At 59.6% G+C, this 55,577-nt stretch carries 55 protein-coding genes, 1 tRNA gene and 1 pseudogene (1 of these 57 running past the window's edge); 31 read left to right on the top strand and 26 right to left on the bottom strand.

Features of this window, described 5'->3' with window-relative positions:
• The 3 genes in view from ACNAZS_RS23935 to ACNAZS_RS23925 are tightly spaced (at most 28 nt apart) and all read left to right on the top strand, a layout consistent with a single transcriptional unit that may run on beyond the window.
• On the top strand, window positions 1-71 hold the 3' portion of the coding sequence (locus ACNAZS_RS23935; RefSeq protein ID WP_415793049.1) for a UbiH/UbiF family hydroxylase. It extends 1,099 nt beyond the left edge of the window; 71 of the gene's 1,170 nt are visible here — the last part of the coding sequence; its start codon lies beyond the left edge, outside the window; its stop codon occupies window positions 69-71.
• A gap of 18 nt (window positions 72-89) precedes the next feature.
• On the top strand, window positions 90-878 hold the full coding sequence (locus tag ACNAZS_RS23930; RefSeq protein ID WP_415793048.1) for a DsbC family protein: 789 nt from the start codon (window positions 90-92) through the stop codon (window positions 876-878).
• 28 nt (window positions 879-906) lie between these two features.
• Entirely contained in the window at window positions 907-1,863 is a 957-nt protein-coding gene (locus ACNAZS_RS23925; protein WP_415793138.1) for a D-2-hydroxyacid dehydrogenase family protein, read from the top strand.
• 116 nt (window positions 1,864-1,979) lie between these two features.
• On the opposite strand, the gene ttcA is transcribed toward ACNAZS_RS23925, so the two are convergent.
• The gene (gene ttcA / locus ACNAZS_RS23920; protein ID WP_415793047.1) at window positions 1,980-2,951 is read right to left on the bottom strand and encodes a tRNA 2-thiocytidine(32) synthetase TtcA; all 972 of its coding nucleotides are present in this window, start codon (window positions 2,949-2,951) and stop codon (window positions 1,980-1,982) included.
• 22 nt (window positions 2,952-2,973) lie between these two features.
• A complete protein-coding gene (folB, locus tag ACNAZS_RS23915) occupies window positions 2,974-3,333 on the bottom strand; it encodes a dihydroneopterin aldolase (protein ID WP_415793046.1) in 360 nt (119 codons plus the stop codon).
• Between the two features lie 111 nt (window positions 3,334-3,444).
• Between folB and ACNAZS_RS23910 the strand changes: the two genes are divergently transcribed.
• On the top strand, window positions 3,445-4,347 hold the full coding sequence (locus ACNAZS_RS23910; RefSeq protein ID WP_415793045.1) for an NAD(P)/FAD-dependent oxidoreductase: 903 nt from the start codon (window positions 3,445-3,447) through the stop codon (window positions 4,345-4,347).
• Between the two features lie 27 nt (window positions 4,348-4,374).
• On the opposite strand, the gene ACNAZS_RS23905 is transcribed toward ACNAZS_RS23910, so the two are convergent.
• On the bottom strand, window positions 4,375-5,136 hold the full coding sequence (locus tag ACNAZS_RS23905) for a maleate cis-trans isomerase family protein (protein ID WP_415793044.1): 762 nt from the start codon (window positions 5,134-5,136) through the stop codon (window positions 4,375-4,377).
• A gap of 131 nt (window positions 5,137-5,267) precedes the next feature.
• The gene (locus ACNAZS_RS23900; protein ID WP_415793043.1) at window positions 5,268-6,227 is read right to left on the bottom strand and encodes a Bug family tripartite tricarboxylate transporter substrate binding protein; all 960 of its coding nucleotides are present in this window, start codon (window positions 6,225-6,227) and stop codon (window positions 5,268-5,270) included.
• Window positions 6,228-6,367: 140 nt separating this feature from the next.
• On the opposite strand from ACNAZS_RS23900, the gene ACNAZS_RS23895 reads away from it, so the two are divergent.
• Window positions 6,368-7,273: a LysR substrate-binding domain-containing protein gene (locus tag ACNAZS_RS23895; RefSeq protein ID WP_415793042.1), complete on the top strand. Its 906-nt coding sequence runs from the start codon at window positions 6,368-6,370 to the stop codon at window positions 7,271-7,273.
• 14 nt (window positions 7,274-7,287) lie between these two features.
• On the opposite strand, the gene ACNAZS_RS23890 is transcribed toward ACNAZS_RS23895, so the two are convergent.
• Window positions 7,288-9,054, bottom strand: coding sequence for a M61 family metallopeptidase (locus ACNAZS_RS23890; protein WP_415793041.1), 1,767 nt, complete (start codon window positions 9,052-9,054; stop codon window positions 7,288-7,290).
• Between the two features lie 45 nt (window positions 9,055-9,099).
• Here ACNAZS_RS23890 and ACNAZS_RS23885 point away from each other — a divergent pair, with 45 nt between their 5' ends.
• The 12 genes from ACNAZS_RS23885 (at window position 9,100) to dld (ending at window position 21,197) form a co-directional block, all read left to right on the top strand.
• The gene (locus ACNAZS_RS23885) at window positions 9,100-9,876 is read left to right on the top strand and encodes an enoyl-CoA hydratase (protein ID WP_415793040.1); all 777 of its coding nucleotides are present in this window, start codon (window positions 9,100-9,102) and stop codon (window positions 9,874-9,876) included.
• A gap of 148 nt (window positions 9,877-10,024) precedes the next feature.
• Window positions 10,025-11,593 (top strand): DUF1254 domain-containing protein, encoded by a 1,569-nt coding sequence (locus ACNAZS_RS23880; protein ID WP_415793039.1) that lies wholly within the window; start codon window positions 10,025-10,027, stop codon window positions 11,591-11,593.
• A gap of 176 nt (window positions 11,594-11,769) precedes the next feature.
• Window positions 11,770-12,210 (top strand): ATP synthase subunit I, encoded by a 441-nt coding sequence (locus ACNAZS_RS23875; protein WP_415793038.1) that lies wholly within the window; start codon window positions 11,770-11,772, stop codon window positions 12,208-12,210.
• 68 nt (window positions 12,211-12,278) lie between these two features.
• Window positions 12,279-13,160, top strand: coding sequence for a F0F1 ATP synthase subunit A (gene atpB / locus ACNAZS_RS23870; RefSeq protein WP_415793037.1), 882 nt, complete (start codon window positions 12,279-12,281; stop codon window positions 13,158-13,160).
• Between the two features lie 115 nt (window positions 13,161-13,275).
• Entirely contained in the window at window positions 13,276-13,518 is a 243-nt protein-coding gene (atpE, locus tag ACNAZS_RS23865) for a F0F1 ATP synthase subunit C (protein WP_003815363.1), read from the top strand.
• A 149-nt stretch (window positions 13,519-13,667) separates the two neighbouring features.
• Entirely contained in the window at window positions 13,668-14,138 is a 471-nt protein-coding gene (locus tag ACNAZS_RS23860; RefSeq protein ID WP_415793036.1) for a F0F1 ATP synthase subunit B, read from the top strand.
• Between the two features lie 12 nt (window positions 14,139-14,150).
• Window positions 14,151-14,690, top strand: coding sequence for a F0F1 ATP synthase subunit delta (locus ACNAZS_RS23855; RefSeq protein ID WP_415793035.1), 540 nt, complete (start codon window positions 14,151-14,153; stop codon window positions 14,688-14,690).
• A gap of 39 nt (window positions 14,691-14,729) precedes the next feature.
• The gene (gene atpA / locus ACNAZS_RS23850; protein ID WP_415793034.1) at window positions 14,730-16,271 is read left to right on the top strand and encodes a F0F1 ATP synthase subunit alpha; all 1,542 of its coding nucleotides are present in this window, start codon (window positions 14,730-14,732) and stop codon (window positions 16,269-16,271) included.
• 100 nt (window positions 16,272-16,371) lie between these two features.
• Window positions 16,372-17,277, top strand: a complete 906-nt coding sequence (gene atpG / locus ACNAZS_RS23845) for a F0F1 ATP synthase subunit gamma (RefSeq protein WP_415793033.1) — start codon at window positions 16,372-16,374, stop codon at window positions 17,275-17,277.
• Between the two features lie 43 nt (window positions 17,278-17,320).
• Entirely contained in the window at window positions 17,321-18,721 is a 1,401-nt protein-coding gene (gene atpD / locus ACNAZS_RS23840) for a F0F1 ATP synthase subunit beta (protein ID WP_415793032.1), read from the top strand.
• 9 nt (window positions 18,722-18,730) lie between these two features.
• Window positions 18,731-19,156: a F0F1 ATP synthase subunit epsilon gene (locus ACNAZS_RS23835; RefSeq protein WP_415793031.1), complete on the top strand. Its 426-nt coding sequence runs from the start codon at window positions 18,731-18,733 to the stop codon at window positions 19,154-19,156.
• Window positions 19,157-19,451: 295 nt separating this feature from the next.
• Entirely contained in the window at window positions 19,452-21,197 is a 1,746-nt protein-coding gene (gene dld / locus ACNAZS_RS23830; RefSeq protein ID WP_415793030.1) for a D-lactate dehydrogenase, read from the top strand.
• 60 nt (window positions 21,198-21,257) lie between these two features.
• Here dld and ACNAZS_RS23825 read toward each other — a convergent pair whose 3' ends face one another.
• Window positions 21,258-22,733 (bottom strand): TPM domain-containing protein, encoded by a 1,476-nt coding sequence (locus ACNAZS_RS23825; protein ID WP_415793029.1) that lies wholly within the window; start codon window positions 22,731-22,733, stop codon window positions 21,258-21,260.
• Window positions 22,734-22,890: 157 nt separating this feature from the next.
• The gene (paeA, locus tag ACNAZS_RS23820) at window positions 22,891-24,222 is read right to left on the bottom strand and encodes a polyamine export protein PaeA (RefSeq protein WP_415793028.1); all 1,332 of its coding nucleotides are present in this window, start codon (window positions 24,220-24,222) and stop codon (window positions 22,891-22,893) included.
• 301 nt (window positions 24,223-24,523) lie between these two features.
• Between paeA and ACNAZS_RS23815 the strand changes: the two genes are divergently transcribed.
• Complete coding sequence (locus ACNAZS_RS23815) at window positions 24,524-25,324, top strand: IclR family transcriptional regulator (RefSeq protein WP_415793027.1); 801 nt, start codon at window positions 24,524-24,526, stop codon at window positions 25,322-25,324.
• A 30-nt stretch (window positions 25,325-25,354) separates the two neighbouring features.
• Here ACNAZS_RS23815 and ACNAZS_RS23810 read toward each other — a convergent pair whose 3' ends face one another.
• The 4 genes from ACNAZS_RS23810 to ACNAZS_RS23795 all read right to left on the bottom strand — a co-directional run bounded on the left by ACNAZS_RS23810 (window position 25,355) and on the right by ACNAZS_RS23795 (window position 30,809).
• Window positions 25,355-26,338, bottom strand: coding sequence for a Bug family tripartite tricarboxylate transporter substrate binding protein (locus ACNAZS_RS23810; protein WP_415793026.1), 984 nt, complete (start codon window positions 26,336-26,338; stop codon window positions 25,355-25,357).
• Between the two features lie 72 nt (window positions 26,339-26,410).
• The gene (locus ACNAZS_RS23805) at window positions 26,411-28,033 is read right to left on the bottom strand and encodes a class I adenylate-forming enzyme family protein (protein WP_415793025.1); all 1,623 of its coding nucleotides are present in this window, start codon (window positions 28,031-28,033) and stop codon (window positions 26,411-26,413) included.
• The gene (locus tag ACNAZS_RS23800) at window positions 28,033-28,839 is read right to left on the bottom strand and encodes a citryl-CoA lyase (protein WP_415793024.1); all 807 of its coding nucleotides are present in this window, start codon (window positions 28,837-28,839) and stop codon (window positions 28,033-28,035) included. The genes ACNAZS_RS23805 and ACNAZS_RS23800 overlap by 1 nt, the downstream gene beginning before the upstream one ends.
• Before the next feature lie 269 nt (window positions 28,840-29,108).
• Window positions 29,109-30,809, bottom strand: a complete 1,701-nt coding sequence (locus tag ACNAZS_RS23795) for an ABC transporter ATP-binding protein (protein ID WP_415793023.1) — start codon at window positions 30,807-30,809, stop codon at window positions 29,109-29,111.
• 437 nt (window positions 30,810-31,246) lie between these two features.
• Here ACNAZS_RS23795 and ACNAZS_RS23790 point away from each other — a divergent pair, with 437 nt between their 5' ends.
• Both ACNAZS_RS23790 and ACNAZS_RS23785 read left to right on the top strand, forming a co-directional pair.
• On the top strand, window positions 31,247-32,293 hold the full coding sequence (locus ACNAZS_RS23790; protein ID WP_415793022.1) for an asparaginase: 1,047 nt from the start codon (window positions 31,247-31,249) through the stop codon (window positions 32,291-32,293).
• Between the two features lie 86 nt (window positions 32,294-32,379).
• Window positions 32,380-32,910, top strand: a complete 531-nt coding sequence (locus ACNAZS_RS23785; RefSeq protein WP_415793021.1) for an MgtC/SapB family protein — start codon at window positions 32,380-32,382, stop codon at window positions 32,908-32,910.
• Window positions 32,911-33,029: 119 nt separating this feature from the next.
• Here the strand turns inward: ACNAZS_RS23785 and ACNAZS_RS23780 are convergent.
• A tRNA-Phe gene (locus ACNAZS_RS23780) sits at window positions 33,030-33,105 on the bottom strand.
• 162 nt (window positions 33,106-33,267) lie between these two features.
• Here ACNAZS_RS23780 and hemA point away from each other — a divergent pair.
• The 4 genes from hemA (at window position 33,268) to grxD (ending at window position 36,915) form a co-directional block, all read left to right on the top strand.
• On the top strand, window positions 33,268-34,542 hold the full coding sequence (gene hemA / locus ACNAZS_RS23775) for a glutamyl-tRNA reductase (protein WP_415793020.1): 1,275 nt from the start codon (window positions 33,268-33,270) through the stop codon (window positions 34,540-34,542).
• A 98-nt stretch (window positions 34,543-34,640) separates the two neighbouring features.
• Window positions 34,641-35,723, top strand: coding sequence for a peptide chain release factor 1 (gene prfA / locus ACNAZS_RS23770; RefSeq protein ID WP_415793019.1), 1,083 nt, complete (start codon window positions 34,641-34,643; stop codon window positions 35,721-35,723).
• A gap of 1 nt (window position 35,724) precedes the next feature.
• A complete protein-coding gene (gene prmC / locus ACNAZS_RS23765) occupies window positions 35,725-36,543 on the top strand; it encodes a peptide chain release factor N(5)-glutamine methyltransferase (RefSeq protein WP_415793018.1) in 819 nt (272 codons plus the stop codon).
• A 45-nt stretch (window positions 36,544-36,588) separates the two neighbouring features.
• Entirely contained in the window at window positions 36,589-36,915 is a 327-nt protein-coding gene (gene grxD / locus ACNAZS_RS23760; RefSeq protein WP_415793017.1) for a Grx4 family monothiol glutaredoxin, read from the top strand.
• Between the two features lie 86 nt (window positions 36,916-37,001).
• Here grxD and ACNAZS_RS23755 read toward each other — a convergent pair whose 3' ends face one another.
• From ACNAZS_RS23755 to ACNAZS_RS23735, 5 genes are all read right to left on the bottom strand, one after another.
• Complete coding sequence (locus tag ACNAZS_RS23755; RefSeq protein ID WP_415793016.1) at window positions 37,002-37,589, bottom strand: DUF934 domain-containing protein; 588 nt, start codon at window positions 37,587-37,589, stop codon at window positions 37,002-37,004.
• Window positions 37,582-39,330, bottom strand: a complete 1,749-nt coding sequence (locus ACNAZS_RS23750; RefSeq protein WP_415793015.1) for a nitrite/sulfite reductase — start codon at window positions 39,328-39,330, stop codon at window positions 37,582-37,584. The genes ACNAZS_RS23755 and ACNAZS_RS23750 overlap by 8 nt, the downstream gene beginning before the upstream one ends.
• 358 nt (window positions 39,331-39,688) lie before the next feature.
• The gene (locus tag ACNAZS_RS23745) at window positions 39,689-40,561 is read right to left on the bottom strand and encodes a phytanoyl-CoA dioxygenase family protein (RefSeq protein WP_415793014.1); all 873 of its coding nucleotides are present in this window, start codon (window positions 40,559-40,561) and stop codon (window positions 39,689-39,691) included.
• A 206-nt stretch (window positions 40,562-40,767) separates the two neighbouring features.
• Window positions 40,768-41,424 (bottom strand): carbonic anhydrase, encoded by a 657-nt coding sequence (locus tag ACNAZS_RS23740; RefSeq protein WP_415793013.1) that lies wholly within the window; start codon window positions 41,422-41,424, stop codon window positions 40,768-40,770.
• A gap of 84 nt (window positions 41,425-41,508) precedes the next feature.
• A complete protein-coding gene (locus ACNAZS_RS23735; protein WP_415793012.1) occupies window positions 41,509-41,850 on the bottom strand; it encodes an FxLYD domain-containing protein in 342 nt (113 codons plus the stop codon).
• A 194-nt stretch (window positions 41,851-42,044) separates the two neighbouring features.
• On the opposite strand from ACNAZS_RS23735, the gene ACNAZS_RS23730 reads away from it, so the two are divergent.
• From ACNAZS_RS23730 to ACNAZS_RS23720, 3 genes are all read left to right on the top strand, one after another.
• The gene (locus tag ACNAZS_RS23730) at window positions 42,045-42,365 is read left to right on the top strand and encodes a DMT family transporter (RefSeq protein ID WP_415793011.1); all 321 of its coding nucleotides are present in this window, start codon (window positions 42,045-42,047) and stop codon (window positions 42,363-42,365) included.
• Between the two features lie 59 nt (window positions 42,366-42,424).
• A complete protein-coding gene (locus ACNAZS_RS23725) occupies window positions 42,425-42,814 on the top strand; it encodes a DMT family transporter (protein ID WP_415793010.1) in 390 nt (129 codons plus the stop codon).
• Between the two features lie 114 nt (window positions 42,815-42,928).
• Window positions 42,929-43,339: a MarR family winged helix-turn-helix transcriptional regulator gene (locus ACNAZS_RS23720; RefSeq protein ID WP_415793009.1), complete on the top strand. Its 411-nt coding sequence runs from the start codon at window positions 42,929-42,931 to the stop codon at window positions 43,337-43,339.
• Between the two features lie 38 nt (window positions 43,340-43,377).
• Here the strand turns inward: ACNAZS_RS23720 and pcaD are convergent, their stop codons facing one another.
• The 5 genes from pcaD to ACNAZS_RS23695 are packed head-to-tail and all read right to left on the bottom strand — an operon-like array spanning window position 43,378 to window position 46,180.
• Window positions 43,378-44,157: a 3-oxoadipate enol-lactonase gene (pcaD, locus tag ACNAZS_RS23715; protein ID WP_415793007.1), complete on the bottom strand. Its 780-nt coding sequence runs from the start codon at window positions 44,155-44,157 to the stop codon at window positions 43,378-43,380.
• A 59-nt stretch (window positions 44,158-44,216) separates the two neighbouring features.
• A complete protein-coding gene (locus ACNAZS_RS23710; protein WP_415793006.1) occupies window positions 44,217-44,513 on the bottom strand; it encodes a YciI family protein in 297 nt (98 codons plus the stop codon).
• Between the two features lie 23 nt (window positions 44,514-44,536).
• On the bottom strand, window positions 44,537-44,812 hold the full coding sequence (gene catC, locus ACNAZS_RS23705; protein WP_415793005.1) for a muconolactone Delta-isomerase: 276 nt from the start codon (window positions 44,810-44,812) through the stop codon (window positions 44,537-44,539).
• A 43-nt stretch (window positions 44,813-44,855) separates the two neighbouring features.
• Complete coding sequence (locus ACNAZS_RS23700; protein WP_415793004.1) at window positions 44,856-45,500, bottom strand: 3-oxoacid CoA-transferase subunit B; 645 nt, start codon at window positions 45,498-45,500, stop codon at window positions 44,856-44,858.
• A complete protein-coding gene (locus tag ACNAZS_RS23695) occupies window positions 45,497-46,180 on the bottom strand; it encodes a 3-oxoacid CoA-transferase subunit A (RefSeq protein WP_415793003.1) in 684 nt (227 codons plus the stop codon). Before ACNAZS_RS23695 ends, ACNAZS_RS23700 begins: the two co-directional genes overlap by 4 nt.
• Window positions 46,181-46,337: 157 nt before the next feature.
• Between ACNAZS_RS23695 and ACNAZS_RS23690 the strand changes: the two genes are divergently transcribed.
• The gene (locus ACNAZS_RS23690) at window positions 46,338-47,114 is read left to right on the top strand and encodes an IclR family transcriptional regulator (protein WP_415793002.1); all 777 of its coding nucleotides are present in this window, start codon (window positions 46,338-46,340) and stop codon (window positions 47,112-47,114) included.
• A gap of 39 nt (window positions 47,115-47,153) precedes the next feature.
• Here ACNAZS_RS23690 and ACNAZS_RS23685 read toward each other — a convergent pair whose 3' ends face one another.
• The 3 genes from ACNAZS_RS23685 to ACNAZS_RS23675 form a co-directional block, all read right to left on the bottom strand.
• Window positions 47,154-47,879, bottom strand: coding sequence for an SDR family NAD(P)-dependent oxidoreductase (locus ACNAZS_RS23685; RefSeq protein WP_415793001.1), 726 nt, complete (start codon window positions 47,877-47,879; stop codon window positions 47,154-47,156).
• A 22-nt stretch (window positions 47,880-47,901) separates the two neighbouring features.
• Window positions 47,902-49,239 carry a short-chain fatty acid transporter gene (locus tag ACNAZS_RS23680; protein WP_415793000.1) on the bottom strand — a complete coding sequence of 446 codons (1,338 nt, stop codon included), beginning with the start codon at window positions 49,237-49,239 and terminating at the stop codon, window positions 47,902-47,904.
• A gap of 116 nt (window positions 49,240-49,355) precedes the next feature.
• Window positions 49,356-50,285 (bottom strand): 3-hydroxyacyl-CoA dehydrogenase family protein, encoded by a 930-nt coding sequence (locus tag ACNAZS_RS23675; RefSeq protein WP_415792998.1) that lies wholly within the window; start codon window positions 50,283-50,285, stop codon window positions 49,356-49,358.
• 396 nt (window positions 50,286-50,681) lie between these two features.
• Here ACNAZS_RS23675 and ACNAZS_RS23670 point away from each other — a divergent pair.
• Window positions 50,682-51,130 (top strand): annotated as a pseudogene (locus tag ACNAZS_RS23670) (alpha/beta hydrolase); the annotation flags it as partial.
• A gap of 1 nt (window position 51,131) precedes the next feature.
• On the top strand, window positions 51,132-51,620 hold a 489-nt coding region (locus tag ACNAZS_RS23665; RefSeq protein WP_415792997.1), incomplete at its 5' end, for an alpha/beta hydrolase.
• Between the two features lie 58 nt (window positions 51,621-51,678).
• On the opposite strand, the gene ppc is transcribed toward ACNAZS_RS23665, so the two are convergent.
• On the bottom strand, window positions 51,679-54,528 hold the full coding sequence (gene ppc / locus ACNAZS_RS23660) for a phosphoenolpyruvate carboxylase (RefSeq protein ID WP_415792996.1): 2,850 nt from the start codon (window positions 54,526-54,528) through the stop codon (window positions 51,679-51,681).
• A gap of 252 nt (window positions 54,529-54,780) precedes the next feature.
• Between ppc and queC the strand changes: the two genes are divergently transcribed.
• Window positions 54,781-55,485, top strand: coding sequence for a 7-cyano-7-deazaguanine synthase QueC (gene queC / locus ACNAZS_RS23655; RefSeq protein WP_415792995.1), 705 nt, complete (start codon window positions 54,781-54,783; stop codon window positions 55,483-55,485).
• Window positions 55,486-55,577 lie beyond the last annotated feature (92 nt).

Genomic DNA, 55,577 nt, shown 5'->3' with positions numbered 1-55,577 from the left:
CAGGGATGCGTTGGGTGGACGCCGCACCCTTATTAAAGCGATATTTAATCGATGGCGCTTCACGTAACTGAGCAGCCCTAGGAGTTTGCATGAATTTCCGTTTTTCCTCTTGCCTGGCAAGTGTTTTGTGCGCCATGGGCCTTGGCTTGGCGAACGGCGCGTGGGCGCAACCCACGACACCGGCGACCGCGCAACCGGCCGCGGCTCAATCCGCCGCGCCGGATCAGGCGTCTGCTTCCGATCCCGCGACCAAGGCGGTAGAGAAGCGCTTTAGCGAGCTATTCAACGACTTGCCGGTGACCGCCGTACGCCGCACGCCCTATGGCATTTACGAGGTCCAAGTGGGCAGCGATTTGGTGTACACCGATGACAAGGTCAGTTGGGTCATGGAAGGACCGCTGATCGACGCTGCGTCACGTCGCGACGTGACGCGGGATCGTCTGGAAAAACTGGGTTCGGTGTCGTTTGATGAGTTGCCGCTGGATCTGGCCGTCAAGCAGGTGCGTGGCAACGGCGCGCGCAAGATGGCGGTTTTTGAGGACCCCAATTGCGGCTATTGCAAGCAGTTGCACAAGACACTGAAAGACGAAGACAACCTGACGATCTATACTTTTTTGTTCCCTATCCTGGCACCGGACTCGACCACCAAATCACGTGATGTATGGTGTGCCAAGAATCCCGCGCAAGCCTGGAGTGACTGGATGGTCGACGGCAAGACGCCCCCTACGGCGGAATGCGATGCGCCGACCCAGCAAGTGCTGGCGTTGGGCCAAAAGCTGATGGTCCGCGGTACGCCCGCGATATTCTTCCAGGATGGCAGCCGGCTCAATGGCGCCGCGCCGCTAGAGATGATTCGAAGCCGTTTGGGACAACAATAACGGGAGACTTGCCGTGAGTACCGATACGATCAGCATTGCGTTACTCGATGACTATCATGACGTGGCCGAGCGTTACGCCGATTGGACGACGCTGGGGCCGCAGGTGCGGGTACAGACGTTTCGTGATTACCTGCCCGAGGCCGAGCGGGCTGAGGCCTTGCAGCCTTTTGATGTGATCGTGGCCATGCGAGAGCGCACGCCGTTTCCGGCGACGCTGATCGAGTCGTTACCCAAGCTGCGATTATTGGTTACCACGGGGATGCGCAATCTGGCTATCGATATGGACGCCTGCACACGACGCGGTGTCGTGGTGTGTGGTGCACCGGGTGGTGCCGACGCGAATACCGCGACGGCGGAGTTGGCCTGGGCCCATATCCTGGCCCTGTTCAAGAACCTGACCACCGAGGACGCCAACATGCGTCGTGGTCTCTGGCAGACCGGAATGCCCCGGCCGTTGGCGGGCAAGTGCCTGGGTGTCGTAGGGCTGGGCAAGCTCGGCACTGCCGTGGCGCAGGTAGGCAAGGCGTTCGGCATGACAGTGCAAGCCTGGAGTCCCAACCTGACGCCCGAGCGGGCTGAAGAGGCGGGCGTCACGTACGTGCCCAAGGATGCGTTGTTTGCCGATGCTGATGTGGTGAGTGTGCATTTGATTTTGAGCGATCGCACGCGTCACGTGGTGGACGCGGATGCGCTGGCCGCCATGAAACCGTCGGCATTTCTAGTGAACACTTCTCGGGCAGGGCTGGTGGACCAGGAGGCCTTGCTGGATGCCCTGCGCAAGGGGCGCATCGCCGGGGCGGGGCTGGATGTGTTCGACGAAGAGCCCTTGCCACCCACCGATGCGCTGCGCGTGCTGGACAATGTGGTGCTGACGCCGCATTTGGGCTATGTCAGCGCCGAGAATTTCACCGCGTTTTATGGCAATGCCGTCAATGCCGTGCAGGCTTGGCTGGCGGGCAAGCCTGTGCGCGTGCTGAACGCCTGAGTGTGCTGTCATGTGGTGAGCACCGGCGTGCCGCGAGACGCGGTCGCCGGTGTGATGCATGCGGGGATGATGCACGCATCATGTGCCTGATGACCTGTGTGCGGTGGATTCAATGATCACGGTCGCATGAACATGATTTTTTGTTCCGTCATGTCGGCGCCCTCGTCACCACAGCCCTGATCGGTCGTTGCTGCGGTATTGAGCGGGTCAACAGGATCGACAGGATCAAATGCGGTATCGCCGTTGGCATCCGCGATGCCGGTGGGCCTTAATCCCACAAAATCAAACAGTTCGCGATCCATCAGGTGCGATGGTACGACGTTTGAGAGGGCATTGAATACATTCCAGGACCGGCCGGGATGCTGGCGATCCCAGTCGCGGATCATGCGACCGACTTCCTGACGCTTGAGGTTTTCCTGCGAGCCGCACAGATTGCATGGAATGATCGGGAATTGCTTGAGCTTGGCATACGCGATCAGATCGCTTTCCGGGACATAGGCCAGCGGGCGAATGACCGTATGGCGGCCGTCGTCCGAGACGAGTTTGGGCGGCATGGCCTTGGCTTTTCCGCCATAGAACAAGTTCAGGAAAAATGTGGCCAGGATGTCATCGCGATGATGGCCCAGCGCGATTTTGGTGGCGCCCAACTCATCGGCGACGCGATACAGGATCCCCCGTCGCAGGCGGGAGCACAGCGAGCACATCGTCTTGCCCTCGGGGATGACCCGGGTCACGATCGAATAAGTGTCTTGCGTTTCGATATGAAAGGGAACGCCCAGCGAGGTCAAGTAGGTCGGCAGCACATCGGGCGGAAAGCCCGGTTGTTTTTGATCCAGATTGACGGCCACGATATCGAACGGAAAGGGGGCGCGTTTGCGCAGGCTGAGCAAGATGTCCAGCATCGCATAGGAGTCCTTGCCGCCCGACAGGCACACCATGACGCGATCGCCGGCCTCGATCATGTTGTAGTCGCTGAGGGCGCGTGTCGTTTCGCGCGCCAGGCGCTTGGTCAGTTTGTTGCCTTCGTGGCGGATTTTTTCTTCTGCGCGGGTACGTATGACCACGGAGGTGTCGGAGAGAGCTTGCATAGGAGTTTCGCCGTTGCGGCAACTAACGATTGATCTGGATTTCGACACCGACTGACGCGCAGTCCGAGAATGCCATGGGCTTGCTGATGCGCAACCGCAATGCTCGCACTTCGGCAAAGTCGCGCAGCAGGCGCTCAGCGAGTTGTTCGGCCAGGGTTTCGATCAGGTTCACATGTGCCTGGGTGCATTCTTCGACGATGGCTTCGCGCAGGCGACGGTAGTCCAGTACGCTGTGGATGTCCTGGTCGTCGACATCGCGGGTGATATCGACATCGAACTCAGCGTCGACGTGTAGAGGCTGGGTAGCCCGGCGCTCATGCTCCAGAATGCCGATGCGGGCATCCAGGGCCAGCCCGGAAAGGAAAATGCGACGTGTAGGCATGGTGTCTACCTGGGAAAGAGAACCGGAATTGTAAGGCGGGACGCGCCTCTGGCTACAATTTGCCTGTGCGTCGTTCGGGCGCGCGATGGCTATACACGGAATATATCGGACATGCAGCACTACGACGCGGTCATTGTGGGTGGCGGCCCGGCCGGCGCTTCTTGCGCTATCTGGTTGGCGCGATTGGGTTTGGTGCCATTGCTGATCGAGGGCAGTGATCGCTTGGGTGGGCTGGGCAATGACAATCCGTTTGTCGATGATTGGATCGCGGCTTTACCCGGGGTAACGGGCCAGCAGGTCGCGGCCAATATCGCTCAGAGCGTGCAGGCGGCCAAAGTGCCGGTGCATTTGGGCGCCCGCGCGCAGCAAGTTCGACGGATCGCCGACGGGTTTCACGTCGATATCCGACAGGCCGATGGTGCCGACAACACCGTATCGGGCCGGACCTTGGTGATCGCCTCGGGTGTACGTGCGCGCGGTTTGCCGGGGCATCCGGCGGGTGCGGCGTGGCCGGGCGTCTTTATCGGTCCGGGCTCATCCATCATGGCACAAGACTATGCCGGTCTGACGGTGGCCGTGCTTGGCGGAGGAGACAACGCCTACGAGAACTTTGTTTATGTGCGCAATCGCGGCGCCCGTGACGTGCACTTGTATGCCCGCAGCGTGCGTGCACAGCAGCAATGGGTGACTCGTGCCGGCAGTGAAAACGTCCACGTTGGGCCGTATCAGGTGGACCCGGTCGCGCGCACGGTAGATGGGCGCGCCTACGATCTGATCCTGGTGTTTTATGGCTGGGAGCCACAGGCGGCGTTCGCGGATAGTCTGGCGCTGCTGCGCGGCGAGCGTGGCTATATTCACACCGATCACGCGACTGCCGAAACCAGTGCGCGGGACGCCTACGCCATTGGCGAGGTTGCCAATCGTATGCATCCCTGCGTAGTGACGTCGATGGCCGACGGCGTGGTGGCCGCCAAGGCGATTCAGCGGCGTCGGGAGCGCGACGCCGCGTTGTAATGCAACGTTGGGTGTTTCGCGGGCAGGCTAGTATTTGCCCGTCAGTAGTTCACCGGCGTCCGGGACGCGAGTTTCCAGGTTCAGGACTTGCAGCATGCGGTACACGGTCGCGGCGGCGGCCGTCACGACCGGCAGCCCGAGGCGATCCTGCACCGGCTGGATCGATGCCAGGGAAGGCATCTGCACGCAGGCCGACAAGACCACCGCATCCACGCCGCGCGTGTCCAGGCGGCCGACGTGCTCGGCCGGCGCCAGAGGGTTTTGCGCGCCCACCTTGAGGTTATCGGCGATTTCCAGCGACACGCTGTCGTGTACATCGATCCCTTCGTGTTCGATGTAGTCCACCACCAGTTTCGTCAACGGCTTCATGTAGGGCGTCAGGATCGCGACCTTGCGCGCGCCGATTGCGTGCAGGCCCTCGACCAGCGCGCCTGCGCTGGAGATGACGGGGGCGGGCCCGCCATTGTCGACCGTGGCTTGATGCAGACGCTCTTGGGATACGCGGTGATAGCCCAGCCCCTGGCTCATGATGGCAACCAGGCAGGCGTAGCCGAGCACATCCACGCGAGCATCCGAGAGCTCCTGCGCGCAGCGATCCGATTCACTGTCCATCGACGCCAGCTCGGCGGCGGTGACTTGTTTCATGCGCATACGGCTGGAGTGGAACGTGTAGCGTTCGGGGGAGAAGGCCTCGCGCCGCCGCAGCATGGCGGGGATTTCCGTCTCCATGGTCGTATTGGAGCTCGGAACGATCTGGCCGATGCGTATCGTGCGGGGGGACGAAGTCATAGGGAAATTCCTCAAAAAAAAGTGGGGGCAAGGCCCAAGCCTCCTGGCAGGGCAGGTTATCGGGATGCCTATTTAGGCAACGACCAGTGGGCCCAATGTGGTGATAGGGGGCGATTCTTCCGATTGGCTGATCATTCCGTCGTGATGCCCGCATCTTCTACGGTACGTTTCCAGTAGGCCAATTCGGTATCGACACGTTCTTGCAATGCGGCAGGGCCTTCGAATCGGGCTTCGATGCCTGCGGCTTGGGCGTTTTGCACGGTCGACGGCTGCTTGAGCGCGGCCTCGACGCTGTCAGCCAGTTTGTCGAGGACGGCTTGTGGTGTACCTGCCGGAGCAAACAGCCCGACCCAGGATTCAAGCTCGTAGCCAGGCAAGCCTGCTTCTGCGGTGGTGGGTACGTCAGGCAGCATGGGGTGACGCTTGGTGCTGGTCACAGCCAGCGCGCGCAGTTTGCCAGTCTGTACGTGGCCCATGACAGACGGCGGTGTGGTAATGAACACTTGTACATTGCCGGCAAGCACGTCTTTGATGGCCGCACCCGAACCTCTGTAAGGCACGTGGGTCATGTCGGCTCCTGTTTGTTGTTTGAAGACTTCGGTGCCTAGATGAGATAGCGAGCCCACTCCTTGCGATGCGTAGTTGATGCTGCCCGGGGACTGCTTGGTCTCGGCGATGAAGTCCGTCAGGTTGGTGGCTTTGACGGAAGGATGCACCGCAATCACATTGCTGGATATCGTGACAAGGCCGACCGGCACAAAATCTTTGGGCGCCCACGGTAGGTTCTTGCTCAAGTTAGGGTTGCCCACGTGGTACGCAGAATACGAGACAAGCAACGTGTAGCCGTCGGGCTGCGACCGAGCAACGGCCTGATAGGCGATATTGCCGCTGCCGCCATCTTTGTTCTCCACGACGACAGTTTTGCCCAAGGCGCCGGCCAGGGGCTCGGCAATGATACGGGCTGATGTATCAACCAGGCCGCCGGGCGGATTGGGGACGACCAGAGTGACTGTACGACTGGGAAATTCGTCGGCGGCGTGCGCGGCGCAGGCTGTCGCCGCAATAAGTGTGGCAGCGAGCAATTTGTGCATCAGTGTCTCCTGGGAACATACCCTGCGTCTTTGCGCTTAAGGGTAAAAAGCTATTCTGCTCGCACCAAACGATACTTTCCAATATAGTTTTTATCTTGTTTGATAGCTTTGGCAAATAACTCACCGCGATTACTGATCTGATGGAACTGCGCCAACTCCGTTACTTTGCCGTTCTGGCCGAAGAGTTGAACTTCACTCGGGCGGCGGCGCGTCTGCATATATCCCAGCCTCCCTTGAGCCTGCAGATTGCGCAACTGGAGCGGGAATTGGGTGTCCGCTTGTTTGACCGCAACAACCGGCGGGTCGCCTTGACCGAGGCGGGAGAAGCCTTTTTGAATGACGTTCGGCTGACGCTCGGTCGCCTGTCCGATGCCACGCTACGCGTGCGCGATGTGGATCAGGGGGCGGCGGGCCGCATCGAGATCGGCCTGTCAGGCTCGCATTTCCTGGGACCTGTGCCCACGCTGATTGCGCGCTATACGAAACGATATCCGCAGGTGTCGGTGTTGTTGAATGAGATGAATCCGGCCGCGCAACTTGAGGCCCTGCGTGGTCACCGGCTGGACGTCAGCATTTCGCGGACGAAAGTCGATGATGACGTGCTGCAATCCATGCCCTTGTGGCCCGATCCGGTGGTCGTGGCGCTACCGCGGGATCACGCTCTGACCGACCGTAAACGCCTGGCGCTGCAGGATCTGATGGATGAGGCGTTTGTGGTGTTGCGCCAGGAAACATCCGGATTCGCCCGGGCGTTGGGTCAGGCGTGCGCGCAGGCAGGCGTGGCACTCAAGATTGTGCAGACCGTTGCCGAGGTACCTGCACAAGTGGCGCTCGTCGAGGCGGGTTTGGGCGTGGCGTTGATCCCGCGTTCGGCGTGTCGATATGTGGGCGAGCGCATTGCCGTGCGCCCCTTGTCCGTGAAGGTAGGTGATGGCATGGTGTATGCGGTCACCCATCGTCAGAATAGTCGACGGGCGTTGGATTCATTCTTGCGCGCTGCGCTGGAAATCGGCCAAGAGCAGGGTCAGTCACCCGCCGGGGATTGAGCGCGAACGGTGGCTTAACCTGCCGCCGTCAAGACACAGTCCAGCGGCGGGGGCGCCGATAGCCTGACCTGGAAAGCCCGCAATTCATCTCGCCGAAATACATGAACGGTGATGCGTTCTCCTGACCGGTACTGAGACAGCAGTTCCTCCAGGCCCGAGGGCGCATCGACGCGCAAACCGTCGATCGCGACCAGGACATCGCCTGCCGACAGGCCACCCTTGTGGCCCGCGCCGCCCTCGAACACCGACGCGAGCGCCAGTGTGTCGCCTTGCTTGCGCGTGCGTACGTCCAGCGACGGGATATTGAGCGCCGCTTTCCAGCTCAGTGCAATGCCATGCGGTTCGAGTAGCTCTGCCAGCGGTACGTCGGCGGTGCCGTAGGCATAGCGCGCAATAAAGCGGCGTGTGTCCACGCCCGTGGCTTCACGAATGAGTGCGGGTAATTCGTCTTCGGCCATGCCGTGGGGTTTGCCCTGGTAAAACGCACGGCCATAACGCTGCCATAGCAGTCGCATCACGTCGTCCAGCGAGCGCGTGCCCGCGCTGTCGCGTCGGATCAGCAGGTCAAGCCCCAGCGCCACCAGTGAGCCTTTGGTGTAGTAGCTGACCAGCGCATTGACTGAGTTTTCATCCTGCTTGTAATAGCGGGTCCAGGCATCGAAGGAACTCTCAGCAACCGATTGCTTGTGTCGTCCAGGCGATCGGGCGACGCCGGTGATGGTTTTGGCCAGCAGACGCAGATACGCGGGGCGTTCGATGACGCCCGAGCGCAGCAGCATCAGGTCGTCGTAGTACGACGTGAATCCCTCGAATACCCAGAGCAACCGGGTCAATCCGGGCTCTTGCAAGTCGTAGGGCGCAAAGGCGGCGGGTTTGATCCGCTTGACGTTCCAGGTATGAAAATACTCGTGGCTGACCAGCCCCAGGAACGTGCGATAACCCTCGCCCTGGCCTTGTTGGCCGAGCACGGGTAGATCCTTGCGCGAGGCCATCAGGGCCGTGCTGGCGCGGTGTTCCAGACCGCCATAACCATCGCCCACCACCATCGTCATGAACACGTAGCGATCGCTGCTGTCCAGAAACGGAGCGCGTTTGCCGCGGGGTTCGAAAAACGCAATCTGCGCCTCGCAAATACGGCGCGCGTCTTCCGTGATGCGCGCCAGATCCAGCTTCGGGATCACGCCGGTAAAGACGAGTTCGTGTTCGGCGCCATGAGCCGTGAAACGGGCCACCTGAGGGGTGCCCATTTCGACGGGATGGTCGATCAATGCGTCGTAATCGGGCGCGCGGTACAGGCCGAAACCGTGGCGTCGCGCCGCGCCGGCATGGCCGCGCGCTTCGGGCAGGCTGGTGTAGACCTTCCAGTTGGGGATGCCGCGCGGCGGTACCAGATCCAACAAGCAGGGCAGGTGATCCTGGCCTTGCACACGCAAGAAAACGCTGGTGCCGTTGAAAAAGCCATGGGTTTCGTCCACATGGGCGCCACGCACCGACAAGTCCCAGGCATAAACGGTGTAGTCCACCTGCAGGGGCCCCGCGCACGGCGCGGCTTGCCACGTATGGTTGTCGAGTTTGGCAACAGCTACGGATCGGCCGCCCGCGCGGGCGTGCAGGGTTTCGATCTGGCGCGAGAAATCGCGGATCAAATAGCTGCCCGGAATCCAGGCTGGCAGGGTGAGTCGCTGACCTGCCGGGTCGGGTTCCGGTATCGTCAGGGTAATCCGGTAGCGATGGCCGGCCGGGTCGTGAGGTTCCAGGCGGTAAATTACGGGTGTGTCCATTGCGTTATCTTACTTGTCTACGTTCATTTATCCAGGAGACATTCCATGAGCGAGTCGTTTGTATTGGTGGAGACCCGTGGCCGGGTCGGGTTGTTGACGTTGAACCGTCCCAAGGCGCTCAACGCGCTCAATGATCAACTGATGGATGAGTTGGGCGCGGCCCTGTTGGCCTTCGAGGCCGATGAGGGCATCGGCGCGATCGTGATCACCGGCAGCGAAAAGGCGTTTGCCGCGGGGGCGGACATCGGCGCCATGAAAGACTGGTCGTATATGGATGTCTACCGCAGCGACTACATCACGCGCAACTGGGAAACCCTCAAACGCATCCGCAAGCCCGTCATTGCCGCGGTCTCGGGCTATGCCCTGGGCGGCGGCTGCGAGTTGGCCATGATGTGCGACATCCTGATTGCGGCCGATACGGCCAAATTCGGTCAGCCGGAAATCAAACTGGGCGTCATTCCTGGCGCCGGCGGGACGCAACGCCTGCCGCGTGCCGTGGGCAAGGCCAAGGCCATGGATCTGGCGCTGACCGCCCGCATGATGGGCGCCGAGGAGGCCGAGCGCGCCGGGCTGGTGTCTCGTGTCGTACCCGCAGACAAACTGCTGGACGAGGCCATTGAGGCGGCGACGGTGATCGCGTCCATGTCGCTGCCTTCGGTGATGATGGCCAAAGAATGCGTGAACCGTGCATTCGAATCTTCATTGAACGAGGGCCTCTTGTTCGAGCGTCGCGTGTTCCATTCGCTGTTTGGCACCGAAGACCAGAAAGAGGGCATGGTTGCTTTCGTGGAAAAACGCCCGCCGGCCTTTAAGCATCGTTGATCATGCAGGACGCGGTTGCGGCCTGTAACGCTTGTGTTGCACATAGTTGCGGTGTCCGGGCCTATCCTGTTGAGGCGTGACGCCGAAGAGGTCATCCTCTGCCGAGGGTGACCGGCTCGTTTTCCAAGAACGAACAAGGAGCCCTCCCATGCCTGATCATTTCGTTTCCCTGCCCAAGTATTGGTCCAAAGCCATATTGGCCGGTGCGTTGAGCGCCGGTTTCGCCTGCGCTGCGCTGGCTCAGTCTCCGCAATCCTCATTGCGAATGGTGTCTCAATCACCGACCGCAGTCGCCGGCCCTGCCATTTCGGCAGTGGAGCTGCAAGACATTGCGGTTGATGCGTATCTCTATGCCTATCCTATGGTGTTGATGGAGGCCACGCGCCGTGCGTCGACTCAGGTGCAGACCTCGTTGGCGGGTCGCGCGCCGATGAATCAATTCGGCCATCGCACGGTCTTTCCCGAGCCGGGCGCGACGGATGTCGGCTGGCCTAGCGTGGATATGCTGTATTCCAGCCTTTGGTATGACGTGTCCCGCCAGCCGTTATTGGTCCGGGTGCCGGCTTCGGGCGGACGATACTATTCGCTGTCGTTGCTGGATATGTGGTCAGACGAATACGCCGCGCGCGGCACGCGCGTGACCGGCAATGGTGAGCAATCCTTCATGATTGTGGGTCCAAACTGGCAAGGTAACGCGCCATACGGAACGGACGTCGTGCGCAGTCCCACCGGTGTGGGATGGTTGCTGGCGCGCATCCAGACGGGCGGCGCGGCGGAGTATGGGGCGGTAAACACCTTTCAGGCCAGCATGACGGCTTCGCCCATGACGGCTCCCGCGCCCGCGCCGGCCTTAGTGACGCCGCCGCGCCGAGGCGCGGCCAAGCCCGCCACCTGGCCGCAGCAGCAAGCCCCAGGAATGGCCAATACGATGGGCGGCTCGTCGTCCATGCCCTATCGCTCGTCCATCACCTGGGACACGCAGGGCTCGCCGGGGCAGCAGGTGGCGGCCATGGATCCCGCCACGTTCTTCTCCGTGTTTGCAGAGTTGCTCCAGGTTAATCCGCCCCACGATAACGACAATGCCATTCTGTACCAGATGCGACGCATCGGTTTGGTCGGGCCGCAGCCCTTTTTCTATGATCGGCTCGATCCAGCCGTGCGGCAGGCATTGACCGATGCCCGACCCATCGCTGGGCGGCGCATTGCCGACACGGTGCATCGTTTGGGCACGCCCATGAATGGGTGGCGTTCGGTGCTGTCCGGTATTGGTACTTATGGCACCGACTACACGCGTCGCGCCGCCATCGCCTATGCGGGCCTGGGAGCCACCACGCCAAACGAAGCCATCTATCCGGTGACCGCGGTTGATGAGGATGGCCGACGTCTGGATAGCGGCAAAGACTACGTCTTGCACTTCGATAAAGCGCAATTGCCACCGGTCAACGCATCGTGGTCGCTGACCCTCTATAACGCCGACAATAACCTCGCCCCCAATGCCATGGGCCGGTATGGGCTGCGCAGCACCGATTCGCTGAAATACAACACCGATGGTTCGCTGGATATCTACATCCAGCGTGACAATCCGGGCTCCAACAAAACCGCCAACTGGCTGCCGACTCCCAACCAAGGTAATTACACTCTGAATATGCGTCTGTATTCACCGAAAGACCTGGCGCTGGACGGCGACTGGGCGCCGCCCCCAGTCGAAAGAGACTAACCCCTCGCCACCGCCNGNTTGTCGACGGCGGTGNTCGAACCCACTTGCTCTGTGATGATTTTCGATTTGCTAGGCTAGGGAAAAACCCGCTATACTCTACGGGTTTGACGCTTGCGGGATAACACGTGTGGTGAACCCACCGCGCACGTCTATACTTGCAAGAGCGGGGAAGTCTGATGCAACAAAGCCTGGGAAGTCTGGTAGACGAAAATCCGGTGCTTACTGATGCCGATCGCGCGGCATTGAATGCTCAGGCCTGCCGGGGGCTCTTGAGGGTATTGGTAGCGCAGGGGGCCATGGGGCTCGCGGCAGCGGCAATTGCGGGGATCATTGCAGGGACAGCGGCTGGTTGGTCAGCGTTGGCGGGGGCAGGGGCGTATTTCGTACCCAACGCATTATTTGCGTTGCGTCTGCTTGTCGGCGTGCTCAAATCCGGTCAGGCGAACCCTGTTGCGTTTTTCCTCGGCGAGATGGTCAAGCTGCTCATAACGGCATTGCTGTTGTGGCTGCTGGCGCATGTGGCACAGGGCTGGCTCGTGTGGCCTGCGGTGCTGCTGGGCCTGGTCTTCACGCTCAAGGGCTATCTCCTGCTGTTGATGTTCCGCAAGTTGTCGTAGTTGCTTAGAAATCATGCAAACGATCGGTTCGCAAGACCCGGTCACACAGCAAACAGGGTAGGGTTCAAATGGCAGCCGCCAGCGACATATCGCCTCAGTCCGCGTATATACAGCACCACTTGGTGCATCTGAACAATATTGGCGAGAAACAATCCGCCATTGCCCAATTCGAAGTCATCAACTATGACTCGATGTTCTGGTCCATCATGATGGGCCTGTGCACTATTCTCTTCCTGTGGATGGCTGCTCGTCGTGCGACGGCGGGTGTGCCGGGCCGGTTCCAGGCCTTTGTTGAAATGATCGTCGATATGGTCGACGAACAAGCCAAGGGCATCGTCCACAACGCCAAGAGCCGTGAATTCATCGCGCCGTTGGCACTCACCATATTTGTCTGGATTATCCTGATGAACGCGCTCGACCTGCTGCCGGTCGATCTGTTGCCGTCCATCTGGCGCTGGACGGGCCTGGGCGCCCACCACGGCGATATGATGTATTACCACCGCGTGCTTCCCACGGCCGACCTCAACGTGCCCATGGGCATGGCGGCGGGCGTGCTGCTGCTGATGTTTTACTACGGCATCAAGATCAAGCACCCAGGCGGTTTCGTCAAAGAACTCTTCACCGCGCCCTTTCACGCGCATGGTATCGGCGCGATCCTGCTGGCGCCTGCCAACCTGTTGCTCAACCTGATCGAGTACGCCGCCAAAGCGGTGTCGCTGGGCATGCGGTTGTTCGGCAACATGTTCGCCGGCGAACTGATATTCATGTTGATCGCCTTGCTGGGCGGTGCATGGACCGGTCTGAACGCCGCCAGCATCGGTTTTGGTATTGGTCACATACTGGCCGGTTCGGTGTGGGCCATCTTCCACATCCTGATCGTGTTGTTGCAGGCCTTCATCTTCATGATGCTGACGCTGGTTTACCTCGGCCAGGCACACGAAGGGCATTGACCCCGTTTTCCTGGCACGGGTGATTTGCCCGGGCCGGGGCGCAAGATCTTCTTGCATTTCAAGCAGTATCCGTTTTCTTACAATTTGACTTCAGATTTCTAACCAAGGAGTTGTCATGACCAACGTCGCTTTCGTTGCTCTCGCTTGCGGTCTTATCATCGGTTTGGGTGCTATCGGCGCTTGCATCGGCATCGCATTGATGGGCGGCAAATACCTGGAAGCTTCGGCTCGTCAGCCTGAACTGATGAACGCGCTGCAAACCAAGATGTTCCTGTTGGCTGGCCTGATCGACGCGGCGTTCCTGATCGGTGTGGGTATCGCCATGCTGTTCGCTTTCGCCAACCCGTTCGTCGGCTAAGTCCCGCGAATCATGGCAACGCCCGCTGCTACGGTATGCGGGCCTGACGCCGGCGGTAGTGGAATCCCTCCGCTGCAGGTCGGCAAAGTATCGAGTGCTCCGCGACGCCAACAGTGCGCCCGGAGCCGCAAGGTGTTAAAGGAACGACCGTGAATCTGAACGCGACGATCTTTTTCCAGATGCTCGTGTTCTTCGTTCTGGGTTGGTTCACGATGAAATTCGTGTGGCCCCCCCTGACGAAGGCGATGGACGAGCGCCGCCAAAAAATCGCCGACGGCCTAGCCGCCGCCGAGAAGGGCAAGGCCGATTTGGCCCAAGCCCAAGCGCGCGTCAGTCTGATCGAGGCTTCTGCCAAGTCCGAAAACCATGCCCGCATCATCGAGGCCGAAAAACAAGCCGCCTCCCTGATCGAGCAAGCCCGCCGCGAAGCTGAAGCTGAGCGCGCGCGCATTGTCGCCCAGGCGGCGCAAGATGCCGCGCAGGAAGTCCAGCGTGCCCGTGACGAGTTGCGCGATGATGTCGCCGCGCTGGCAGTCAAGGGTGCTGAACAGATCCTCAAGCGCGAGGTTGACGCCCGCGCCCACGCCGAGCTGCTGACCCAGCTCAAGGCGCAGCTTTAATCCGGGAACGCCATGGCTGAACTTTCCACTGTCGCCAGGCCCTACGCGGAAGCGCTTTTTAGCGCCGCACGCGATGACAAGGCCGGCTTGCCGGTCTGGGCCGACCTGATCGGCGAGCTGGCCCAGGTGGCCGACAACACCGACGTGCGCGAAGCAATGTCCGATCCTCGATTGGGCGATGCACAGCGTGTCGAGTTGTTTACTGGCTTGATCAAAACGCCGTTGCCTCAGGCGGTTCGCAATTTTGTCGAACTGCTGGTGGCTAACGACCGACTGCTGTTGCTGCCCATCATTGCCAAGCAATTCGTGACGCTGAAAAATCGCCACGAAGGCACGGCACAGGCGGAAATTACCAGTGCGTTCGAACTCAGCGATGCCCAGATCAAAGAACTGGTCGATGCGCTCGAAATCAAGTTTGGTCTCAAGCTAAGTCCCACCGTCATCGTCGACAAGTCGCTTATCGGCGGCGTGCGCGTGGCGGTCGGTGACCAAGTGCTCGATACTTCCGTACAAGCCCAATTGGCCCGCTTGCGGGATACGCTGGCCGCCTGACGCGCGCACGGCCAGATAAACAGGATTCCAGGAGTCAATATGCAACTCAATCCCTCCGAGATCAGCGAACTGCTCAAGAGCCGCATCGAGGGCCTGGGCGCTTCGGCTGACATTCGTACCCAGGGCACCGTGGTGTCCGTGACCGACGGTATTACCCGTGTTCACGGTCTGTCCGACGTGATGCAGGGCGAAATGCTCGAGTTTCCCAACAACGTCTTCGGCGTGGCGCTCAACCTCGAGCGCGACTCTGTCGGCGCCGTGATTCTGGGCGACTACACCGGTGTGTCCGAAGGTGACCAGGTCAAGACGACCGGCCGCATTCTCGAAGTCCCCGTCGGTCCCGAACTGAAAGGCCGTGTGGTCAACACCTTGGGTGTACCCATCGACGGCAAGGGCCCGATCGACGCCAAAGAAACCGACATCATCGAAAAAGTGGCGCCCGGCGTGATCGCCCGCCGCTCGGTGTCGCAACCGCTGCAAACCGGTATCAAGGCTATCGATTCCATGGTGCCTATCGGTCGCGGCCAGCGCGAACTGATCATCGGTGACCGTCAAACCGGCAAGACCGCGGTTGCGGTCGACACCATCATCAGCCAAAAGGGCAAGGGCGTTACCTGCGTATACGTCGCCATTGGCCAAAAGGCATCGACCATCAACAACGTGGTGCGCAAGCTCGAAGAGCACGGCGCCATGGAATACACGATCGTTGTGGTGGCGACGGCTTCTGACTCGGCCGCTATGCAGTACCTGGCCGCGTACGCCGGTTGCACCATGGGCGAATACTTCCGCGATCGTGGCGAAGACGCGCTGATCGTTTATGACGATCTGACCAAGCAAGCCTGGGCCTATCGCCAAGTCTCGCTGTTGCTGCGTCGCCCTCCCGGCCGTGAAGCCTACCCGGGTGATGTGTTCTACCTGCACTCGCGCCTGCTCGAACGCGCCGCGCGTGTGAACGAAGACTACGTCGAAAAATTCACCAACGGCGCCGTCAAGGGCAAGACCGGCTCGCTCACCGCGCTGCCGATCATCGAAACCCAGGCAGGCGACGTATCGGCTTTCGTGCCGACCAACGTGATCTCGATTACCGACGGCCAGATCTTCCTGGAAACCGACCTGTTCAACGCTGGTGTGCGTCCCGCTATCAACGCAGGTATCTCGGTGTCGCGTGTGGGTGGTGCTGCTCAGACCAAGGTCATCAAGAAGCTCTCCGGCGGTATTCGTACCGACTTGGCTCAGTACCGTGAATTGGCCGCCTTCGCGCAGTTCGCTTCCGACCTCGACGACGCAACCCGTCGCCAGCTCGAACGCGGCAAGCGCGTGGTCGAACTGCTCAAGCAGCCGCAATACCAGCCGCTGCAAGTGTGGGAATTGGCCGTCACGCTGTACACGGTCAACAATGGCTACCTGGACGAGGTGGACGTGGCTCAGGTTCTGGCCTTCGAAAAATCGCTCAAGGATCAACTCAAGTCCAAGCATGCCAGCCTGATCCAGCGCATCGAAGACACCAAAGAACTGTCCAAGGACGACGAAGCCGAATTGGCCGCCGCCATCCAGGATTTCAAGAAGCACGGTGCTTTTTAAGGCAATGTCTGGCGTAGTGGCGGGGTTCATCCCCGCCCTACGGTAGGGCGGGGACGAGCCCCGGCCGCATCCCGCCAAGCCGTTACAACAGGAAAGCGCAATGCCCGGAATCAAGGAAATCCGAACCAAGATCAAGAGCGTGCAAAACACGCGCAAGATCACCAAGGCCATGGAAATGGTCGCTGCATCCAAAATGCGCAAGGCGCAGGAACGGATGCGCGCGGGCCGTCCGTACGCTACCAAGGTGCGTGAAATTGCTGCGCACTTGATGCAGGCCAATCCCGAATATAGCCACCCGTACCTGGTCGAACGCGAAGTCAAAGCGGTCGGTGTGGTGCTGGTGACGACCGACAAAGGGCTGTGCGGTGGTTTGAACACCAACATCAGCCGTGTCACGCTGGCCAAGCTCAAAGAATTCGAGCAGAACGGTATCTCCGTGCAAACCACTGCCTTTGGCAACAAGGGTCTGGGTTTGTTGACGCGTATCGGCGCCAAGCTGGTCTCCAACGAAGTGCAGTTGGGTGACAAGCCCGATCTCGACCGTCTGTTGGGCGCGATCAAGGTGCAGTTGGATGCCTATCTGAATGGTCAGATCGATGCTCTATACGTGGCATCCACCCGTTTCGTGAACACCATGAGGCAAGAGCCGGTGTTCCTGCGTTTGTTGCCGTTGGCCAGTGGCCTGGATGATCCCTTCCAGTCGGGCGCTGAAACCTTGGGAGCTCTTTCCGAGGTCAAATCGAACTACAGCTGGGACTACATCTACGAACCCGATGCCAAGGGCGTGATTGACGATCTGCTGCAGCGTTACGTCGAAGGTCTGTTGTACCAGGCCGTAGCTGAAAACATGGCTTCGGAGCAGTCGGCCCGGATGGTGGCCATGAAGTCCGCTTCGGACAACGCGAAAAAGGTTATTGGCGAATTGCAACTGGTCTACAACAAGACCCGTCAGGCGGCGATCACCAAGGAAATTTCGGAAATCGTAGGGGGCGCGGCTGCCGTTTAAGCAGCTTGTATCCCGTCAAAAAGCTATCAAGCAAGGAATCGACATGAGCAACGGAACCATCGTTCAGTGCATCGGCGCCGTGGTGGATATTCAGTTCCCCCGCGATAAGATGCCCAAGATTTACGAAGCGCTTACTCTGGACGACGATACGTCGAAGTTCGCCGAAAAGGGTTTGACGCTGGAAGTGCAGCAACAGTTGGGCGACGGCGTGGTGCGTACCATCGCCATGGGCTCCAGCGATGGCCTGCGCCGCGGGATGAAAGTCGTAGGTACCGGCGGGCCCATCTCGGTGCCTGTGGGTCACGGCACACTGGGTCGCATCATGGACGTGCTGGGTCGTCCCATCGACGAAGCCGGTCCCATCCAATCCGAAGAAAAACGCGCGATTCACCAGGCGGCTCCTCGTTTCGACGAGCTGTCGCCTTCGGTCGAACTGCTCGAAACCGGCATCAAGGTGATTGACTTGGTCTGCCCGTTCGCCAAGGGCGGTAAGGTCGGTCTGTTCGGCGGCGCCGGTGTGGGCAAGACCGTCAACATGATGGAACTCATCAACAACATCGCCAAGCAGCACAGCGGTTTGTCGGTGTTTGCCGGTGTGGGCGAGCGTACCCGCGAAGGCAACGACTTCTACCACGAAATGGAAGAGTCGAACGTTCTGGACAAGGTCGCCATGGTGTTCGGTCAGATGAACGAGCCCCCGGGCAACCGTCTGCGCGTGGCACTGACCGGTCTGACCATGGCCGAGAAATTTCGCGACGAAGGCCGCGACATTCTGTTCTTCGTCGACAACATCTACCGTTACACCCTGGCCGGTACCGAAGTGTCGGCACTGCTGGGTCGTATGCCGTCGGCCGTGGGTTACCAACCGACGCTGGCCGAAGAAATGGGCGTGCTGCAAGAGCGCATCACCTCGACCAAGACCGGTTCGATCACCTCGATCCAGGCCGTGTACGTGCCTGCGGATGACTTGACCGATCCGTCGCCTGCCACGACCTTCCAGCATTTGGACTCCACCGTGGTGTTGTCGCGCGACATCGCTGCACTGGGGATCTACCCCGCCGTGGACCCGCTGGATTCGTCCAGCCGTCAGCTCGATCCGCAAGTCGTGGGTGAAGAGCACTACAGCGTGGCCCGTGGCGTGCAACAAACGCTGCAGCGCTACAAAGAATTGCGCGACATTATCGCGATTCTGGGTATGGACGAACTGTCGCCCGATGACAAGCAGGCCGTGGCGCGCGCGCGTAAGATTCAGCGCTTCTTGTCACAGCCTTTCCACGTGGCCGAAGTGTTTACCGGTTCGCCTGGCAAGTACGTGCCGCTGGCCGAAACCATCCGTGGTTTCAAGATGATCGTCGAAGGTGGCTGCGATGCGCTGCCCGAGCAGGCTTTCTACATGGTCGGCACCATCGACGAAGCCTTCGAGAAGGCCAAGAAACTGCAATAAGGATCTGATATGGCTACCCTGCAAGTGGATGTCGTCAGTGCAGAAGAAGCGATCTTCGCCGGTGAGGCGAAGTTCGTGGCCTTGCCTGGCGAAGCGGGTGAACTGGGCATTCTGCCCGGCCACACCCCGCTGATTTCGCGCATACGCCCTGGTACGGTCAAAATCGTCCGTCCCGATGGTGCCGAGGAAAACATCTTCGTCGCTGGGGGCATTTTGGAAGTGCAGCCGGGCATGGTGACGGTGTTGGCCGATACGGCCATCCGCGCTGCCGACCTGGACGAAGCCCGCGCCCTGGCTGCGCGCGAAAAGGCCGAAGAGGCCCTGCGCAACGCCAAGGACAAGGCCGATATCGCCGTCGTCGAAGCCGAGCTCGCCATGTTGGCAGCCCAGGCGGTGGCGGCGCGTCGACTACGCCAGACCCGCGGTACGCATTAAGCACGCCTTCAGTATCGAGGTGCACGCTCAAGCACAAAGGCAGCTACGGCTGCCTTTGTGCTTTGTGCCTTTTGTAAAAGCATTCCCGCCGAGCAAGTAACGGCCCTTGAGATTCGTCTGATTCAGAGACAACATTTCACATCAAAATCCCTCACCCCTTTGGATAGCGGTCTACGGATGTCATGTCTATCATTAACCTTTGGATAGACACGGGTGGGCGTTGCACGTGGATGCTTGTACATCGCGCAGTACCATAACCTACTCAACCAACAAGACGCAGAGAGCGAGACAGCCGATGCCTGACGCCATATTGCCGCCGACCGCGTTGCAGCAAACTCCCGAGGTGCGCCGGCGTTTGTTGGCTTCGCTCAGCAAAATCGCAGGGCCATCGCATTTGATCACCGACGAGCGTGCGATGCGTCGTTATTGCACAGGCTTTCGTTTTGGCAGGGGCAGGGCGCTGGCCGTCGTGCGTCCTGGCTCGTTGGTCGAGCAATGGAAGGCCCTGGCCGAATGTGTCGCGGCCGGCGTGGCGGTGATCGCACAGGCATCCAACACCGGCCTGACTGGCGGATCTACCCCTCATGGCGACGACTATGACCGCGACATCGTCATCATCAGCACCAACCGGATCAAAGCGGTGCACGTGATCGACGACGGTCGACAAGTCGTTTGCTTGCCGGGTTCGACACTGGATCAGCTCGAACGTCTGCTCAAGCCGCTCGGGCGCGAGCCGCACTCGGTCATCGGGTCGTCGTGTATCGGGGCGTCGGTGATTGGGGGTGTTTGCAATAACTCGGGCGGCTCTCTCGTCAATCGCGGACCGGCATATACCGAAATGGCGCTTTATGGCGCGGTCGATGCGGCGGGAAAGCTGCACTTGGTGAATCATCTCGGTATCGAGTTAGGCGACGATCCCGAGGCCATACTGGCCAAGCTTGAGCGCCGAGATTTCGCGGATCAGGATATTGTCCGTGATGCTGGGGCCGCCTCGGATCATGGCTATGCCCGACACGTGCGTGATATCGATGCATCCACGCCCGCTCGATACAATGCGGATCCCTTGCGGTTGCGCGAGGCATCCGGCTCTGCCGGCAAGGTCATGGTCTTTGCCGTCAGGCTCGACACCTTTCCCGCCGCATCCGGCGCCAAGGTGTTCTATATCGGTACCAACGATACGAGCGTGCTGACGGACATTCGTCGTCACGCGCTCGGCAGTTTCGAGCATCTGCCTATCGCCGGGGAATACCTGCATCGCGATGCCTTTGATGTCGCTGCGCGCTATGGCAAGGATCTGTTCTGGATCATCGAACATTTCGGCACGGATCGTCTGCCCGCATTTTTCAATCTGAAAAATCGCTGCGACGCATTTTTTGAGCGTGCGGGATTTTTACCGGCGAACGTGAGCGATCGCTTGATGCAGGTCGCAAGCCGACTGTTGCCCAATCACCTGCCGGCGCGTCTGATGTCGTATCGCAATGAGTACGAGCATCACTTGATGTTGAAAATCCCGGCCGAGGGCGTAGCGCAAGCCCGCGCGTATTTGGCCGAGTATTTTGCACAAGGCCGTGGCGGCTACTTCGAGTGCACCGAAGAAGAAGGCAAGAAAGCATTCCTGCACCGCTTTGCCGCGGCCAGCGCGGCGGTTCGCTATCGTGCGGTACACGGCGCCACCGTCGAGGACATCGTGGCACTCGACATTGCGTTGCGACGCGATGATCGCGATTGGTTCGAGCAACTGCCAGCCAAGTTCGATGATGCCATCGAGATGAAGCTGTACTACGGCCATTTTCTGTGCCACGTTTTTCATCAGGACTACATCATCCGCAAAGGCCACGATTGCATGGCAATCGAGCATGAAATGCTGGAACTGCTGGACACTCGGGGCGCCGAATACCCAGCCGAGCACAACGTCGGTCATTTGTATCAGGCCAAGCCGCAGCTACAGGATTTTTATAAGAAGCTGGATCCGTGCAACTGCTTTAACCCGGGGATTGGCTTTATGTCCAAGTTTGCCGGGTATCGGGAGCAGGGCGAATAATCCGCACAGTGCGGCAATGCGCGATTGTGATTGTGCCCGGAGAGGCGATCGATGGGTGAGCTACCAGCGTCCGCCGGCGCCACCGCCGCCACTGGAGCCGCCGCCAAAACTCCCACTAGAGGAGCTGCTTCCGCCCCCGCTGCTGCTGCTTCCCCCACTCGAGCCTCCTCCACTGGAGTGGCTCCTTCTCAACATGGCGAGCGTAATCATGCCAAGCGATGTTTTATAGTCGCAGAACGCGCAGCTTTGAATGCGTTCCCCCTTTCCAGTTGCCAAGTACGTGGGGCGCTTCACGACTTTGATTTCCGGTTTTCTCAGGGTTTGTCCACGACATTCCGGGCAGACACTGAATGCCTTGGCTCTTCTGCCCACGAAGCTACTTAGGTGTATGGCGCCTGTTTCTGTGTTGCGCCATATCTCATAGGACTTGGACCCGAGCTTTTCCTCCTGACGCTGTAGCGTGGTCAGACGGGCCTTTAATTCTTTCAATTTGAGCGCATCCCGATTCAGGCGTGACCAGTGACCGGTGGTATCGGGCGGGATCCCTCGCAAGCGGGCGAGTCGGATTTTTTTCACAAATCCGATGTACGCGAAGTACGATAACGGCGACAGGAGCAAGGGCAAGAAGCATAGGATGACGAGTGATACTCGCATATCCAGTGCCGTCTTTTTGTCTTGGGTACTGCGATCAAGGAGCGCGGCGCTTTCGTAATAGTGAAAGAACAGTATCAGAGAGCCAAGCGCCGCGACAAAATACGGCAGGTTTCTGAACTGGTAGGCCTGCTCGAGGATGTCAAAAATAAGAAAGATGAATAGGCTAACAAAGAGCAGAAATAAAAAGCCGAAGTAGGCATACCAGAAGGGGCGTCCCCGGTATTGGCTTCCTTTGATGTTAAATCTCTTCAGCACGCGTTTACGCGCGAGGGTGATCCATATGAATGCGATGGCAAACAGGATCACCACAAAGCCGATTTGCTCGATCGTCTCGGCATGCCGGTTCCAGAAGGTTGGCTCGTAGGCCTGTAGCCCCGATAGTTCCAGTTTGTGCTCAGGGGACAGGAATACGCTCTCGACGACTTTGGCCGTCGCTAATACGGCCATATCCGTGTTGCCGACCCGCATATAGGGGACGAGATAGGTCTCGCCGATACGTTTCAACAAGGCGTCGGGAAATATCCCCTCTACGCCATAGCCGGTAATAAATCGGTATTCGTGCCGGTCCATCGCCAGAAACAGCAGCAGGCCATTGTTGGCGCCCTGTTTACCGATACCCCAATGATTAAAGAGATCCAGCGCAAACGTGAAATCGCTATCACCTTGGTAGGTATCGACCACGACGATGGCGAACTCACTACCGTTGTTCTGCTCAATCGCTGCGCTGATCGCATCCAGCTGCGCCACGGTATCGCTGCGTAAGATGCCGTTCGGGTTGCTGACGTAATGGGCCTCTCCCCCATCCTTTGGGTTCGGAACCGATTCGACCGTATATTGCGCCCAGGCGTTGATACTCAGCACCATGCCGATGAGCGCGGACACCAGAAGAAGGAGGTTTCTAGGCATGAGGCGGCGGGGCGCGGTCTGTCATGACAGGGTGATCATATCGCGACGACTGATGAGAAATTGTGTAAGTTAAAACTGACGATTTATGCAAAAAATGGCTGATTTGCAAGTTATAACTGACAAATTTTCCTGATTAATCTGGTAGCTGACTCGCCGCGGCAGCAGCCGTGGGCGTTGGCGCCGCGCTGCGGGTGACCAGTACCTGATCCACTCGGTAGGTGTCCACGTCCATCACCTCGAACTGGTAGCCTCCCAGGGTGACGATGTCGGTGCGGCGTGGCACCCGGCGTAGCGCATCCATCAGAAAACCCGCGAGCGTTTCGTATTCTTCGCCGTCCAGGTGTTCTTCGATTCCCAGCACGCGGCCCACGTCCTGGATGGGCGTGGCGCCGTCGATCAGCCAAGAGTTATCATCGCGTTGAATGATGAAGTCTTCATCGCCCGGTGATACCAACTCGCCCATCACCGTGCTCATGACGTCGTTGAGCGTGACGAGTCCGACCATCAGGCTGTATTCGTTGACGATCATGGCGAAGTCTTCGCCTACCTGCCGGAACTGTTCCAGCACTTCGGCCAGGGTGAGGCGGTCGGGTACCACCAGGGCTTTGTGAATGAGCTTGGTGTCGGTCAACGCGATCGATTGGCCATTGAGCAGCCGCTGGTATAGGTCGCGGGTGTTGACATAGCCCACGACATGATCGATATCGCCCTGGCAGACGGGATAGGTGGAAAAGGGTTCTTCGGCGATACGCGCGCGGATGATGTCTTCGGGATCATCCTGCAGGAACCAGGCGATGCGGTCGCGCTGCGTCATCGCACTGGACACCGTGCGTGTATTCAGTTCGAAGATGTTCTCGATGATGCGCTGCTCGCCGCGCGCCAGCACACCCGAGCGTGTGCCGGCCTCGGCCAGGGCAAGAATATCGTCCGAGGTAATGCGCTCGTCGCGCCGTGTCGGCAGCCGCAGCAGACGCATGAGTTGATCGGCGCTGCGCGAATACACCCAGACCAGCGGCGAAAAAATTCGCACCAGCACGCGCATGGGTCCGATCACGCGCAAGGCGAACTTTTCGGGCTCAGCCATGCCTGCCTGTTTGGGAATGAGATCCGTCAGGATGATGAACAGCGAGGTCACCAGCACGAACGAACCGACAAAGCCCAGCGACGCGGACAAATCAGGGGACAGCCACTTGCCCAGGAAACGCGTAAAGGTGGGGCTGAAGATGCCTTCGCCCACGATCCCGCCCAGGATGGCCAGCGCGTTGACGCCAATCTGGATGGCGGTGAAGTAATGGCCGGGCTGCTGCTGTACGCGCAAGACTTCCTCTGCCCGCGCATCGCCGTCCTCGGCGAGCTGCCGCAGGCGCAGGCGGCGCGACGCGGCGATGGAAATCTCGGCAATAGAGAAGAACGCCGCCGCGATCAGCAGCGCCAGTAGCAACAATAAATTTTGGCCAAGTGTCATCAATGAGGACGCCGGTGGTTTGAACCAGCAGAGTGGAGCATTTATTGATTCTACTCTGTGGCTTTGCTTGGGAACTGGGAAGCCTCTTTCGTGGCAACGATGCCATATACTGCAGACGCTGCCGGCATACCACTCATATACGCAAGAAGCGTCGTTCACTACGCCTAAAGGAGGACACTTAACGTTATGCAGACTCGTCTTGCCTCCAGGCATATGCTACGTAACGCCTAGCTTGTAATGATGATGTTTTGGCTCAGCGCCAGCACCCGTGCTGCGGCTACGGGCGACGTATAATTACAAGATGACTGGAAAAGGTAGCCATCCCGAGTTTGTGACCGCGCTTGCTCGCGGACTGGATGTCATTCAGGCGTTTTCCAGCGCAATGCCCGAAATGACGCTCAGCGAAATCGCTGGGCGCACCGGGCTCAGCCCGGCCACCGTTCGGCGCTCGCTGCTTACCCTGGCCGAGCTGGGTTATGTACGTCAGCATGGCCGCCGTTTCGTCCTGACGGCCAAAGTATTGCAGCTGGGTTCTGCCTTCGTCGAGTCAATGAATCTGAATGAGGTCGCGCAAATTTATTTGCAAGAACTCGTCGACACCTTCCACGATGCTTCGTCGCTGACGACGCTGGATGGCAACGATGTGGTCTACATCGTACACATTCCGAGCAACCGCCCGGCGCGGCTGCGGCAGTATGTAGGTGCACGTATGCCGGCGCACGCCGCATCCACGGGCTATGTGCTGCTGGCTCACCAGAGCGAACATCAGCGCGCCGCTTATCTATCGCAAGCACCATTTCCCGCCTTCACGCCAAGCACGCCGATAACGGCCGAAGCACTGCAAGCGCGTTTCGACGAGGTCTTGAAAAGCGGCTATGGCATTGCTCAGGATGCAATAGCGTTCGGTTCGATCGCTATTGCCGTACCTGTGCGAGACCATCATGGGCGCGTGGTGGCGGCTATAAATTGCTCTGCCGATTCCACGCGTACTGACAGGGAAACCCTGATACGCACCCGGCTGCCGGCGCTGCTGCGGGCCTCCGATCAGATCAGCCACCAGCTTGCACGCTACCCCGCCCTGACGCTGTCAGTACAAGCCTGACGGCGTGAAGGCGAGATGGCAGAAGGCATCTTAGTCTATAGAAATATTGGCCATTTCGGCGATCTTCTTGGTGCGTTCAATCTCGACTGACATTCTTTGCTTGAACTGGTCGGGCGTCAGCTTCAAGGGAATTGTGCCCTGCGCGATCAGGTCTTTCCTGAAATCTGGTTTGTCCAGCACTTCGGACAGAGACCTATTGAGCTTGTCGACCACCGCGTCAGGGGTCCCTGCGGGAGCCAGAAAACCATACCAAGCACCGATATTCAGCTCGGGGTAGCCGGCTTCGGTGAACGTGGGCACATCGGGTAGCAGAGGCGAACGCTCTTCTCCCGACAGAGCCAACACTTTGACCTTGCCAGCCTTGAGGTGGCCCTGTATCGTGGCCATGGCCGGAAAGGTGAACAAGACTTGGCCGCCGATCACGTCGATCACGGCGGGCGATGAACCTCGATACGGCGCGTGCGTCACTTTGGAATCGGTCACCTGGTTATACATTTCGCCCATCAGGTGCGCCTGACTGCCTACGCCGAATGAGCCGTAAGCTGGCTTGTCAGTGTCAGCCTTGATATAGGCGGCCAGTTCCTTTATGGAATTGGCTGGTGTGGCGGACGATACTACCAGGCCTAGTGTCAAGTCGCATACCGTACCGACGGGCCTGAATTCCTTGTCGATGTCGTAGCTCAACGACTTGAACAGCGCGGGGTTCAAGACGAACGTGGTGTCGTTCGTAAAGAGCAGCGTATAGCCGTCCGCGTCCGCGTGAGCCACCTGGGTCGCGGCAATACTCGTGTTGCCACCTGTCTTGTTTTCTATGACCACCGGTTGGCCCAGATTTTCAGACAACTGCTTGCCTATCATGCGGGCGAGGATGTCTGTTGCGCCGCCAGGCGCGTAGGGCACCACCACGCGGATGGGTTTGTCGGGGTAAGTGGTGGTGGCCATCGCCGCGCCGCATAGTGCAGCGGTGAACGTGCCCACAATCAATGCTTTGTTCAAGCTACGTAGTCGAGTCATGATGAGTCTCCGTGGTTGGCACGGCGGGTTTCACCCTGCCGCGCCTCTTTTGTTGGACGGCAAACTGACTATTTATGTGGCCGTAGCGCGTGCCAGCAATTCGCGATTGGCTTTAATTTTGTATTTCTCCACCCGATGTGTGGCAGTCTTGGGTAGGCCATCCGAGAACACGACGTACTTCGGAATTTTGATAGCGGCTAACTGGCTGCCCACCCAGCGCGCGATGTCCTTCGCATCTAATTGAGCGTCTCGACGGACTACTACGACCGCCAGAATATCTTCCTCACCCAGTTCTGACGGCACACCTATGGTTGCGGCTTCCAGGACATCCGGGTGGCTCGCAATGACGCGGTCCAACTCGGACCCCGATATGTTTTCGCCGCGGCAGCGGATGATGTCTTTCTGGCGCGCCACAAACCAATAGAACCCGTCGGCATCGCGCCAGGCAATGTCCCCAGTAATGAACCAGCCCTCGTGAAACGCCGCCTGGGTGCGCTGCGGGTCGTCGTAATAGCCTTGCATGACGGTCGGCGTACTGACCAGTAGTTGTCCTTGTTGCCCGTCTGGCAAGTCGACGAACGATTCATCCACGATGCGCAATTGCGGCTGCGGCAGCCCCGGGGCTAAATGCGGCGACACCTGGCCCATGCTGCCCAATTTGCGCGGTCCCTTGAAGGCGTTGGACAGCACACCGGGAATTTCCGTCATGCCATAGCATTCGATCAGCGTGGGTACATTGAAATCATCGCGAAAAACCTCTACCAGCGTCTTGTCCAGCGGTGCGACAAAGGCCTTGGTCATGGCATGCCCCGCTACATATTCGGTACGGTCGCGCTTGGTCAAGATGGTAGCGGCCGCGCCGATCAGATTGACGGTGGTGCATCGCGTTTCTGAAATTGTCTTCCAGAAGCCGCTGGCCGAAAATCGACGCGCTAGGACAAGTGTGGCCCCTGCGGCCAGCGTGCCACCCAGTGAATAGAAGAGCGCGTTGATATGGAACAAGGGCAGTATGCAGCAGATACGATCCTCGGGTTGAAGATACAGGCGCACCACGAAGCTTTCAGCGGTAATGACATAGCCGCGCTGGGCATGCATGGCCCCTTTAGGCGAACCTGTGGTGCCGGATGAGTAGATGAGCACACAGGTCGAATCGGGCGTTCCGGTTGACGGCGGCGAATTGTGTGGCGCGTCCGCGATTTCGTCGTCCAGTACGTTCACACCCTCGAGCCCTGCTTCGTTCAGAACGATCCAGGGCGCTGGTTCCAGGGTGGCGCAAGCCTGAATCGTCCGGTCGTAGGCTTGCGGCGAGCAAACCACGCCTTGCACCTTGGCATTGTTCAGCGCATAAGCCGCCTCGGGGATGCCAAACTCCGGATTGATCGGCACCATGATGCCTTTTATGCGAGCCAGGGCCAGGAAGAGTATTACGGTGGATGGATGATTGGTCGAGAACACGCCCACGCGGTCTCCGCCCCGCATGCCTTTTTTCCGCAGCCATGATGCAGTGCGCTCGACATCGCGCGCCAACTCGCTATAGGTCCACGCGCGGTTTTCGAATATTAGGCAGACCTTGTCCGGTAATACCTGAGCGCGGCTGGCCAGCAAGCCTGTCACCGTATAGTCGTGCTCCGGATAACGGTGTACGACCTCATCCGGCTCCAACAAGGCGGCATCTATTTTGCCTGTGTTCGCCATCAGGTGCCCCGTCGCTTTCCAGCAAGCTGCCCATCATAGGCAATTCCTTGCTCGGCACGCGTTGCTATCTTGAAGCCCAACGGATTGCGCTGCTCTTCGAGAAGATGTGCGACCAGCGAACCGGTGCGTGCCACCAGGGGCACGCCGCGCAAGGATTCCAGGGGGAAATCGGCATCCAGCAATACGGCGGGAATTGCTGCGGACACGTTCAGAGGCAGGAAACGGCCATAGGCTGTTTCGATATGCCGCTCCACAGCCTGCAGCGCCTCTACATGCTTGCCCGCGACACCCAATTCGTTGGCTACCTTCAACAGACGGGTAGCGCGCGGATCCTCGGCTTTGTGTACGGGGTGGCCGAAACCTGGAACCGGAAGCCTGGCCTCCCGCAGGTCACGCAAGACAGCGATGGCCGCAGTATCGATATCGGTAGCATCGGTCTCTTGCCGCTTGAGAATATCCGCCAACAAAATGCCAGCGGTTTCGGAGGCGCCCAGAATTACCGTACCGCAGCCCAGCAATCCTGCCGATACTGCGCCCTGCAAGGCATCGGGGGCGGCGGCGTAGGTCATGCGCGCTGCTTGTATGGAAGGCACAAAGCCGTGTTCGGCAATTGCCACCAGACAGGCGTCCGTTATGGCGACCAGTTCCCGGGTCGGCTCCTGTCCCGTCAAGAGGAACAGAAAATAATGTGTGAAGGAGATTTTCCCGATTAACTCGTCGCACAGGTCGCGGCCGCGAATCGTAATACGGTCGGGTTCGACCTTGGCGATAGAGCTTGTTCCGAACGTCAACGTGTTGTCCGCCACCTGCTTCTCCTATTGAAGAACGTGTTCAATCACCACAGGCATGTCAAGGAACTGATAGCTATCTGTCTTAAATTTGCGCATACCGAAATAATATTCGGTATGCGCAACAAGTATCACCTTGCTTTCCTCATTCTGTCAAGCAGCAGTCTTTTTCACACTTCACGATTTTTTGTCGACCGCGTACCAAAGATCTTGTTGGTAGCGGGCACAAAGAAAATGCTCAGCTACAAGAGCTGGGCGGTTGAATCGCGATGGTCTTCGTTAAGGCTTCAAGGCGTATGCCGGGCCAATATTTCGTCACGCGGCCCCGCATCCACCACGCGCCCCGCTTCCATCACGACGATCGTGTCAAAGCGGCTAAGCAAGCTGGGCCGGTGCACCGAGGCCACGATGCAAGCCTGCGGAAATGCGGCATACATGCGATCGAACACCCGGCCTTCTGCCTGTGGGTCCAGCGCGCTGGTGGGCTCATCCAGTAGCAACAAGGAGCTCCCCTGCGCAGCTAACGCGCCGCGCGACAGGGCCAGGCGTTGCCGTTGTCCGCCCGACAGATTGCTGCCGCGTTCGTTGACCGGGCTGGCCAGGCCGTCAGGCATGCCTTGCAGCACTTCGTCGAACACGCCGGTATGTACGGCGGATTGCAGTGCCGCGGCACTGGCGGGTTCGCCAAAGGTCAGGTTCTCTTCTACGCTGGCTTCAAATACTTCGGCTTCTTGCGGGATCAGCGTGGCCAGTGTGCGCAGTTCCGCCCAGTCCACTGACTTGCCGTCGCGCAGTAGCTCACCTTGCTGTGGTAGATAGAGGCCGGCCAGCGTGCGCAGCAGTGTGCTCTTGCCACCACCGCTGGGCCCGATCAGCGCGATGCGTGCCCCCCGGCGCAAGACCAGGTCGACGTCATGCAAGCCGCCGCGCCCCTCAGAGGAATAGCTCCAGGTGAGGCTGCGCAGCGCCAAGGTTTGCCACGGCGCGTCGGGTACCACGGAGGGTACGGTGGCCTGTGGGTCGCCCGGGGCCTGCCAGATAGGCCCGGCGCTACTGAAGTCGGTGTGGATACGCGAGAAGCTCTGGAAGTTCGACGCGATGGCGCTGACTACCGAGGCGACCTGCTGGGCATATTGATAAATCATGAAGATGGTGCCTAGCAGCACCGCCTGTCCGGGCTCGCGGTGTTGCAGCACGTAGTGGACCACGAGTATCCAGGTCAGGCCCATGCCCATCAGGTCCACCACGCACCACTTGACTTCGTTGATCCAGAGGGCTCGGCGCAGCGGTATCATCATTGTTGCCAGGCGACGGCCAAGAATTTTGCGCGAGGCAGCTTGCAGCCGCAGGCCAATCACCGTGCCGGCATTGCTGACAAAGTCGAGCAGCGCCGCGACATAACGGCGTTCCTCGTCGTTTTCGGAGCGGGCCAGTCGCATCAGTACGAGGTCGAAACGCAAGGTGATGAGCGCGATGACCAGGTAGCCGCCTACGGCAATGCTGCCGCTGGCTCGGGATAGCAAAAACAACGCTACCAGCGGGCCAATGAAGTTCAGTGCACTGTGCAAGTAGCCATACATGTTCCGTGCGAAGGTTGCCAAGGCGCGGCTGGACTGCAGCACGCGGTGTTGCAAGTCGCCGGAATGGCGGCCGTCGCGCCAAGTCAGCGGTGCGGCAGCGATGCGGGCATAGAGATCGTCGGCCAGTTGTTCGCGCGCGCGCACGCCCACTTGGCCTTCCAGCACGCGTCCGGGACCGTGAAACACCCAATGCATCGCGTAGCAGCCGACCAAGAACATGATCCACAGGCCGGCCGTTGGCATATCGTTTTGCTGCAAGGCATTGATGGCGTGACCGGCCAGCCAGGGCAAAGTCAGCTTGATGAGCTGAGCGCCGGAAAGTAGGGTGATTGCGCCAATCAGGTGTCGCCGCTTGCCTTCGGCATAGCGCCAGAGCGCGAGAAATAGCTCGAGCGCTGCACGGCTCATGCTGATGGAGGGAGATGGGGAGGAGGAATCCGGCTTCATTGTGCAGAGGTGAAAAACACGTCGCCTTACTTGGGCTTGTCCTCCAGGCCCAGTCCGAGATTAGAACGGCAGGCAAGGGGGCGGCAAAGTATCGAAGATAGCATTGAAGGACGTGAGCGTTACCCAGCCAGTTTGTCCTCTGCATGCTTTGTACTTTAAAAAAACGAATCCTGAGCTGTATTGTTCGAAGGGTAGAGGCTGTGACTGCGCGCTTGCGCATCATCCGTTATTACACGCGGGTAGCGCATTTGGATTCAGTGGTTTCGGCGTTTATATATGTCATGCGGGTTTTGCAGCACCCTTGGGCACGCACTGTCAATCAGGTCATATCCTGATCCCAACTACCCGGGCGCCGGGTATATGTAGTCGTCCCAACAGAAACAATCCGGGAGACAGTGATGAAGAAACTACCATTTTTGATCGCAGGAGTGATGGCCATGACGGCACAGGCGTATGCGCAGGACAAGCCCACGGTCCCATTGATCGCCACGGGCGGCACGATCGCGATGAAGATCGATCCGGTCAAGAAGGCGCCGGTGCCCGCGATTTCCGGCGATGACTTGATGGCTACCGTGCCCGACGTTGCCAAGTACGCCAAAGTCGAAGTCAATAATCTTTCCAATGTCCCGTCCGACTACATGGACCCGGTGCGTTGGACAGCCTTGACCAAGGCGGTCGAAGAGACGCTGAAACGGCCTGAGGTGGCGGGTGTGGTGGTGTCGCACGGCACGGACACGCTCGAGGAAACCGCGTTTTGGCTGGATACGACCATCAAGTCGGACAAGCCCGTGATCTTGATCGGAGCCCAGCGCAATGCGTCGTCATCGGACTTCGACGGCCCACGTAACTTGCTCAACGCGGTGCGCATTGCGGTCGATGAACAAGCCAAGGGCAAGGGCGTCATGTTGGCCATGAATAACCAGATCAACGCCGCACGTTATGTCACGAAGACGCATACGGCCAATGTGGAAACCTTTCAGTCGGGCAGCTATGGCTTGATCGGCGAAGTCTACGCGGACAAGGTCGTCATCGACCGTGCGCCGCTACGCCACCAGCACATTCCGATTGTCGCCTCGGAAATGCCTCGGGTGGACATCGTCGCCATGTACGGGGGGGCCGATGACCGCATGCTGCGCAGCGCGGTCGACCAAGGCAGCAAGGGTATCGTGGTGCAGGCCCTGGGCATGGGCAACGTCAACATGCCCATGTTCGAAGGCATCAAGTACGCGCTGTCCAAAGGAGTACCGGTCGTTATCTCGACCCGGGTACATAACGGGCGGGTCATGGCGAATTATGGTTTCGAGGGCGGCGGCAAGACGCTGGCCGATGCAGGCGCCGTCATGGCGGGCGACCTGACCCCGCAGAAATCGCGCATTCTATTGATGTTGCTGCTGCAGCAAGGCAAGGCAGGCAAGGAAGATATCCAAGCAGCGTTCGATTTGTAAAGGGATCGGCTAGCGGCATCGCAATAGATTTCGATAGCGCAGGAACCTACACTATGGCAAACAACCTCCTGCGTTAAGGAACCATCATGTCGACGTTGAACGATATTTGGCTAACGGTGGTGAGCGAATTCTCCGATATCGCAGATATTAAAGAAGCGACGGTGATAGTGCTTCGGCTTGGCCTGGCCGTAATTTTGGGTGCAGCGATCGGTTACGAGCGCGAGATGAAAGGAAAGGACGCCGGTTTGCGAACCCATATGCTGGTGTCACTGGGCGCGGCCATTTTCGTTCTGGTTCCTGCCGCTAGTGGGATGCAGATTTCCGATATGAGCCGGGTCATGCAGGGCGTGATTGCAGGGGTGGGCTTTCTCGGCGCAGGCGCCATCCTCAAGCAGGAAAATGATCGCGTCGTCAAAGGTTTGACAACGGCAGCCAGCATCTGGATTGTCGCAGCAATTGGTGTTGCCGCGGGCTATGGCCGGGAAGCGACCGCCGTTGCCAGTACTCTGATTGCCTTATTTGTCTTGGCGGTCGTCAATCGGTTTGAGAAAAACATACCCAAGGACGGCACCCCTTCGCCTCGCTCTGAGGATCATCGGTCGTCTTCTGCCCCTTAATTCAGTTGATCGAGACACGCGTTATCCCCGTTTGTGAGGTAGAGCCCGTCCATTCCGTTGTTTGCGGGGTAGCGGCACAAAAGAAAATGCCCAGCTACAAGAGCTGGGCATCGAATTCGTGGTGGCCTGGGGCGGAATCGAACCACCGACACGCGGATTTTCAATCCGCTGCTCTACCGACTGAGCTACCAGGCCAACGAAGTCCGCAACTATACACAAATTTTTGGAACCTTGCAGGAAATCTCCGGTAATCCCTCAAAACATGGCACTATCAAGGGATAACCCTTAGCTGTATAATTTCATTGATCTAATGTTACAAATGCGCCGTGCTATGTCTGCCGGTGCCTTGCCTCTCCCATGTCCGTAGCTGTTCTTGCGTTCGGTCTGAATCACACGTCTGCGCCCGTTTCGGTGCGCGAACGGGTGTCTATGCCCGTCGATTTGGTTCGACCCGCATTAGAGGGCCTGCGGTCCGCCTTTGGCGGCTCTGTGCGCGAGGCGGCGATTTTGTCGACCTGTAATCGCACCGAGGTCTATTGTGCCGCCGATGCGCATGTGGCGGAGCAACTGCCGGTCTGGTTGGCGGATCACAATCGCCTGGAGGCCGGGGCGTTGAGCCCGCACCTGTATCGGCACCACCAGGACGATGCGGTACGCCACGCGTTTCGCGTCGCGAGCGGACTCGACTCCATGGTGTTGGGCGAGCCGCAGATCCTGGGGCAAATGAAAGACGCGGTACGCGCCGCGGGCGAGGCTGGCTCGTTGGGCACGCTGCTGCATCAGTTGTTCCAGCGCACGTTCTCTGTCGCCAAAGAGGTCCGTTCACAGACGGCCATCGGCGCGAATTCGGTATCGATGGCGGCCGCTGCCGTGCGCTTGGCCGAACGCGTGTTTGGCAATCTGGATCAGGCCCACACGTTGTTTATTGGTGCGGGCGAAATGATTGAGCTCTGTGCGACGCACTTTGCGGCGCGGCGTCCGCGCAGCATGATGGTCGCCAATCGTACGGCCGAGCGCGCGGAAACGCTGGCCGGACGATTTGCCGCGAGCACCATGAAGCTCGCGGATCTGCCCGAGCGCCTGGCGGATTTCGACGTCATTGTGTCCTGTACGGCCAGTTCCCTGCCCATCGTGGGTCTGGGGCTCGTCGAGCGGGCGACGCGTCAACGTCGCCACCGTCCGATGGTGATGATCGATTTGGCGGTGCCGCGCGATATCGAGCCCGAGGTCGGCCGGCTGGATGATGTCTATTTATATTCCGTTGATGACCTGGGCAGACTGGTGCAAAGCGGCACCGATGCACGCCGCGCGGCTGTGGTGCAGGCCGAGGCCATCATCGAAACGCGTGTCCAGGGCTTTATGCACTGGATGCAATCCCGCGAAGTCGTGCCGGTGATCCGCGATATGCATCAGGCCGCCGAAGACGTGCGCGCCGCAGAGCTCGAGCGCGCCCGCCGCATGCTGGCGCGCGGCGAGTCACCCGAAGCCGTGCTGGAACAATTGGCGCACGGCCTCACTCAAAAGTACTTACACGGCCCCCTCGCCGCGTTGAACCGCACCGAGGGCGACGAGCGCAAGCAGCTGCTTGCCTGGATGCCGCGTTTGTTTCCGGGTCGCGATACGCGTCGTTAGCGCTGCTATTGCAATGCCCGCCTGTCGGCGGGCGTTCGCTTTTTTTCGGGCGCCCGCATTTCGCTAATCCGCAATTGTCTCTTTGGACCTTCCTTCATATGAAATCTTCCATGCGCAGTCGGCTGGAGCAACTGTCTCACCGCCTCGTCGAGGTGGATGCATTGCTCGCTCAGCCCGAAACGGCTGCCGACATGGAGCGCTTTCGCAAGCTGTCGCGCGAGCGCGCCGAACTGGAACCGGTTGCGCAGGCATTCGGGCAGTTTGTGCGTACCGAAGAGGATCTTGCCACCGCGCAGGAAATGCTGAGTGATCCCGATCTCAAGGCGATGGCCGAAGACGAGTTCAAACTCGCGAAAGAGCGTCTGGAAACGCTGGAGACGGAATTACAGCTTTTGCTGCTGCCGCGTGATCCCAACGATGGTCGCAGCCTGTTCCTGGAAATCCGCGCAGGGACTGGCGGAGACGAAAGCGCGCTGTTTTCTGGCGATTTGTTGCGCATGTATTCGCGCTATGCGGAGCAGCGCGGCTGGCGTGTTGAGCTGATGTCCGAGAGCGCTTCGGAGCTGGGCGGCTACAAGGAAGTCATTGCCCGTATCGATGGTGACGGGGCCTATGGGCGCCTGAAATTCGAGTCGGGCGCGCATCGCGTGCAACGCGTCCCGGCGACCGAAGCGCAGGGTCGTATTCATACGTCGGCATGTACGGTGGCGGTGATGCCCGAGGCGGACGAAATGAGCGACATCGTGATCAACGCGTCGGATCTGCGTATTGATACGTTCCGTGCCAGTGGCGCGGGTGGCCAGCACATCAACAAGACAGATTCCGCGGTGCGTATTACGCACTTGCCGACGGGGCTGGTGGTGGAGTGCCAGGACGACCGTTCACAGCACCGCAACAAGGACAAGGCCATGCAGGTATTGGCCGCCCGTCTGAAAGACCGCGAAGTCCGCGAGCGCCAAAGCAAAGAGGCCGCCGAACGCAAAAGCCTGGTGGGCTCGGGCGATCGTTCGGAACGCATTCGTACCTATAATTTTCCGCAAGGCCGGGTGACAGATCATCGTATTAACCTGACCTTGTACAAGCTGCAGCAGATCATGGAAGGCGATATGGAAGAGCTAACCGGGGCCTTGGTTGCGGAACACCAGGCCGAGTTGTTGGCGGCGCTGGGAGACGGGGTTTAACGTGAGTCATCCGATCCTGCAAACCCTTTTGCGGGACACGCGCCTGCCGCGTCTGGAGGTGCGTATGCTGCTAGAGCATGTGCTGGACAAGCCGCGCGCCTGGTTGCTGGCGCATGATATGGATCCAATCGAGCCCTGGCAGGCGCAGCAATTTCAGGTGTTGGTGACGCGCCGATTGGCGGGTGAACCCATGGCGTATTTGGTGGGGCATCGCGAATTCATGGGGCGTGATTTTGCGGTGACGCCCGAGGTGTTGATTCCCCGGCCCGATACCGAGCTGTTGGTAGAGACCGCGTTGGCGTGGCTTGCTAGGCATCCCGAGGCGGCGGTACTGGACTTGGGCACGGGCAGCGGCGTGATCGCGGTGTCGATCGCGCTGGCGATGCCAAATGCCACGGTGACCGCGACGGACGCCAGCGCGACCGCGCTGCAGATGGCGGTGCGTAATGCGTCGAGATTGGGTGCACGCGTGGATTTTGCGCAGGGTAGCTGGTATGGCGCGCTGCCGTCCCTGGCTCGCTATGACCTGATCGTGTCCAATCCACCGTATATTGCCCGTGATGACGAACATCTGGGTCAGGGTGATCTGCGCTTTGAGCCGCGCGGGGCCTTGACCGACGGCGCGGATGGTCTGCGAGACTTGTCCGTGGTTGTCGCGGGGGCGGTCGACAGACTGCGGCCCGGCGGTGCCCTATGGGTGGAACATGGTTGGGATCAGGCGGCCGCGGTGCGGGCGTTGTTCAACGATGCCGGGTTTAATCAAGTTTCGAGTTTGCGTGATTTGTCGGGAATCGAGCGGATTTCTGGCGGGTCCCTATAATGGATTCATTCGTTAATTACTGCTTTTCCTGTTTGTGAGATCACCATGAGCGACGTACAAGAATTTCTCCGCGATACCGTGACCCAGCACCCTGTGGTGTTGTTCATGAAAGGTACGGCCCAGTTTCCCCAATGTGGATTTTCGGGGCGTGCCATTCAGATTTTGAAGGGCTGTGGTGTCAAGAAACTGATCACCGTCAATGTGCTCGAGGACGACGAAGTCCGCCAGGGCATCAAGGAATTTTCCAACTGGCCGACTATTCCGCAGCTCTACGTCAGCGGCGAGTTCATCGGCGGTTCGGACATCATGAATGAGATGAACGAAAGCGGCGAGCTCAAGTCTTTGCTGGATGGATCGGGCGCTACGGCCTAAGGCTGTCGCCCTGTCCGTAGATTCTGCATGATGGGGTGTGCATTGCGTGGCAGGCACACCCGATAGGCCCGATAGGCCGCGCTGAGCTAGGCCGCCAGTTGTTCTGGTGGCTTGGGGTACGTTTGTTGGTAGTGCACCGTAAACGTCTTAAAGGCCGCCAGCGCTTTTTCGGGGTCGTGGCCCGGTTTGACCAGAAAACTGTCAAAGCCCACCCGCGCCTGATAGTGGATGGTGTCGATCATGACATCGCCGAGGGCGCGCAGTTCACCTTGCCAGTGGTGACGAGTGCGTAGCAATTGCGCCAGTGAATAGCCGCGCCCATCGGTATAGATAGGGAAATCGATCGCGATGAATGCCAGGCCCGTGGCGTCGACACGGCCATCCGTACCGACCAAGTCTTGCAACTTGGCGTCGGACGCCAAGAGGACGGCGACGGGATGCTGACGTTGGCGCAGCGCGTCTTGTGCCACCCTCCAGAGGGTCAGCGGCACGATCCAGCCCGGTTCATCCGCGGGTAATACCGGCGGTGCGCCAGCCACAGATGACGTTTCGTCGTCTTTGGCGCCGGCGGCCTCGGGCTCAAAGACGTGCCAATCGTTCACTTGCAGTTGGCCGTGACGGATGAGGCGGGCAGTGTGGTCGTCCACCGCTGAGGTTACGCTGGTTTCAGGCATGTGCCACCTCGCGAGTGGGGGCCGGTGCGGATTTGGCGACGGCGGGGTCGGAATAAACGTCTTCTTTAAAGGGCGCGATACCCACGCGGTCGACGACATCGATGAAGCGTTCGACGTCGCTGTCGCGCAGGCGCAGGTACGTCTGGATGAGCCGATCGACGACATCGGCGACTTGGGCTCGTGCAAAGGATGGCCCGATGATGCGGCCAATGGCGGCGCCACCGCCACGTGTCGATTGCAGGTCCAGCAGAGGCTTGGCGGCGCCATTTTGGCGCCCCCCCAACGTTACCTGATACCACTCTTCGCCGTTCTTATCGACGCCCAGAATGCCGATGTGGCCCACGTGATGGTGTCCACAGGCATTGATGCAGCCGGAGATATTCAGATCCAGTTCACCGATCTCGAACAAGTAGTCCAGATCGTCGAAACGGCGCTGAATGGCCTCGGCGACGGGGATGGAGACGGCATTGGCCAGGGAACAGAAATCGCCGCCCGGGCAGGCGATGATGTTGGTCAGCAGGCCGATGTTCGGCGTGACCATGTTCAGCGCGCGGAGTTCTTCCCAGAGCGCGAATAGCTGGCTGCGACGCACGTCGGCCAGCACGAGGTTTTGCTCGTGCGAGACGCGGACTTCGCCAAAGCCATAACGCTCAGATAAATCGGCGACGGCGTCCATCTGGTCGGCCGTAATATCGCCGGGGGGCACACCCGTGGGCTTGAGCGACAGGGTGACCGCGGTGTAACCCGGGACCTTATGGGCCCGTACGTTTTTCTGCAGCCAACGGGCAAACGCCGGATGCGCGGCGGCATGCATTTCGGTGGGATCGGGCTCGCCCGCCACGGCGTCGTCGTATTCAGGCCAGGTAAAGCGGTTGGCGATGGTATCAACATGGGATTGCGTGAGTGTGTCGGGGCCGTCTTTGATGAGCTGCCATTGTTCGTCGACTTGCTGTGCGTAGACCTCGGGCGTCAGGTCCTTGACCAGGATTTTGATGCGCGCCTTGAATTTATTGTCGCGCCGACCATGCATGTTGTAGACGCGCAGGACGGCTTGCAGATAGGTCAGCAGATGCTGCCATGGGACAAAGGGGTTGATCAGGTGGCCGACCATGGGGGTACGGCCCAGGCCGCCGCCGACCCACACGCGAAAGCCCAACTCGCCATCTTGCTCGACAGCCTGCAGGCCGACATCGTGCACGCCAACGGCGGCGCGGTCTTCTTCGGCGCCGCTGACGGCGATTTTGAATTTACGCGGCAGGAAGGCGAATTCCGGGTGCAAGGTGGACCATTGGCGAATGATTTCGCACCAGACGAGCGGGTTGACCAATTCGTCGGGAGCAACGCCTGCAAAGTGATCAGAGGTCGTGTTGCGTATGCAGTTGCCGCTGGTCTGGATGGAGTGCATTTGCACCTTGGCCAACTCCGCCAGAATGGTCGGCACGTCTTCGAGCCTGGGCCAGTTGAATTGCATGTTCTGGCGCGTGCTGAAGTGACCGTAGCCACGATCCCAGGTGCGGGCAATATGGGCCAGGGTGCGCAGTTGTCGCGCCGCCAGCAGGCCGTATGGGATGGCAATGCGCAGCATGGGCGCATGACGCTGGATATACAGACCGTTTTGCAGGCGCAGGGTGCGGAAGTCGTCTTCGGTCAGTTGACCGTCCAGAAAGCGCTGCGTCTGATCGGTGAACTGCGCAACGCGTTGTTCTACAAGTTGTTGATCGACAGGGTCGTACACGTACATAGCAAGTTGCCTATTGGGGGCGCTCGAAGGCGCCTGAAGGAACCACTGGCGACAAGGCGGGCAAAAGATGCCACAGACGCAAAAAAACGCCGCCGTTTGGCGTCGCCAGGTTCTATGTACATAACCGTAACAGCCGATATATTGGGTTGTCTAAGTCATTCTGGTAATAAGGATAGAAGCACGAAGAGGCCGTGTTCGCGGGGTGGTGGCGTGACAAAGACTTTGCATGTCACCCCCGGCAAATGCCCGCGCCCACTCGCGCCGAAATGGCACGGCACGTGATGATGGAGTGGATCCACGCCGCACTGCTTTAGCCCGCGTTGCGGGTGTATCAGGCACCCGCAACGCGGGTGGGGTATCAGGCGGTCTCTTCGAGGCGCTCGAGCGACGTCCGTGCCGCCTCGGGGGGCGTGCCATTTTCCCATGGCAGGTCCACGACGTAGTCCTGTTGCAGGCAGTCGTCGGGTAGGCATTCGATGGGGCTGAAGTCCCGATGCGCGATCCATTCCACACGTTTGAAGCGCCGGATGTGGTTCGACACCGCGCACAGGCTCAGGTACACGCTGACGCGGTTCCAGGGGCTGAGGTTGGATGATGATGCATGCACCAGGCAGGAGTGGAACAACAGCATGGAGCCCACTGGCCCCTTGGGCGCGACGATGCCGCCATCGCGGCCTCCCGCTTTTTCCACCATCGTACGGATGTTGTCGTTGTTGATTGTCCAGAGCGGATAGCTCGTGGTCGTTGTGTCGTGTCCCGCTTCGAGCACGCCCAGACGGTGGCTGCCAGGAATGAACATCAGCGGCCCGTTGTGCTCGTTGACCTCGTCCAGGAAGATGGCCACGTTCATGGCCCGTGGCGTGGGCATCAGGTCGTCGTTGAGCCAAGTGCCGTAGTCCTGGTGCCATTGCCACACGTCGCCGTCAAACGCGTTCTTGCCGTTGATCTTGAACTGGTGCATGTATACGGATTCGCCGAACAATTGCTCGACGGGGAGCACCATGCGGGGATGCCGGGCCAGACGCGCGAACGGCGCGCTGTACAAATGGGCCGCGAAGTTGGTGCGCACCGCGCCGCCTTGCTTTTCGCGCACGTTTTCGGGCCGGTCTTGTGCGTACAAGTGTGGCACTTCGTCAGTCAGCGTGGCGATTTCCTGCGGGGAAAACAGGGCGGGGAAGAACAGATACCCGTCCCGGTCGAATTGTTCGCGTTGCGCTTTGGTAAGTTGCATCGTCGTCTCCGGGAGTGGGGCCGGCCGCAGTTGGCGCTGTTGCTTCCGGCGCCGCGCGCCGACATCCGTCAGGCCGCTGCCGGCGGGCAGTGTTCTGAATGACAGGAAGTTCGGTGAGTCTTTGTATTCAGAATACAGAAATTCACCACCGTGTCACGCTGCAGCGCCGCATTGCCGGGTGCGAGCCTGTCGATCGCCGTGATCGATCAGTCGGCAGCGGCAGGTTCTTGCGGTTTGCAGGGGGCGAAAGTCCCGGTCTCGGGGTCGAGCAGGAACAACAGGCCAGTGGCGACACCGAAATAGGTGCCGTGGAGTTCGAGGTCACCCTTGTGGACCCGACGACGGATGGACGGGAAGGTCATCAGGTTTTTCAGGCTGTGTTCCACCACGGCCCATTCCAGTTGCTTGATATCGACGGCGTGGTCGCCCGTGCGGGGCAGGGCATCCGCCACCGGGGTGATCTGCGACATCCATTTTCCGATGAAGTCGATCTTGGTGAGCGGTTTCGCGTCGTTGAACACGGCCGCAACGCCACCGCACGAGGCATGCCCCAGCACGACGATATGTTTGACGTTTAGCGCATTGACGGCGAATTCGATGGCGGCGCTGGTGCCGTGGTACGACGAGGACTCGGCTTCGCCCTCGTACGGCGGGACCAGATTGGCGACGTTACGGATGACGAACATCTCTCCGGGACCCGCGTCGAAGATGACCTCGGGCGATACCCGGGAGTCGCAACAGCCAATCAACAGGATTTGGGGGTGTTGGCCAAGCTCTGCCAAGTGTTCATAGCGTTTGCGTTCGTTATGAAAGCGGCCATCCAGAAAAGCCTGGTAGCCGTCAGAAAGTCGTTTGGGGAACATGGGGGACATCCTTATTGTGGTGCGAGCGCAAGTCGCTATTTTTTCACAGTCCCCTGACAAGTGGCCGACAAAATGTCGAGCCCACTATTGAACCCGGATGTCCTTGGCGCTAAAGCGCACAAAATCCTGCGTGGTGGTGGTTTGTGCCTGCCACGTGTCGCCAGGAGCCAGGGGAGACGCGCGCTGATCTGTGACTTGACCAATTTTATTGCCCTGTGCGTCATATAGCGCGTAGGTGACGGACAACCCGTTGACGGGTTGGTCACGGTGGTTGGAGACGGCGCTGGTAATGACCCACACGCCATCAGCCTGACGGGTAGCAGCCAGATTGTTGATCGAGACACCGTGGGGCAGGCTGCTTTGCGCCAGCGCAGGCGTGGCGATCATGGGTAGCGCCAATAGCAGGGCGGCGAGGATTCTTTTCATTTCGAAGGCTCCAATATCGGGCCGCGCTGAGGGCGGAAAAACTAGATATAGCATTTTCATCAGCGGCTTAAGTAAATCCAGTACATGGAATTCTTTCCGGAGATTTCAATGTGCATGCGCATACAAATAAATTGACAACTATTTCTTTCCTATTTAATATGCATGCACATGCAAATAAATTAAGGGACTTAATCATGCATTGGCTATATCTGGGAGTTGCCGTGATTTTCGAGATCGTGGTCGCCATTTCGGCAGGCAAAGCGATGGGATTTACCCAAATCGGGTGGACGGTTGCGACGCTGGTCAGCGGCGGTATCGCGACTTTTTTCCTCAGCCTTGCATTGCTTACTTTCGATGTGGGCGTGGGCTACGCGATCTGGACGTCCGTCGCGGGTGTGGGAATTGTTGTTCTGGGCGCGCTGTTCTTCGGGCAGCGGCTGAACGTCAAGAAATTGATCGGGATCACGCTCGTGATCGGGGGCGTCGTGGGCCTGCGGCTTAGCGGTGCGGCGTGACGGTGCAGGCAGGTTCGCACTTTATTCAACTTCTATTGAATCTCTAAAAGGAAACAGACATGACGACGACAGACGGAATGAACCGGCACAACGGACGGGCGTGGACGATGTTGCTGCTGGCTAGTGCATTCGAGATTGGCTATGCATTGAGCGTCGCGGGCAGCAAGGCGTTCACGGTGCTGGGTTGGTCAGTTTCGGCCGTGGTGTTTTTCTTGCTGACGTTATATGCCCTTAGCGTTGCGCTGCGAACGATCGATGTGGGTATTGGCTACGCCGTTTGGGCAGGCATTGGTTCGGTCGGTGCAGCGGCGTTGGGTAGTGTCCTGCTCGATCAGCCGCTCACAATGACCCAGACATTCTGGCTGGGGGTCATCATCGCGGGAGTTGTCTGGCTGAAGCTCGCCGATAGCGCGAAGGGTCAACTCAACGAGGGTCACGTGCTTGGTTGAGCCGCGACGGGCTTGGATGTGGCGTTTCTCCTGAGTTGGTTTCGCTTTTTACTTGTATGGGCATACATATGTAAAAATGCGCTGTTCATTACGCAAGAGAAGTGGGAGTCGGCTATGACAAAGAAAAGCGGTCCGTGGCTTGATCTGATCCAAATCGTCGCCAACGTCGAGGCCGATCTAGGTAAGGTACTGCAAGCACAGCACGGGCTTGGCCTGTCGGAGTATCGCGCGCTAGAAGTGTTGGCGCGTTCTCCGGATTCCGAGCTGCGTATGCAGGAGCTGGCCTCGCATCTGCGTTTGAACCAAAGTTCGGTGTCGCGGATGGTCGAGCGCCTGGTGCGTGCCGGACTGACCATCCGCGACCTGTGTCCGGATGACAAGCGCGGGGTGTATACGGTGCTGACCGAACAGGGACGCAAGCGTCTTGATAGTGCACAGCCCGACTACGAAAGCGCACTGGGTGCCGCGCTCAAGGAGCATGGCGGCGAGAGGCTACTGTCAACGCACGTCGCAAAGGCCGGATAGGCGCCGCATCCCGTGTCGTGTAGGCCGGCGCCGACGGGTCAGGCCGTGAGAAAGTCGACGAGCGCGCGGGTATAGGCGTCCGGTTGTTCCCAATTGGCGATATGCGAGGTGTCGAGCTCGATGTAGCGGGCACCGGCAATGCCGGCAGCCAGGGCTTGACCGTCTTGCGGTGTGGCGGCAGGGTCTTGCGATCCGGAGATCACCAGTGTGGGGACCTTGATGTCGGCGAGTTTGCCGCGCAGATCAGCGTCGCGCAGCGCGGCACAGTTGCCGTTATAGCCCTCGTTCGAGGTACGGCGCAGCATGTCGACCAGCACCTGTGTCAGGCCCGGCTCGGCGGCGCGGTAGGCGGGCGACAGCCAACGCTCGACCAGGCCGCTGGCCATGTTCTCCAGGCCGTTTTCGGTGACGGCGGCTATACGGGATGACCAGCCTTCGACGCTGCCGACGCGAGCCGCCGTGTTGGATAACACCAGCTTGCGCACACGTTGCGGGTGATCAAGCGCCAGTTGCAGACCGGTGGGACCGCCCATGGATAGGCCGCAGAAGCTGGCTTGGTCGATGTTCAGGTGGTCGAGCAGTTCGGCGACATCGCCTGCCAGTTGCGAGAAGGTGTAGTCGCCGGTGGGGACCGACGATTTGCCATGGCCGCGGGTGTCGTAGCGCACCACGCGAAAGTGTTGCGATAGCGTGGGAATTTGGCGTGCCCACATGTCGGAGCACGTGCCGAGCGAGTTGGACAGTACCAGTGCGGGCGCATCGGCCGGACCGTCGATGACGTAGTACAGGCGAACTTGGCTGAGATCAGCGTAAGACATAAAAAATCCTGTTTCCGATGGGTGATCTGGGCGGGGAGAGGGCAGGCAATGTGTCCTGACTACAGAAACAGTTCGCCGCCGACGTAGGCTTTGCGCCAGCGTGTGATGGTGATGCGTTCGAACAGATCCGCTTTGGCGAATGGGTCTGCGGCGATGAACGCCTCGGCTTGCTCGCGGGTATCGAGGTCCACCACGTAGAGTCCACCACCCGCATCCTGACCATCGTCTTGCAGTTTGGCGCCGCAGGCCAGTAGCAACTGTTTGTTGGCGTCCAAATAGTCTAGATGGGCAGCGCGATGTAGTTGACGCAGGGCTTGGTGGCCGGGCCTGTCGAAGGTTTCGATGATGTAGGGCATATGAGGCTCCCAGGTCGAGGGACTTAGATGGCCGAAGGATGGCGCGCCAGCGCGGTGACCTGAACATCCATGTACGGGAACAGCGGCAGCGAGGACAGCAATTGATGCAGTTCGTCGTTATTGTCCACGTCGAAGATGCTGACGTTGGCATAGCGGCCCGCCACGCGCCACAGGTGCGGCCATTTGCCGTCGCGCTGTAGTTGTTGCGCCAGGGCTTTTTCGTCGGCTTTGAGTTTGTCGGCGCGCTCAGCGGGCATGTCGACGGGCAGATTTACTTGCATTTGGACCATGAATAGCATGGAGATCTCCAGTCAGAGTCGTTTGTCGGGATCGTTTGCGCGCTTAGTTGGCAAACTTCAGGGGCAGGCCGGTCAGGCGCAGTAACTCGTCGGCAGTGATGTCGCCGAACAAGTCGATGACGGTGACGTCGCCGCCACGGATATCAAAGACCGCTACATCGGTGTAGACCCGCGAGACGCAGCGCATGCCGGTCAGCGGGTAAGTGCATTCGGCGACCAGCTTGCTTTGGCCTTCGCGGGTGAGCAGTTCCATCATCACAAAGACGTCTTTGGCGCCAATCGCCAAGTCCATGGCCCCGCCTACCGCGGGGATGGCGTCAGGGGCACCGGTGTGCCAGTTGGCCAGATCACCGTGCTGCGAGACCTGGAAGGCGCCCAGCACGCAGATGTCCAGATGGCCGCCGCGCATCATGGCAAACGAATCGGCGTGATGAAAAAATGCGCAACCGGGCAACTCGGTCACGGGCTGCTTGCCGGCATTGATCAGGTCGTAGTCTTCTTCGCCTTTAGCGGGGGCGGGGCCCATGCCCAGCATGCCGTTTTCGGTATGCAGGATGACTTCACGGTCAGCGGGCAAGTGGTTGGCGACCAACGTGGGCAGGCCGATGCCGAGGTTGACGTAGGCGCCTTCAGGGATGTCTTGTGCGACGCGGGCGGCGATCTGGTCGCGGGTCAGTTTGGTGCTCATTGCTGCTCCTTGGCGGCCGGGGCGATTTGCACGACGCGTTGAACAAAGATGCCGGGGGTGACGACGGTTTCGGGGTCGAGTTCGCCGAGCTCGACGATTTCACGAACTTGGGCGACGGCGACACGCGCGGCGCTGGCCATGATGGGACCAAAATTGCGTGCGGTTTTCCGATAGACCAGATTTCCCCAGCGGTCACCGCGATCGGCTTTGATCAGCGCGTAGTCGGCGTGCAGGGGATATTCCAGTACGTAGTGGCGGCCGTTGATTTCACGGGTTTCCTTGCCGTCTGCCAGCGGCGTGCCATAGCTCGTGGGCGTGAAGAATGCGCCGATCCCCGCGCCTGCGGCGCGAATGCGCTCGGCAAGGTTGCCCTGAGGCACCAGTTCGAGTTCCAACTGGCCGCTGCGGTACAGGCCGTCAAAGACCTGCGAGTCGGATTGACGCGGGAACGAGCAGATGACTTTGCGCACCCGACCGGCCGCCAGCAATGCGGCCAGACCTGTCGTGCCGTTACCGGCGTTGTTGTTGATGATGGTGAGATCTTTGGCGCCTTGTTCCAGCAGGGCGTCGATCAGTTCCATGGGCTGGCCGGCGGTGCCGAAGCCGCCAATCATGACGGTGGCGCCGTCGGGCACGTCCGCCAGGGCGGCCGTAGCATTTGCAACGAGCTTTGAGATCATGGGAGTCCGCAATAAAAAGGGCGTGTCATAATTTGTTCTTAATTAGAACTTTCGTTCATTTGAAGAACATCGTTTCATGGTGGCCGGGGAGTGTCAAGGTGGATACGCCACGTGCCACCCCCGGCGGTTTCGGGCTTGCGCGAACATGGTTACAGATATGGAAAACACACAGCAACCCAGTGATACCTATGTACAGTCGTTCGCACGTGGGCTGTCTGTTATCCGGGCTTTTGGCCCGCAACGCCCGCAGATGACGTTGTCGGAGGTCGCGACCGTTTGCGAGTTGACCCGCGCGGGCGCGCGGCGCATTTTGTTGACCCTGGAGCATCTGGGTTATGTGACGGTCGAGGGCCGCCAGTTTTCCTTGACGCCGCGAATCCTGGAGTTGGGCTATGCGTACCTGTCGGCCACGCCGTTGTGGGATTTGGTGTTGCCCTATATGGAGACGGTGGCCGAAGCCACGCGGGAGTCGTGTTCGGTCTCCGTACTGGATGGCACGGATATCGTGTACATCCTGCGTCTGTCCACGCATAAGGTCATGAGCATCAATCTGTCGGTCGGCAGTCGTCTGCCTGCGTGGGTGACATCTATGGGGCGGGTGTTGCTGGCGGGCTTGCCGGCCGACGAACAAGATCGCGTGTTGGCGGCCAGTGATATCCGCAAGCTGACCCCACACACGGTGACGGACATGCCTGATCTGAAACGCCTGTTGGCCCAGGTACGCGCCGATGGATATGCCTGCGTGGTGCAAGAACTGGAGCTCGGGTTGCAGTCGCTGGCGGTGCCCATCATCGATCGAACCGGGCGAGTGATCGGGGCGATGAACGTCAGCGGACACGCGAGTCGCTATTCGCGCGAGGCGATGCTGCAAGCCTTCTTGCCGCCATTGCGCGACGCGGCCGAGCACATCAACCAAGCACTGCGGCGCCGCTAAAGAGCGGCGCGCAGGTGCAGGCGTGACGTAGTGACGCATTTAGATTGGTGCCACGCCCAGCGTGGTGCCGCCGCACACATACAGCATCTGTCCCGTCACAAAACCATTGTCCGGCGACAAGAAAAACATCGCGGCACGCGCGACATCTTCGGGCGTACCCAAGCGCTTGACCACAATGCTGTTAATGATGCGCTGCGTTTGCGGTGCGCCATCGGGGTTGCTATTGCGAAACAGGTCGGTGGCAATAGGGCCGGGGCCGATGGCATTGACCGTGATGCCATCGCCGCCCAGTTCCATGGCCAGCGTGCGGGTCAGGCCCACTAGTCCGGCTTTGGTGGCTGAGTAGACCACGCGATCGGGCTTGCCCAGTGCGGCGCGGGAAGACATATTGACGATGCGGCCAAAGCCCGCTTCGCGCATCGCCGGCAACACGGCTTGCACCAGGATCATCGTGGTGCGCAAATGCAGGGCGACGACATAGTCCAGGTCGGCCAGTGTGGCGGTATCGGCTGTGCCCGGACGGGTGGCACCCGCGTTGTTAACCAGGCCGATAATGGTGTGATCGCGCGTGGCTTGCGCCGCGGCGGCCACTGTTTGCGCCTCGTTAGTCAAATCCGCCTGGATTGACACGAGCCCTTCGGGCGCATTGTCGGGCAGGCGATAGTCGATGTTGACCACGCGATGCCCCGCCTCGAGCAGGGCGCGCACAATCGCGGCGCCGATGCCGGCGCTACCGCCCGTCACGAGATAAGCGTTGGGTTTCATAATGAATACCTCGGGTCGCAGGTTAGTGGGTCAGGATGCCCCAAGCCAGCACGGCGCAGATGTGGATGATGCCCACCCAGACCATCATGATGACGGTGTAGCTCATGACATCACGCAGCTTCAATTTCGATAGTGCCAGTGCCGGCAGTATCCAGAACGGCTGGACCAAGTCGTTCCATGCGTTGCCCAGCATGACGGACATCGAGGTCTGGCTGATCGAGCTGCCAATTTCTTTGGCTGCATCAATCATGAAGGGTCCTTGGATCACCCAGTGCCCGCCACCCGAGGGCGCGAAGAAGTTGATAAAGAACGAACTGATCAGGCCCCAGAAAGGCAGCGTGCCCGGTGTGGCCACATCGACAAAGACGTGCGAGATGGTATTCACAAGGCCGGAGCCCGCCATGATGGCCATGATGCCGGCGTAGAACGGGTATTGCAGAATGATGCCGGAGATGGTCTTGATGCCGTCATTCAGTTTGGCCACGTAGGCTGCGGGGGTGCGCAGCAGCAGGATGCCCAGAAACAGAATGAAGAAATTGATCAGGTTCAGATCCAGCGTGCCGCCGTCGACGAAGTGAAACGCAACATAGGCCATGCCCAGCAGGCCGATCAACAGGCTCAGAATGCGGCTGTTATTCAGCTTTGATGCAATGGTGTTTTGTTCCATCAGATCGCCACTGACCGGGGCTTCGGTCGATTTGTCGATATCGGGATCGACCTCGGTGACTTTGTCACCCGCGCGCGGGTGTAGCCAGGCGTTGAGCAGCGGCAGGGTGATGATGATGACCAAGCTGGTGATCAGCATGGGCACTGAAAAGATCGTTTCCGACAACGGTATCGTGCCCATCACGTCGGCCATGGGGTGCCCGGGGGTAGCGATCAGCACTGGGATGCTGGCCGACAGGCCCAGACCGTACATGGTAAAGCCGCTATAGGCAGCGGCAATGATCAGCGGGTAGTGCACGCCTTTGACTTTGAGCGCCAGTTTTTTGGCGACGATGCCACCAATGACCAGGCCGAAACCCCAGTTCAGATAACTGCCGACACCGCCCACCAGCGTGGCTACGATGATGGCCGTGCGAGGTTGATGTACGTGGCTGACGATACGGTCGAGCAGGCGGTCAGTCAATGGCGCCGTGGCCAGCACGTAGCCCATCGCCAGAATCACGGCCATCTGGGTCGTAAAGGCCAGCAAGCTCCAAAAGCCCTTGCCCCATTCTCTGGTGATCTCGCCCAGTCCTTGTCCCTCGATGCCCATTGCCATCAGCACCGTTAATAGTGTTAGTGCAATGGCGAACACGAATGGGTCGGGCAGATACTTACGCATCAGCTCCGTAAAGAACGACGTTAACTTATTCATGAAGTCTCCAACTTGCTTTGCAATACATGTAAAAGGGGGGATTGATGAGGAGCGCAGGCGTTGGAGCGCGGCGCCTTACTCGAATGAGATCAATCGGCAAGACGGCAACGCCTTCGTCAGGTTTGCCATTTATTGAGCCAAGCGACTAATTCGCCCAGGGCCGCGCTCTTTTCGGCCAAGACCTGCTCGCGGTGCTCTGGGGGCCAGGTATAGAAGCCTTGTCCGCTCTTCGCGCCTAATTGACCGGTGGCGACTTTTTCACTCAGCAATGCCGAGGGCGTCGTGCGGTTTTCCAGGTCGGCGTAGAGATAGGTCGCAATAGCGTGGTGTACGTCGATGCCGTTCATATCGCGTTGTTCTAGCGGCCCGGACAAGGCGAGGCGGATGCCCAGGCTCCACTTCACGACTTCGTCGATGTCTTCGGCGCTGGCAATACCTTGTTCCAATAACGAGATGGCTTCGCGCGCCAGGGCGTGCTGGATGCGGTTGGCAATAAAGCCTGGAATATCGCGATTGACCAGCACGGGTCGCTTGCCCACCAATCGCAAGGCGGCCATGACGCGTTCAACCGTGGCGGCAGAGGTGTCGTCATTGCGCACGACCTCCACGAGCGGAATGACGTCGGCGGGCGTAAAAAAATGCGTGCCCACAAAACGATCGCGTCGGATTACGGACTGGGCGATCGCATTGATGGATAAACCCGAGGTGTTGGTCGCGAAAATCGTCTTCGGCCGGCACAGGGTATCGAGGCGGGCAAAGGTTTCTCGCTTGAGTTCCAGCTTTTCGGGAATGGCCTCGATGACCAAATCGCAGGACGAGGCGGCCTCGAGGCCGGGATCCATGCGAATGCGGCGCCGCGTGTCGGCGAGGGTATCAGGGGCATATCCCCCCAGTTGCCGATCGATGACACTGCTGGCGCGCTCTAGCGCGCCGGGCATCGGGTCGATCAAGACGACCTCGATATTTTTTGCTGCAAATAGGGCGGCAATGCCGCTACCCATGGCGCCCGCGCCGATGACGGCCAAGCTCTGGATAGGAAAATCCATGTTGAAAGGCTCCGAGAGGCCGCGCTCGGTGATGGGCGCGTCGAAGCACGTCTCATCCTAGTACCGTCCGGGTGCGTGCCAGGAATTATTTGTTCTAAATACGAACATTTGTGCGTATCTAGAATTTATAAAAGGGATAGTACTAAGAAATTTGGGCGTACGCCAATGGCTCCGCGCCGTGATAGCGGTCAATGTTTAGCGTGGAGGCAGGATCAAGATGCGGATAGGGCGTGGTGTTCCATCAGCTAGAATTCGAACTTATTCTCATTTACGGTAGCGGATCCACTTGCTGTTCACAGTGCCATCCGACGCGGTTTCCCCCAATAGCGAGTGCTGCCCGCGTCCGTAATCCCCAAATCACTGTTAGCTGGAACGACGTTGAGATTCGCCTTGTCTATGAAATTGTCGATGCTGTCTTTGTGCGGCCTATTGGGATCGACCTACTCTCTCGCGCAGATACCCGCACCCGGGCAAATGCCGGGCATGCAACGCGTCGGCGAGACGATCGCTGATCATCCGTCGCAGTGGTATCGATTCGAACGGCATCAGATCGACTCGGCGGACGGCAAACGTCGCTATCGCATTGAAATTTCGATTCCGCGCGCACCCGCGCCGGCCGACGGCTACTCCGTGCTGTACATGCTGGACGGCAATGCCGCGATGGCGACGCTCAAAGACGAGGATCTGGCCGCATTGTCGCGGAGCAATCCGCCGGTGCTGGTCGCGATCGGCTATGACGTACCGACGCGCAATGATGTGGTGTCTCGCGCATTCGATTACACCCTTCCCATCTACCAAAACGGGCAACGCGTGCCCGCTCAGGACGGGCGAGGGCGGGAAGAGGGNGGGGCCGATATTTTTTTAGACTACATCACGTCGACCGTCAAGCCGCTGGTGCAGTCGCGCGCCAAGGTGAATCCCGGCAAGGCGTACTTGTGGGGGCACTCCTATGGCGGCCTGTTTACGCTGCACACTCTGTTTACGCAACCGGATGCCTTCGCCCGCTATATCGTGGGAGACCCCTCCGCTTGGTGGAATGACGGCATGCTCGTCAAGGAGTGGCAGGCTTTTGCCGTGGACAAGGTGGCGGGCAAGCGCATTGCCATTCTCGTGGGCACCAAGCCACGAGATCCCAATCGACCGATGCCACCGGGCCGCAGCGCGTCATTGAATCAGGCTCGGACGGCGAATCCACGCGCTATCCTTGGCGAGATGGCAGCAGCGTTGCGTCAGGCCGGTGGCGACGCCACGTACGAGTCCTTCCCGCAATACGGGCATGGCGAGATGATTCGGATGTCACTCGAGCGTGCGTTGGAAATCGCCGTTCAGCCATAAGTGTGCAACCTGCAGATCAGGTGCTTCAGATTGCGAAGCCTGATCTGCCGCGTCACCCTTAACCCGAGTTCCTCAATCCCGCCGCGATGCCGTTAATGGTCAGGTGAATGGCGCTGCGCACACGTTTGTCGGGCTCGGTGGTGCCGTCTTGCTGGGCGGCCCGATAGCGGCGAATAAGATCGATCTGTAGATAATTCAGCGGATCGATATAAGCGAAGCGTTCGCGCAGCGAGGCTTGTAGCACCGGATTGTCGGCCAGCAGTTCTCGTTGCGTCAGCAGGCGAAGCATGGCGACCGTGCGGCCATGCTCGGCGCTGATCTGGCTGAAAATACGGTCGCGCAGTGCGCGGGCGGGCAGCAGTTGCGCGTAGCGCGCCGCGATGGCTAGATCCGATTTTGCAAGCACCATTTCCATGTTGGACAGCAGCGTACGAAACGCCGGCCATTCACGCGCCATCTCTCGTAATTGCGCCAAACGGGCGCGCCGCGCGCGAGGGGTGCCTGTCGCGCCCGTCTCGAGATAGGATTCAATGGCCGAGCCCACGCCGTACCAGCCTGTCAGCATCAGCCGGCATTGCGCCCATGAGAATCCCCACGGAATCGCGCGCAGCTCGCCAATGTCCTGGCCTTGTTTGCGCGATGCCGGACGCGAGCCGATATTGAGCCCCGCAATTTCCGTAATGGGTGTCGTCGCAAAGAAGTACTCCGCAAAACCTGGTGTGTCGTAGACCAGTCCGCGGTAACTGCGCTGCGCAGTGTCCGACATGAAGGACATCACAGGGCCGTAGTGAGCCATGTGCGCGTCTTCGGCACTGGTGGCCGCCGCCCGAGGTGTCAAACTGGACTCGAGGGTCGCTGCGACGAGCAATTCCAAATGCCAACGGCCAACCTCGGCATCCTTGTATTTGCTCTGAATGACCTCGCCCTGCTCAGTCAGGCGCAATTGTCCGGCCACGGTGCCAGGGGGTTGCGCGAGGATGGCTTCAAAACTGGAGCCTCCGCCACGTCCGACCGAACCGCCGCGTCCATGAAACAAACGCAATCGCACGCCGCGTGCACTGAACACATCGACCAATGCGCGTTCGGCCTGATAGAGCGCCCAGTTCGACGTCAGGAAACCGCCGTCTTTGTTGCTGTCCGAATATCCCAGCATGACTTCCTGGGTATCGTTTTGCGCGTGTTTCACGCGCTCACGCACCTCAGGCAGATCCAGCCAGGCCGCCATGATTTCCGAGCCGCGCTCCAAATCGGGGATCGTTTCAAACAGTGGCACTACCATGAGTCCATCCTGAGGCTCAATGGCTTGGCCCGCGACAGTCGTCAACCCGCTTTCCTTTTGCAGCACCAGGACTTCGAGCAAATCGCTCAAGGTTTCGGTGTGTGACACAATCGTCTGTTGCACGGATCTCTTGCCGTAGCGGGCGCGGCCCGCAGCCGCCGCACGCAATACCGCCAATTCGCGCGTCGTTTCATCGCTATACGTAATCCAGGGCGATGCTAGCGGTCTGGCCTGCGCCAGTTCTGACCGCAACAAGGCGACACGTGCTTCTTCGTCGAGCTGACTATAGTCCACCGGCTTGCCGTTCAAGAGCGTGCCGGCCCGCGTGAACAACTCGGTCAGCACGCGCTCATGAACATCCGAGCTTTGTCGCAAGTCGAGGGTGGCCAAGTGAAAACCGAAGACTTCAACGGCCTGCTGCAGCCCGCTCAAGTGCAGCCTGGCGATGGGAGCGCCATGGTTTGCCGAGAGCGACGCGGCGACCACGGCCAGGTCCTCTGCCAGTTCGTGTGGCGACGTATAGGCGGGCGCCGGATGCGTGACACGGCGGGCCAGATCCCGGCCGGTCAGTTGTTGTGCGGTCGCCGCCAGACGTGCATACACGCCGACTAGCGCACGGCGATAGGGCTCATCGCGTCGATGGGCGGAATCGTCACCGCCCGCATCAGCCAGGGCCTGTAGTGGGGAGTCGGCATCGATCAACAGCGTCGTGATCGAGAGCTCCGCGCCTAGCGCATGGATCTCTTGCAGATAGTGCTCGAACAGGACCGTGGCCTGGCGCAGCAAGGCGAGCTCCAGCGTGTCGGCATCGACATTCGGATTACCATCGCGGTCTCCGCCTATCCAACTGCCCATGCGCAGAAATGGCGAGAGCGGCGCTGGCGGCGCGGCAAAGGGCTTGACGGGCGCCCGCGTCAAGAGACGCGACAGATCCGAATACACGCGCGGGATGACATTCAGAAACGTGCTGCGGTAGTACGACAGCGCGTTCTCGATTTCGTCGGCGACGGTCAGACGCGTATAGCGCAGCATGCGCGTTTGCCACAGCGTGGCGATACGGCCGAGCAGCGTCAGGTCCAGGTCGGCGATCTCTTGCACCGTCAAAGGCCCCTCGCGTTGCTGCAATACCGTTGCGATTTCACGGTGCACATCCAACGTGCTCTTGCGCTGGACCTCTGTCGGGTGCGCCGTGAGCACAGGCATGACGCAGGCCTCATCCAGCAACCGACGGATGCGGGCGCGTCCAACCCCCTGAGCTTCGAGCAACGCAATGGCTTCGCGCAGACTGCCACGCGTCGGCGTGTCATCGGTCAGGGCATGTGCGCGCTGGGCGCGATTCTGATCGCGGTCTTCGGCGATATTCGACAGATGCAGAAAATAACTAAACGCCCGCGCGACCGAGTTCGGGTCATTACCGCGCAATCGTTTGACGCGTTGCTCCAACAATTTGCCGTCGGCCTTATTTCCCTCACGCCGAAAACGTACCGCCGTACGACGCAGCGTTTCGATCGTATCGAACACCCGCTCACCCTCACAGGCCTGAATCACGTCGCCTAATAATCGTCCCAGCAGCCGGATATCGTGACGCAAGGGTTCGGCAGTATCAGACTGCGGGCGGATGGCTTTCATAGGCGTAGGGATCCGTCGATCTAGAGGGTGGGCAGGAAACTAGGGCAATCGCTAAAAACAACCGGGCGGGTAACGCGAGTTATTTTACGCACGCATACGGGCAAATACCCCTGAAATAAAAATGGGATATTTGCGGTTGGTGTCGTGCCTGTTATTTCGTGGGCCTGCAGGCGGTGCGACGCTGTGTAGTCTGCGACCTTGAGGTACAGTTTCTCCAGGGCGTTTTGCCCGGAAATGAGTTTGAAAGCGGTTATGCAAAATCATCAACGACGCGCGTTAGTCCTGTTCTCTGGCGGCCAAGACTCCACCACCTGCCTGGCCTGGGCGCTAAGCCGTTACGCGCACGTCGAGACGGTGGCGTTCGACTATGGACAACGTCATCGCATCGAACTGGATGCGCGCCTGAATGTCTTGCGCGAACTGCGAGCTCAATTCCCCGATTGGGCCCAGCGACTGGGCGAAGATCACTTGTTGGATTTGAAGGTGCTGGGACAAGTCGGCGACACCGCCATGACCAGCGATCGCGCCATCGAAATGCAAGAAAACGGCTTGCCCAACACCTTCGTGCCGGGCCGCAATCTGCTTTTCCTGACCCTGGCCGCGGCCCTGGGCTATCGCCGTCAACTGGACGTAATGGTGGGCGGCATGTGCGAAACCGATTTTTCGGGCTACCCAGACTGTCGGGATGACACCATCAAAGCACAGCAAGTCACGTTGAGCCTGGGCCTGGGGTCCCGCGTCACCATCGAAACCCCCTTGATGTGGCTAGACAAAGCCGACACATGGGAATTAGCCAATCAACTGGGCGGCCAGCCGCTAGTCGACATCGTGATCGACCACAGCCACACCTGCTATTTAGGCGAGCGCGGCACGCGTCACGACTGGGGCCACGGCTGCGGTACTTGCCCCGCGTGCGACCTGCGCAAAGCAGGCTGGCACCGCTGGATGTCCGCTTAAGCGCCTGCGCATTCTTGCGTTCGCTTGGCTGGGCTGTCCAGTGGCGGCGCCGGCCTTATCGCCTCGGCTCGGCCCAACCAGGGGCCTCGGTC

Origin of the sequence: Bordetella tumulicola, assembly GCF_965138755.1 — a bacterium.
Lineage (GTDB): Bacteria > Pseudomonadota > Gammaproteobacteria > Burkholderiales > Burkholderiaceae_B > Bordetella_A > Bordetella_A tumulicola.
Note: the sequence above shows the minus strand (reverse complement) of the source record. Positions and strands in the feature narration are given on the sequence as shown.

Coding starts and splice junctions, on each gene's coding strand:
- ACNAZS_RS23685 (WP_415793001.1), bottom strand. CDS start 47,879: ATGAAACCCAACGCTTATCTCGTGACGGGCGGTAGCGCCGGCATCGGC.
- ACNAZS_RS23815 (WP_415793027.1), top strand. CDS start 24,524: ATGACTGGAAAAGGTAGCCATCCCGAGTTTGTGACCGCGCTTGCTCGC.
- ACNAZS_RS23795 (WP_415793023.1), bottom strand. CDS start 30,809: ATGAGCCGTGCAGCGCTCGAGCTATTTCTCGCGCTCTGGCGCTATGCC.
- atpA (WP_415793034.1), top strand. CDS start 14,730: ATGCAACTCAATCCCTCCGAGATCAGCGAACTGCTCAAGAGCCGCATC.
- ACNAZS_RS23720 (WP_415793009.1), top strand. CDS start 42,929: ATGACAAAGAAAAGCGGTCCGTGGCTTGATCTGATCCAAATCGTCGCC.
- ACNAZS_RS23875 (WP_415793038.1), top strand. CDS start 11,770: ATGCAACAAAGCCTGGGAAGTCTGGTAGACGAAAATCCGGTGCTTACT.
- ACNAZS_RS23805 (WP_415793025.1), bottom strand. CDS start 28,033: ATGGCGAACACAGGCAAAATAGATGCCGCCTTGTTGGAGCCGGATGAG.
- ACNAZS_RS23755 (WP_415793016.1), bottom strand. CDS start 37,589: ATGCCTGAAACCAGCGTAACCTCAGCGGTGGACGACCACACTGCCCGC.
- folB (WP_415793046.1), bottom strand. CDS start 3,333: ATGCCTACACGTCGCATTTTCCTTTCCGGGCTGGCCCTGGATGCCCGC.
- ACNAZS_RS23885 (WP_415793040.1), top strand. CDS start 9,100: ATGAGCGAGTCGTTTGTATTGGTGGAGACCCGTGGCCGGGTCGGGTTG.
- ACNAZS_RS23880 (WP_415793039.1), top strand. CDS start 10,025: ATGCCTGATCATTTCGTTTCCCTGCCCAAGTATTGGTCCAAAGCCATA.
- ACNAZS_RS23855 (WP_415793035.1), top strand. CDS start 14,151: ATGGCTGAACTTTCCACTGTCGCCAGGCCCTACGCGGAAGCGCTTTTT.
- ACNAZS_RS23835 (WP_415793031.1), top strand. CDS start 18,731: ATGGCTACCCTGCAAGTGGATGTCGTCAGTGCAGAAGAAGCGATCTTC.
- ACNAZS_RS23725 (WP_415793010.1), top strand. CDS start 42,425: ATGACGACGACAGACGGAATGAACCGGCACAACGGACGGGCGTGGACG.
- catC (WP_415793005.1), bottom strand. CDS start 44,812: ATGCTATTCATGGTCCAAATGCAAGTAAATCTGCCCGTCGACATGCCC.
- ACNAZS_RS23750 (WP_415793015.1), bottom strand. CDS start 39,330: ATGTACGTGTACGACCCTGTCGATCAACAACTTGTAGAACAACGCGTT.
- prfA (WP_415793019.1), top strand. CDS start 34,641: ATGAAATCTTCCATGCGCAGTCGGCTGGAGCAACTGTCTCACCGCCTC.
- ACNAZS_RS23785 (WP_415793021.1), top strand. CDS start 32,380: ATGTCGACGTTGAACGATATTTGGCTAACGGTGGTGAGCGAATTCTCC.
- ACNAZS_RS23930 (WP_415793048.1), top strand. CDS start 90: ATGAATTTCCGTTTTTCCTCTTGCCTGGCAAGTGTTTTGTGCGCCATG.
- ACNAZS_RS23790 (WP_415793022.1), top strand. CDS start 31,247: ATGAAGAAACTACCATTTTTGATCGCAGGAGTGATGGCCATGACGGCA.
- ttcA (WP_415793047.1), bottom strand. CDS start 2,951: ATGCAAGCTCTCTCCGACACCTCCGTGGTCATACGTACCCGCGCAGAA.
- atpB (WP_415793037.1), top strand. CDS start 12,279: ATGGCAGCCGCCAGCGACATATCGCCTCAGTCCGCGTATATACAGCAC.
- ACNAZS_RS23735 (WP_415793012.1), bottom strand. CDS start 41,850: ATGAAAAGAATCCTCGCCGCCCTGCTATTGGCGCTACCCATGATCGCC.
- atpE (WP_003815363.1), top strand. CDS start 13,276: ATGACCAACGTCGCTTTCGTTGCTCTCGCTTGCGGTCTTATCATCGGT.
- ACNAZS_RS23680 (WP_415793000.1), bottom strand. CDS start 49,239: ATGAATAAGTTAACGTCGTTCTTTACGGAGCTGATGCGTAAGTATCTG.
- queC (WP_415792995.1), top strand. CDS start 54,781: ATGCAAAATCATCAACGACGCGCGTTAGTCCTGTTCTCTGGCGGCCAA.
- dld (WP_415793030.1), top strand. CDS start 19,452: ATGCCTGACGCCATATTGCCGCCGACCGCGTTGCAGCAAACTCCCGAG.
- ppc (WP_415792996.1), bottom strand. CDS start 54,528: ATGAAAGCCATCCGCCCGCAGTCTGATACTGCCGAACCCTTGCGTCAC.
- ACNAZS_RS23730 (WP_415793011.1), top strand. CDS start 42,045: ATGCATTGGCTATATCTGGGAGTTGCCGTGATTTTCGAGATCGTGGTC.
- ACNAZS_RS23690 (WP_415793002.1), top strand. CDS start 46,338: ATGGAAAACACACAGCAACCCAGTGATACCTATGTACAGTCGTTCGCA.
- ACNAZS_RS23695 (WP_415793003.1), bottom strand. CDS start 46,180: ATGATCTCAAAGCTCGTTGCAAATGCTACGGCCGCCCTGGCGGACGTG.
- ACNAZS_RS23675 (WP_415792998.1), bottom strand. CDS start 50,285: ATGGATTTTCCTATCCAGAGCTTGGCCGTCATCGGCGCGGGCGCCATG.
- ACNAZS_RS23910 (WP_415793045.1), top strand. CDS start 3,445: ATGCAGCACTACGACGCGGTCATTGTGGGTGGCGGCCCGGCCGGCGCT.
- ACNAZS_RS23710 (WP_415793006.1), bottom strand. CDS start 44,513: ATGCCCTACATCATCGAAACCTTCGACAGGCCCGGCCACCAAGCCCTG.
- ACNAZS_RS23810 (WP_415793026.1), bottom strand. CDS start 26,338: ATGACTCGACTACGTAGCTTGAACAAAGCATTGATTGTGGGCACGTTC.
- atpG (WP_415793033.1), top strand. CDS start 16,372: ATGCCCGGAATCAAGGAAATCCGAACCAAGATCAAGAGCGTGCAAAAC.
- atpD (WP_415793032.1), top strand. CDS start 17,321: ATGAGCAACGGAACCATCGTTCAGTGCATCGGCGCCGTGGTGGATATT.
- ACNAZS_RS23905 (WP_415793044.1), bottom strand. CDS start 5,136: ATGACTTCGTCCCCCCGCACGATACGCATCGGCCAGATCGTTCCGAGC.
- grxD (WP_415793017.1), top strand. CDS start 36,589: ATGAGCGACGTACAAGAATTTCTCCGCGATACCGTGACCCAGCACCCT.
- ACNAZS_RS23890 (WP_415793041.1), bottom strand. CDS start 9,054: ATGGACACACCCGTAATTTACCGCCTGGAACCTCACGACCCGGCCGGC.
- ACNAZS_RS23700 (WP_415793004.1), bottom strand. CDS start 45,500: ATGAGCACCAAACTGACCCGCGACCAGATCGCCGCCCGCGTCGCACAA.
- pcaD (WP_415793007.1), bottom strand. CDS start 44,157: ATGTCTTACGCTGATCTCAGCCAAGTTCGCCTGTACTACGTCATCGAC.
- ACNAZS_RS23740 (WP_415793013.1), bottom strand. CDS start 41,424: ATGTTCCCCAAACGACTTTCTGACGGCTACCAGGCTTTTCTGGATGGC.
- paeA (WP_415793028.1), bottom strand. CDS start 24,222: ATGACACTTGGCCAAAATTTATTGTTGCTACTGGCGCTGCTGATCGCG.
- ACNAZS_RS23895 (WP_415793042.1), top strand. CDS start 6,368: ATGGAACTGCGCCAACTCCGTTACTTTGCCGTTCTGGCCGAAGAGTTG.
- hemA (WP_415793020.1), top strand. CDS start 33,268: ATGTCCGTAGCTGTTCTTGCGTTCGGTCTGAATCACACGTCTGCGCCC.
- ACNAZS_RS23745 (WP_415793014.1), bottom strand. CDS start 40,561: ATGCAACTTACCAAAGCGCAACGCGAACAATTCGACCGGGACGGGTAT.
- ACNAZS_RS23900 (WP_415793043.1), bottom strand. CDS start 6,227: ATGCACAAATTGCTCGCTGCCACACTTATTGCGGCGACAGCCTGCGCC.